Origin of the sequence: Flavobacterium sp. (assembly GCF_017985075.1) — a bacterium.
Classification (GTDB): Bacteria; Bacteroidota; Bacteroidia; order Flavobacteriales; family Flavobacteriaceae; genus Flavobacterium.
In genome coordinates this window covers 6,377-61,806 of record NZ_JAGNYF010000006.1, presented here as the reverse complement: position 1 = coordinate 61,806, position 55,430 = coordinate 6,377, and the positions used below count along the sequence as shown (strand labels likewise).

At 31.5% G+C, this 55,430-nt stretch carries 42 protein-coding genes and 1 pseudogene; 17 read left to right on the top strand and 26 right to left on the bottom strand.

What is annotated here, in order from left to right:
- Positions 1-517: UMP kinase (gene pyrH / locus KA468_RS02680; RefSeq protein ID WP_291241403.1), on the bottom strand; the 517-nt coding region annotated here is incomplete at its 3' end.
- Positions 518-658: 141 nt separating this feature from the next.
- Here pyrH and KA468_RS02675 point away from each other — a divergent pair.
- Positions 659-1,249, top strand: a complete 591-nt coding sequence (locus KA468_RS02675; RefSeq protein ID WP_291241402.1) for a thioredoxin family protein — start codon at positions 659-661, stop codon at positions 1,247-1,249.
- A 2-nt stretch (positions 1,250-1,251) separates the two neighbouring features.
- Here KA468_RS02675 and KA468_RS02670 read toward each other — a convergent pair whose 3' ends face one another.
- From KA468_RS02670 to KA468_RS02650, 5 genes are all read right to left on the bottom strand, one after another.
- Entirely contained in the window at positions 1,252-1,779 is a 528-nt protein-coding gene (locus KA468_RS02670; RefSeq protein WP_291241401.1) for a hypothetical protein, read from the bottom strand.
- Between the two features lie 4 nt (positions 1,780-1,783).
- A complete protein-coding gene (gene truB / locus KA468_RS02665) occupies positions 1,784-2,476 on the bottom strand; it encodes a tRNA pseudouridine(55) synthase TruB (RefSeq protein WP_291241400.1) in 693 nt (230 codons plus the stop codon).
- Complete coding sequence (locus KA468_RS02660; RefSeq protein ID WP_291241399.1) at positions 2,476-3,285, bottom strand: undecaprenyl-diphosphate phosphatase; 810 nt, start codon at positions 3,283-3,285, stop codon at positions 2,476-2,478. The genes truB and KA468_RS02660 overlap by 1 nt, the downstream gene beginning before the upstream one ends.
- Positions 3,286-3,346: 61 nt before the next feature.
- On the bottom strand, positions 3,347-3,586 hold the full coding sequence (locus tag KA468_RS02655; RefSeq protein ID WP_291241398.1) for a DUF3098 domain-containing protein: 240 nt from the start codon (positions 3,584-3,586) through the stop codon (positions 3,347-3,349).
- 129 nt (positions 3,587-3,715) lie between these two features.
- The gene (locus KA468_RS02650; protein ID WP_291241397.1) at positions 3,716-4,591 is read right to left on the bottom strand and encodes a permease-like cell division protein FtsX; all 876 of its coding nucleotides are present in this window, start codon (positions 4,589-4,591) and stop codon (positions 3,716-3,718) included.
- Positions 4,592-4,750: 159 nt separating this feature from the next.
- On the opposite strand from KA468_RS02650, the gene KA468_RS02645 reads away from it, so the two are divergent.
- Positions 4,751-7,789, top strand: a complete 3,039-nt coding sequence (locus KA468_RS02645) for a class I tRNA ligase family protein (protein WP_291241396.1) — start codon at positions 4,751-4,753, stop codon at positions 7,787-7,789.
- A gap of 177 nt (positions 7,790-7,966) precedes the next feature.
- Positions 7,967-8,668, top strand: a complete 702-nt coding sequence (locus tag KA468_RS02640) for a zinc metallopeptidase (RefSeq protein ID WP_291241395.1) — start codon at positions 7,967-7,969, stop codon at positions 8,666-8,668.
- Positions 8,669-8,730: 62 nt separating this feature from the next.
- Here the strand turns inward: KA468_RS02640 and KA468_RS02635 are convergent, their stop codons facing one another.
- Positions 8,731-10,092 carry a saccharopine dehydrogenase C-terminal domain-containing protein gene (locus tag KA468_RS02635; RefSeq protein WP_291241394.1) on the bottom strand — a complete coding sequence of 454 codons (1,362 nt, stop codon included), beginning with the start codon at positions 10,090-10,092 and terminating at the stop codon, positions 8,731-8,733.
- A gap of 119 nt (positions 10,093-10,211) precedes the next feature.
- On the opposite strand from KA468_RS02635, the gene KA468_RS02630 reads away from it, so the two are divergent.
- Both KA468_RS02630 and pckA read left to right on the top strand, forming a co-directional pair.
- On the top strand, positions 10,212-10,595 hold the full coding sequence (locus KA468_RS02630; protein ID WP_291241393.1) for a DUF423 domain-containing protein: 384 nt from the start codon (positions 10,212-10,214) through the stop codon (positions 10,593-10,595).
- Between the two features lie 72 nt (positions 10,596-10,667).
- Entirely contained in the window at positions 10,668-12,293 is a 1,626-nt protein-coding gene (pckA, locus tag KA468_RS02625; protein WP_291241392.1) for a phosphoenolpyruvate carboxykinase (ATP), read from the top strand.
- Positions 12,294-12,402: 109 nt separating this feature from the next.
- Here pckA and KA468_RS02620 read toward each other — a convergent pair whose 3' ends face one another.
- A complete protein-coding gene (locus tag KA468_RS02620; protein WP_291241405.1) occupies positions 12,403-13,152 on the bottom strand; it encodes a uroporphyrinogen-III synthase in 750 nt (249 codons plus the stop codon).
- A 22-nt stretch (positions 13,153-13,174) separates the two neighbouring features.
- Positions 13,175-13,840, bottom strand: a complete 666-nt coding sequence (locus KA468_RS02615) for a DUF4271 domain-containing protein (RefSeq protein ID WP_291241391.1) — start codon at positions 13,838-13,840, stop codon at positions 13,175-13,177.
- Between the two features lie 98 nt (positions 13,841-13,938).
- Between KA468_RS02615 and KA468_RS02610 the strand changes: the two genes are divergently transcribed.
- The 3 genes from KA468_RS02610 to KA468_RS02600 are packed head-to-tail and all read left to right on the top strand — an operon-like array spanning position 13,939 to position 16,337.
- Complete coding sequence (locus tag KA468_RS02610) at positions 13,939-14,661, top strand: polyprenol monophosphomannose synthase (protein ID WP_291241390.1); 723 nt, start codon at positions 13,939-13,941, stop codon at positions 14,659-14,661.
- Complete coding sequence (locus KA468_RS02605) at positions 14,662-16,005, top strand: dihydroorotase (RefSeq protein ID WP_291241389.1); 1,344 nt, start codon at positions 14,662-14,664, stop codon at positions 16,003-16,005.
- A gap of 2 nt (positions 16,006-16,007) precedes the next feature.
- Positions 16,008-16,337, top strand: a complete 330-nt coding sequence (locus KA468_RS02600) for a DUF4296 domain-containing protein (RefSeq protein WP_291241388.1) — start codon at positions 16,008-16,010, stop codon at positions 16,335-16,337.
- Positions 16,338-16,387: 50 nt separating this feature from the next.
- Here KA468_RS02600 and KA468_RS02595 read toward each other — a convergent pair whose 3' ends face one another.
- Both KA468_RS02595 and KA468_RS02590 read right to left on the bottom strand, forming a co-directional pair.
- Positions 16,388-17,929, bottom strand: coding sequence for a glycine--tRNA ligase (locus tag KA468_RS02595; protein ID WP_291241387.1), 1,542 nt, complete (start codon positions 17,927-17,929; stop codon positions 16,388-16,390).
- Positions 17,930-17,972: 43 nt separating this feature from the next.
- Positions 17,973-18,791 carry a hypothetical protein gene (locus KA468_RS02590; protein WP_291241386.1) on the bottom strand — a complete coding sequence of 273 codons (819 nt, stop codon included), beginning with the start codon at positions 18,789-18,791 and terminating at the stop codon, positions 17,973-17,975.
- Between the two features lie 38 nt (positions 18,792-18,829).
- On the opposite strand from KA468_RS02590, the gene KA468_RS02585 reads away from it, so the two are divergent.
- Together KA468_RS02585 and KA468_RS02580 are read left to right on the top strand one after the other, a co-directional pair.
- On the top strand, positions 18,830-19,534 hold the full coding sequence (locus tag KA468_RS02585) for a ComF family protein (RefSeq protein ID WP_291241385.1): 705 nt from the start codon (positions 18,830-18,832) through the stop codon (positions 19,532-19,534).
- 70 nt (positions 19,535-19,604) lie between these two features.
- A complete protein-coding gene (locus KA468_RS02580) occupies positions 19,605-21,203 on the top strand; it encodes an Ig-like domain-containing protein (RefSeq protein ID WP_291241384.1) in 1,599 nt (532 codons plus the stop codon).
- A 60-nt stretch (positions 21,204-21,263) separates the two neighbouring features.
- Here KA468_RS02580 and KA468_RS02575 read toward each other — a convergent pair whose 3' ends face one another.
- The 4 genes from KA468_RS02575 to KA468_RS02560 form a co-directional block, all read right to left on the bottom strand.
- Positions 21,264-22,025, bottom strand: coding sequence for a succinate dehydrogenase/fumarate reductase iron-sulfur subunit (locus tag KA468_RS02575; protein ID WP_291241383.1), 762 nt, complete (start codon positions 22,023-22,025; stop codon positions 21,264-21,266).
- 6 nt (positions 22,026-22,031) lie between these two features.
- Complete coding sequence (locus KA468_RS02570; RefSeq protein ID WP_291241382.1) at positions 22,032-24,041, bottom strand: fumarate reductase/succinate dehydrogenase flavoprotein subunit; 2,010 nt, start codon at positions 24,039-24,041, stop codon at positions 22,032-22,034.
- A 6-nt stretch (positions 24,042-24,047) separates the two neighbouring features.
- Positions 24,048-24,965, bottom strand: coding sequence for a succinate dehydrogenase cytochrome b subunit (locus tag KA468_RS02565; protein WP_291241381.1), 918 nt, complete (start codon positions 24,963-24,965; stop codon positions 24,048-24,050).
- Between the two features lie 157 nt (positions 24,966-25,122).
- A complete protein-coding gene (locus tag KA468_RS02560) occupies positions 25,123-27,741 on the bottom strand; it encodes a glycosyl hydrolase (protein ID WP_291241380.1) in 2,619 nt (872 codons plus the stop codon).
- Positions 27,742-27,841: 100 nt separating this feature from the next.
- Between KA468_RS02560 and KA468_RS02555 the strand changes: the two genes are divergently transcribed.
- On the top strand, positions 27,842-29,134 hold the full coding sequence (locus KA468_RS02555; protein WP_291241379.1) for an aminopeptidase P family protein: 1,293 nt from the start codon (positions 27,842-27,844) through the stop codon (positions 29,132-29,134).
- Positions 29,135-29,308: 174 nt separating this feature from the next.
- Positions 29,309-30,088 (top strand): alpha/beta hydrolase, encoded by a 780-nt coding sequence (locus KA468_RS02550; RefSeq protein ID WP_291241378.1) that lies wholly within the window; start codon positions 29,309-29,311, stop codon positions 30,086-30,088.
- A gap of 74 nt (positions 30,089-30,162) precedes the next feature.
- Here KA468_RS02550 and KA468_RS02545 read toward each other — a convergent pair whose 3' ends face one another.
- The 4 genes from KA468_RS02545 to KA468_RS02530 form a co-directional block, all read right to left on the bottom strand.
- A complete protein-coding gene (locus KA468_RS02545; protein ID WP_291241377.1) occupies positions 30,163-32,952 on the bottom strand; it encodes a PD-(D/E)XK nuclease family protein in 2,790 nt (929 codons plus the stop codon).
- A gap of 64 nt (positions 32,953-33,016) precedes the next feature.
- Positions 33,017-34,444, bottom strand: coding sequence for an OmpA family protein (locus tag KA468_RS02540; protein ID WP_291241376.1), 1,428 nt, complete (start codon positions 34,442-34,444; stop codon positions 33,017-33,019).
- Positions 34,445-34,563: 119 nt separating this feature from the next.
- Entirely contained in the window at positions 34,564-35,754 is a 1,191-nt protein-coding gene (kbl, locus tag KA468_RS02535) for a glycine C-acetyltransferase (protein WP_291241375.1), read from the bottom strand.
- A gap of 34 nt (positions 35,755-35,788) precedes the next feature.
- Positions 35,789-38,932: an exodeoxyribonuclease V subunit beta gene (locus KA468_RS02530; protein WP_291241374.1), complete on the bottom strand. Its 3,144-nt coding sequence runs from the start codon at positions 38,930-38,932 to the stop codon at positions 35,789-35,791.
- Positions 38,933-39,185: 253 nt separating this feature from the next.
- Between KA468_RS02530 and KA468_RS02525 the strand changes: the two genes are divergently transcribed.
- From KA468_RS02525 to KA468_RS02505, 5 genes are all read left to right on the top strand, one after another.
- Positions 39,186-39,794, top strand: coding sequence for a superoxide dismutase (locus KA468_RS02525; protein ID WP_291241373.1), 609 nt, complete (start codon positions 39,186-39,188; stop codon positions 39,792-39,794).
- 77 nt (positions 39,795-39,871) lie between these two features.
- Positions 39,872-42,100: a DUF5686 family protein gene (locus tag KA468_RS02520; protein WP_291241372.1), complete on the top strand. Its 2,229-nt coding sequence runs from the start codon at positions 39,872-39,874 to the stop codon at positions 42,098-42,100.
- Positions 42,101-42,139: 39 nt separating this feature from the next.
- Positions 42,140-44,566: an MMPL family transporter gene (locus KA468_RS02515; protein WP_291241371.1), complete on the top strand. Its 2,427-nt coding sequence runs from the start codon at positions 42,140-42,142 to the stop codon at positions 44,564-44,566.
- 1 nt (position 44,567) lies between these two features.
- Entirely contained in the window at positions 44,568-45,866 is a 1,299-nt protein-coding gene (gene tyrS, locus KA468_RS02510) for a tyrosine--tRNA ligase (RefSeq protein WP_291241370.1), read from the top strand.
- Between the two features lie 82 nt (positions 45,867-45,948).
- Complete coding sequence (locus KA468_RS02505) at positions 45,949-47,511, top strand: rhomboid family intramembrane serine protease (protein ID WP_291241369.1); 1,563 nt, start codon at positions 45,949-45,951, stop codon at positions 47,509-47,511.
- A gap of 44 nt (positions 47,512-47,555) precedes the next feature.
- Here KA468_RS02505 and KA468_RS02500 read toward each other — a convergent pair whose 3' ends face one another.
- From KA468_RS02500 to KA468_RS02470, 7 genes and pseudogenes are all read right to left on the bottom strand, one after another.
- Positions 47,556-47,741 (bottom strand): DUF2892 domain-containing protein, encoded by a 186-nt coding sequence (locus KA468_RS02500; RefSeq protein ID WP_091311601.1) that lies wholly within the window; start codon positions 47,739-47,741, stop codon positions 47,556-47,558.
- Positions 47,742-47,753: 12 nt separating this feature from the next.
- Complete coding sequence (locus tag KA468_RS02495) at positions 47,754-48,059, bottom strand: hypothetical protein (RefSeq protein WP_291241368.1); 306 nt, start codon at positions 48,057-48,059, stop codon at positions 47,754-47,756.
- A 10-nt stretch (positions 48,060-48,069) separates the two neighbouring features.
- Positions 48,070-51,285: an efflux RND transporter permease subunit gene (locus KA468_RS02490; protein WP_291241367.1), complete on the bottom strand. Its 3,216-nt coding sequence runs from the start codon at positions 51,283-51,285 to the stop codon at positions 48,070-48,072.
- A gap of 50 nt (positions 51,286-51,335) precedes the next feature.
- A complete protein-coding gene (locus KA468_RS02485; protein ID WP_291241404.1) occupies positions 51,336-52,418 on the bottom strand; it encodes an efflux RND transporter periplasmic adaptor subunit in 1,083 nt (360 codons plus the stop codon).
- 91 nt (positions 52,419-52,509) lie between these two features.
- Positions 52,510-53,823, bottom strand: a complete 1,314-nt coding sequence (locus KA468_RS02480; protein ID WP_291241366.1) for a TolC family protein — start codon at positions 53,821-53,823, stop codon at positions 52,510-52,512.
- A 102-nt stretch (positions 53,824-53,925) separates the two neighbouring features.
- Positions 53,926-54,552 carry a Crp/Fnr family transcriptional regulator gene (locus KA468_RS02475; protein WP_291241365.1) on the bottom strand — a complete coding sequence of 209 codons (627 nt, stop codon included), beginning with the start codon at positions 54,550-54,552 and terminating at the stop codon, positions 53,926-53,928.
- 248 nt (positions 54,553-54,800) lie between these two features.
- Positions 54,801-55,430 (bottom strand): annotated as a pseudogene (locus KA468_RS02470) (amidophosphoribosyltransferase); the annotation flags it as partial.

The window sequence follows — 55,430 nt, the reverse complement described above, 5'->3', positions numbered from 1 at the left end:
GATCTTTTTCAGGATCTGCCGTATACACACCATCCACGCGAGTTCCTTTTAAAATAACATCGCAATTTACTTCAATTCCTCTTAAAACGGCCGCTGTATCTGTTGTAAAATAAGGATTTCCAGTTCCGGCACCAAAAATTACAATTCTTCCTTTTTCAAGGTGTCTTGTAGCTCTTCTTTTTATATAAGGTTCTGCAATAGCTTCAATTTTTAATGCAGTTTGTAAACGTGTTGGCATTCCTGCATCTTCTAATGCACCTTGTAATGCCATTCCGTTAATTACAGTGGCTAACATGCCCATATAATCCCCTTGTACTCTATCCATACCGTTACTTGCACCTGCTACACCTCTAAAAATATTTCCGCCGCCAATAACAATAGCAATTTCTACACCTTGGTCGTGAATTTGTTTGATTTCTAAAGCATAATCTGCTAAAGTTTTCGGATCAATTCCGTACTGTCTTTCGCCCATTAAGGCTTCTCCACTTAATTTAAGAAGGATTCTTTTGTAACTCATGGTGTTGTTTTTAGTGTTGCAAATATAATTATAATCTGCAATCAAAAAAACAATTTAATTTAGAAACTCCAATTCTGTGTAACTTATATTACACAATTGCTCATTATTTATTTTTAAATTTGTAAAAACAATTCATCCGATATGAAATCTATTATCCAATCTGCTTTACAAAATAGTCATTCTTATACTGAATATCGAACGCTTGTTTCGAAATTAATTAGCGAAGGAAAATCGACCGGAAACGAACAAAGTGCCAATTTATTACATTATTCAGAATTGAATGAAGTACGAATGAATCGTTTAGAAAAAAAACTAAAATTAGACTTAGAAGTAGAAAAAGCGCTACAAAATTTGAAATCTAAACAAACTTGGTTAGTCATTTCAGAAGGTTGGTGTGGCGATGCGGCTCAGATTTTACCAATTATCAAATTAATGGCAGATGCTTCTGAAAACATTGGCTTAAAAATAGTGTTACGTGATGAAAATGATGCTTTGATGAACCAATTTTTAACCAATGGCGCTAAATCCATTCCGAAATTATTGCTTTTTGATGAAGCATTCCATTTAATAAATCATTGGGGACCACGACCAGAAGGCGCAAAAAATCTAATTATCGAGTATAAAGCAAACCACGGAATTGTGGATGAAGCTGCAAAAATAGCACTACAAAAATGGTATTTAGAAGATAAAGGAACTTCTACAATGAAGGAGATTGTTGGGATGATAAGTTAAGATTAATCAAAGGAAAAAACACTCAAACCTAAACTTATTGTATTTAAAGATTGCTGATTAAATTTAAATCCATAAAAACTACTATCAATAAACAAAGAAAAGTCATCATTATTTAAAAACCCTATTCTTGCTTTATAATAATTACCTGCTAAATTACCCCTACCTAATACAAAACTTTGACCAAAACCAAATTGTGTGATTAATCTTGTTTCATCTGCTATTTTAGGCGAAATGGAAAGTTGTGCATAAATTGGAACCGAAATAAGTTTTGAATCCCAATTCAAATCTAATCCAGAGTGAGATGAAATTCCAATCCAATTATGAAAAATATACCCATAACCTAATTTTGTACCTAATCCACTTGGTTTGTACCAAGGTTTAGATCTAATTTCATTTAATTCCTTTTGTTCATTTAATCCAAAAGGAACCGTGATTTCAAATTGAGTAAAGTTTGAAAAATTAGATTGTTTATTCTGTGAAAATGATTGACAAAAAACAAATAAAAAAACAATCGCCTTAAATAATTTCATAAAATTAAGATATTAATCCTTCAATAAAAGCTTCAGGTTCCGTAGCATTTTCCACCGAATAATCACCGATTTTTGTTCTACGAAGCGCGGTTAAATGACCTCCTGAATGCAAAGCCAAACCAAAATCGTAAGCAATGGAGCGAATGTACGTTCCTTTGCTGCAAACAATTCTAAAATCTATTTCGGGTAAGGCAATTCTGGTAATTTCAAATTCAGAAACCATTACTTTTCTGGTTTTTATTTCCACTTCAATGCCTGCACGAGCCGATTCGTACAACCTTTTTCCATCTTTTTTAATGGCTGAAAAAACAGGTGGTTTTTGGTCTATTTCACCAATAAATTGCGGTAACGTTTCGTAAATTAAAGCTTCTGTAATATGTTCCGTTGGAAAAGTGGCGTTAATTTCTGTTTCTAAATCGTATGAAGGTGTAGTGGCTCCTACCGTAAAAGTTCCGGTATATTCTTTAGCTTGACCTTGTAATTCTTCAATTCTTTTTGTGAATTTTCCGGTACAAATCAGTAATAAACCAGATGCTAATGGATCTAATGTTCCGGCGTGACCAATTTTGAATTTTTTAGGTAATTTTAATTCCTTAATTAATCCGAATTTTAATTTATTTACGGCTTGAAAAGACGACCATTTTAGTGGTTTATCAATTAGTAAAATTTGTCCTTCTTGGTAGTCTTCTGCTTTCATTATTTGTAAAAATTAAAGTAAGCTAACAATAGCATTCCAGCAATAATTCTGTACCAACCCCAAGGTTTAAATCCGTATTTTTTAATGATTTCAATGAAAAATTTAATAGCTAAAACTGCTACCACAAACGCAACTAAATTTCCAATTATAAACATTTTAGTATTGTCTTCTGTTTTCAGAATTAACTCAAAACCTTTTAAACCACTTTTATCGTAGGTTTTCAAAAATACCGAATAACAAGTAACCGCTAACATTGTTGGCACGGCTAAAAAGAATGAAAATTCCGCTGCCGCTTGTCGACTTAGCCCTTGTTGCATTCCTCCTATGATACTTGCCGCACTTCTACTTGTGCCTGGCATCATAGCTAAACATTGCCAAAAACCAATAGTAACTGCTTTCTTTATAGTGATGTCTTCTTCTTTATGAATGGTAGGATTTTTGAAAAATCTATCTACGAATAGTAAAATTATTCCTCCAATAATTAATACAATTGCAATAGGTGTAGGATGTTCTAAAACAGCTTCGATTTTATCATCAAACAATTTTCCCAAAATTAAAGCAGGGACAACTGCACAAGCCAATTTAATAAAGAATTGCAACTTCGAAAAATCAAAAAACTTTTTCCAATACAATACAACCACCGCCAAAATAGCACCAAATTGTATAGAAACTTGAAATAATTTTACAAATTCTTCTTTTTCAATTCCGAAATAAGAACTGGCAAAAATCATATGTCCTGTAGAAGAAACCGGTAAATATTCTGTAATGCCTTCAATAATGGCAATGATAATAGCTTGAAGTAAATCCATTTTTTTAGTGATTAGTGATTAGTAAAAAGTGATTAGTAAGATAAATTTAACTATTTACTAATTACTTTTTACTCTTCACTAAAATCGAATAAATTGTAATTCCGAATCCGATTAATACAACTGTTGGTGCTAATCTTATTCTTCTGAAGCTATATACGTCTTCATTAAATACATTTGGATTTTCGTTGGCACCACCACTCATTAAAATGAATCCTAAAGCAATAACCACTAATCCGATAATTAATATTTTATAATTGGTAGCACTGAATAAAAATTCTGGCTTTTTTGTGTTTTCTTTCATTGTAATTTATATTTATGTTGTTTTAAGTCCTCAATTTATGGTGACTGAGGTTCTCGAAGTCACCATCGACCTAGGCTATCGAAGTCACCATCGACTTAGATTCTCAAAGTCACTTTTTACTTAAGGCTTCTAATACAAATCGTCTGTTCTTAAATTTAAGAAACGAGTGGTTGCAAAATACGTGCTCAACCAAGTAATAATAATACCGATTAACAATACGCCAAAAGCCACAATACCAATAGAAGCGTAATCTTTTGCAATTCCTAAAGTTGGAAATAAACCATCAATATAAAACGCTAAAATAACCAATCCAATAATGGCCAAAACCGCTCCAATTATTCCTAATAAAATACTTGTTTTGATAAAAGGTTTTCTGATAAATGTTTTTGTAGCGCCAACCATTTGCATCGTTTTTATGGTAAATCGATGTGAATAAACCGACAAACGAATCGAACCGTTAATCAACAACATCGCTACAAAAGTTAAAACTGTACTTATAATTAAAATCCAAAAACTAATTTCAGACACATTTTCGTTAACTAATTCAACCAATTCTTTATCGTAAATAATGTCAGAAATATTGCCATTTCTTTTAAAATTATTTTCAATTTTTTTAATTTCTTCTTTGGTTACATAATTACTTTTTAAATGAATATCAAAAGAATTTTGTAACGGATTAAATCCTAAAAACTCCATAAAATCCTTACCAACTATGTCTGGATTGTTTTTTGCAGCTTCTTCTTTGGTTACAAAATCGTACGATTTGATAAATTTTGAATTTTTCAATTCGGTATCAAATGCATTTAGAATCGTATCATTCGCTTCGTCTTTAAAATAAACACTCATTGGAATGTTTTCTTTAAAATCGTTAGAAATTTTTTCAGAATTTATCACAAACAAACCTAATGCTCCTAATAAAAAAAGCACTAAAAAAATACTAAAAACTACCGAAAAATAAGAAGAAATTAATCTTCTACGTTGATATTGCTCAAATGATTGTGCCATAAGTTTACTAATTATGCTGTAAAAATAGTAAAGAAATTTTGTTTACACAGAATATAACAACAAAGTTTTAACATTAGTATATAAAAATGTAAATTTGCACCTTATTTTTCGGTTAAATCCGATAATAAAAAATCAGAAAACAGACTATAGAAAACAGAAATGAAATATTTCCACGAAAAAATCGAAGCCAAATGGCAACAATATTGGGCAAAAAACCAAACTTTTGCTGCGTCTAATCAATCGGATAAACCTAAATACTATGTATTAGATATGTTTCCGTATCCTTCTGGAGCTGGATTACACGTGGGGCATCCGTTAGGTTATATTGCTTCAGATATTGTAGCACGTTATAAAAGACATCAAGGATTTAATGTATTGCATCCGCAAGGGTACGATTCATTTGGGTTACCTGCTGAACAATATGCGGTTCAAACAGGACAACATCCTGCAGATACGACTCGAATGAATATTGAAGGTGGTGTCGATAAATCGGGAAATGTTATTCAAGGATATAGAAATCAATTGGATAAAATTGGATTTTCGTTTGATTGGAGTCGTGAAGTTCGTACCTCAAATGCAGACTATTACAAGCATACCCAATGGATTTTCATTCAATTATTTGAATCTTGGTACAATAAAACAACCGATAAAGCGGAAAGTATTTGCACCTTAATGCAGGAATTTGAGAAAAACGGAAATACGCAAGTAAATGCCGTTTGCGATGATAACATCACTTCGTTTTCTGCAACCGAATGGAACGCTTTTTCATCGGAACAACAACAAAAAATCTTATTACAATATAGATTAACCTATTTAGCGGAAACCGAAGTCAATTGGTGCGCGGCTTTAGGAACCGTTTTAGCGAATGACGAAATTGTAAACGGCGTTTCAGAACGTGGTGGACATCCCGTAGTTCGTAAGAAAATGACTCAATGGAGTATGCGAATTTCTGCTTACGCGGAACGCTTATTACAAGGTTTAAACGATATCGATTGGAGTGAATCTATCAAAGAATCACAACGAAATTGGATTGGAAAATCAGTTGGAGCTACAGTTAAGTTTCAAGTTTCAGGTTCCAAGTTTCAAGTTGAAGTGTTTACGACCAGACCTGATACGATTTTCGGAGTTACCTTTATGACATTGGCACCCGAACACGAATTGGTAGCACAAATTACCACTCCAGAACAAAAAGCAGCGGTGGAAGCTTATGTAGAAGCAACAGCAAAACGTTCAGAAAGAGAAAGAATGGCCGATGTAAAAACCATTTCAGGAGTATTTACAGGTGCATATGCCGAACATCCTTTCACAAAAGAACCCATTCCAGTTTGGATTGGCGATTATGTGTTGGCGGGTTATGGAACAGGTGCTGTTATGGCAGTCCCTTGTGGTGATGAGCGTGATTATGCATTCGCGAATTTCTTCAAAGGAACACACGGAATGCCCGAAATAAAAAATATTTTCAACCAAGATATTTCAGAAGCCGCTTACGGTGAAAAAGGCGGATTCGAATTGGTAAATTCTGATTTCTTAAACGGATTAGATTATAAAAACGGAACGAAAAAAGCCATCGAAGCTTTAGAAGAAATAGGCGCAGGAAATGCCAAAGTAAATTACCGTTTACGCGATGCTGTTTTCTCTCGCCAACGTTATTGGGGTGAACCTTTCCCGGTATATTATGTGAATGGTTTACCACAAATGATTGACAAAAAACACTTGCCAATTGTATTACCAGAAGTAGAAAAGTACTTACCTACCGAAGACGGGCAACCACCTTTAGGAAACGCAACAGTTTGGGCGTGGGATAGTGTTCAGTGTTCAGTGGTTAGTAATCAGTTGATTGATAACGTGAATATTTTTCCTTTAGAATTGAACACGATGCCGGGTTGGGCAGGTTCTTCTTGGTACTGGATGCGCTATATGGATGCACAAAATGAAAACGAATTTGCGAGCGAAGACGCCTTAAAATATTGGGAAAGCGTAGATTTATACATTGGAGGAAGCGAACACGCCACCGGACATTTATTGTATGCTCGTTTTTGGAATAAATTCTTAAAAGACAGAGGTTACGCACCAACGGAAGAACCTTTCAAGAAATTGATTAATCAGGGGATGATTTTGGGGATGAGTGCGATAATTAGAAAATTAGATATTGTGACATTAGAAAGTGATTCAAATAGTTTTGAAAACATAACTATTGAATTGAATAAGGCAATATTGTTTACAAGAAATTCAATAGAAAATAATTTTGATAATTTTTTAAAACACTTACTTAGTCTTTCAAATTTGGAAAATAAAGATTATTTTCTAAATAATAAAAATGATATTACAATTGACCATAGTGAGTCAAAACCATATAATATTCCCGTAGATTGTGTTGACATTAAAGGCGAATTGATTATTGATAAATTCAAAAAATGGGATATGTATAATTCTTTTTTTGGAAATTCTGAAATTTTAAATATTGAGAATTTTATTGTTGATCAAGAAGTAGAAAAAATGTCGAAATCAAAGTATAATGTAGTTTCACCAGATGATATTTGTAATGAATATGGTGCCGATACCTTACGTTTGTACGAAATGTTTTTAGGGCCTTTAGAACAATCTAAACCTTGGAATACGGCTGGAATTACTGGTGTTTCTGGTTTCTTGAAAAAATTATGGCGTTTGTATTTTGATGATAAGGATTCGGTTATTGTAAACGATGAACCAACTGCAGAAATGTATAAATCGTTACATAAAACCATTAAAAAAGTAACCGAAGACATTGAGAATTTCTCATTTAACACATCGGTTTCTCAATTTATGATTTGCGTCAACGAATTGCAACAATTAAAATGCAATCATCGTGCTATATTAGAGCCTTTAGCTATTTTAGTTTCGCCATATGCACCTCATATTGCTGAAGAATTATGGTTGGGATTGAAAGATTTAAAAATTGAAGAATTGAAAGATTACGAAGGGATTTCAACACAACTTTTTCCAAAATTTGAAGAAAAATATTTGGTAGAATCTGAAAAAGAATATCCGGTTTCATTCAATGGAAAAATGCGTTTTACGATTAAATTGCCTTTGGATTTAACTGCTGCACAAATTGAAGAAATTGTAATGGCAGACGAACGTACACAAGCACAACTACAAGGCAGAACGCCAAATAAAGTGATTATTGTTCCAGGAAAGATTATTAATTTAGTGGGATAACATAGAATGTGTCAATAAGCCAATGTGCCAATATTAAAAACTCAAACATAAAAGTTTGAGTTTTTTTGTAACATTTTTCATTTTTTACGTATAATTAAATGTCAAACTGTCATTTTTTAAATTTGGCTCATAATTTGATATTTATTTAGTAACTTTAAATTTTTAAAATTAAATACTATGTTTGATTTACCTTATATGATTTTAATTGGAGCAATTGCTCTTTTTAGTTGGTTAGTGAGTTCTCGTTTAAAAAGCAAATTTGAGCATTACTCGAAACTTACCTTAAGAAATGGGATGTCAGGTGCCGAAATTGCAGAAAAAATGCTTGCTGATCACGGAATAAGTGATGTAAAAGTGATTTCTACTCCAGGAAGATTGACAGACCATTACAATCCAGTAGATAAAACAGTGAATTTATCAGAAGCCGTATATAACCAACGAAATGCAGCAGCTGCAGCCGTAGCCGCTCACGAATGTGGACACGCCGTGCAACACGCGCAAGCCTACGAATGGCTAACGATGCGTTCTAAAATGGTACCAATGGTTAATGTGTCGTCAAGTATGTCGCAATGGTTAATTATGGGTGGAATTATTTTAGGATTCGCTTCAAAATCTGGAATTGGCTTTTATGTTGCAGTTGCAGGTTTGGCTTTAATGGCTGTTGCAACGGCTTTCAGTTTTATTACTTTACCCGTTGAATATGACGCAAGTAATCGTGCTTTGGCTTGGTTGAAAAACAAAAATATGTTAGGTCAAGAAGAATATGCTGGTGCCGAAGATTCTTTAAAATGGGCTGCCAGAACGTATTTAGTTGCCGCTTTAGGTGCTTTAGCTTCTTTATTATATTGGGCTTATAGAATATTAGGATCCAGAGATTAATTCTTAAAAACCTAAAATAGTAAATCCAAATTTCGAAACTTTCGGAATTTGGATTTTTTTATTTAATCGTAATAATTGTAACCAAAGTAAGGCACATCAAATTCTTTAAAAACCACGCCATACTGTTCTAACTCTTCTAAAATTGGCAGATACACTTCTTTTGCGGTTGGTAATTGTACGCCAGTAGTTGATATTTCACCGTTTAATATTTTCAAAGTAGCAATGGCTACGGGTAATCCCACAGTTTTTGCCATCGCGGTATACGTTTGATCGTCGCCCAAACAAACCATTGTAGAATCAATTTGTTTTTGCTCACCATTAATTTCGTAACCAATTTTATGATACATCACAATCATATCTTTATCTTCTGGTTGTAATGTCCATTTATACGATAATATTTTTTCTAACATTTGAGCTGGAGTGGCATTTTTTAAACCTGTAACTACAGATTTACTAAATAAATCTAACTCTAAAAGTTTGTCCCAAATTACATCATCTTGATCAATTTTTAATTGATGTCTGAATTTAATTTCTACTGAGTCTGTTGGATGATAAGGCAAAAATAAATTCACAAAATCGCGATTACTCATATTTTCAGAATCATCAATAATATAGGTATCATCCGTCATACCTAATTGCACGAAAACATCCCAAGCTTTTGAAAAACCGACTCTTCTTATGGTTCCACGATAACAGGTTTCTGCATTTTGTAAACCATAAATGTCTCTATATTTTAAAGAATCTCTGTTTGCGTAAGCTTCAAATCGTCCAAATCCTTCTACTTCTAAAAATTCGGTTCTTCTAAATAATTTATGATAAGGAATGTACTTATAAGTGCCTTCTTGTATGAATTTTGCCGCCCCACCTTGACCCGCTAAAACTACATTTCTTGGATTCCAAGTAAATTTATAATTCCACAAATTGGTATCACTTTCAGGGGCTACTAATCCGCCGCAAAAAGATTCGAAAAGAATAATTTTTCCGCCTTTACTTTTAATGTCGTCCATAATTTTCATAGCACTCATATGGTCTATTCCTGGATCTAAACCAATTTCATTCATCAAAACAATTTGGTTTTCTTTAGCTTGAAAATCTAAACTTTTCATTTCTTCACTAATGTACGATGCCGTAATCATGCTTTTTTTATAGAAAACACAGTCTTTAGCTACCTCAATATGAAGATGAGCTGGCAACATTGAAATAACAATATCCGCTTGTTGAATTTCTTGTTTACGTTGTTCGTCATTACAAACATCAAAAGAAATGGCACGTGCATTTTTATGATTTCCCGTTTTCTTATTGGCTAATGCTTCGGATAAATCAGCAATCGTAAGTAGCAAATTTTCAGCTTCTGATTTATCTAATAAATATTTTATAAGTGAAGAGGCAGATCGACCTGCTCCTATGATTAATATCTTTCTCATTTTACTTTAATATCACACGAAGGTAATGAAATGTTATATTTCTAAAAAATAAAAAACCGCATTTATAAAAAAACTTGATTTGAAGTTTGTTATATTTGTGAAGAGATAAAACACAATCTATGGATAAGAAAATTCTACTTGCCGCTTGTACTTTAGGCTTTTTAGCTATTATATTTGGCGCTTTTGGAGCGCATGCCCTAAAAAAAACACTTACTGTTGAACAATTAAATTCTTTTGAAACGGGTGTAAAATATCAAATGTATCACGCCTTGTTTTTATTGTTCATTGGCGCGACGCAAATCATTACTTTAAAGGAAAAAACAATCGTGTTTTATTTTACTTTAACGGGTGTATTATTTTTTTCAGGGTCTATTTATGTATTAACAACTAATGGTTTAACTGGAATTAAATCTAAACTTATTGGGCCTATAACTCCAATTGGCGGACTACTTCTTATACTGTCTTGGGGATATCTATTTTACGCTATTTTGACGAAAAAATAACAGAAAACACGTATTTGTCAAATTATTGTTTAATTTTGCACTTTAAACAAAAGCAACATAACTAATAATTTTATGGATACCTACGCTCAATTTACGAAATCGATTTCGTTAGAAAAATATGGAATCAAAAATGTTACAGAAATCGTATATAACCCCTCATATGATTTACTTTATAACGAAGAATTAAATAACAACCTACAAGGTTATGAAAAAGGACAATTAACAGAACTTGGTGCTGTTAATGTAATGACGGGTGAATTTACAGGTCGTTCTCCTAAAGACAAATATATTGTTAAAGATAGCACAACAGAAAATACCATTTGGTGGAATTCTGAAAAAGCGGTTAACGATAATAAACCCATTTCAACAGAAACTTGGAATGCCTTAAAAGAAACCACTTCAACACAATTATCTGGAAAAAGACTTTTTGTGGTAGATGCATTTTGTGGTGCAAATGAAAATACCCGTTTAAAAGTTCGTTTCATTATGGAAGTGGCTTGGCAAGCGCATTTTGTAACAAATATGTTCATCAGACCAACTAAAGAAGAATTAGCAAACTTTGGCGAACCAGATTTTGTTGTGATGAACGGTTCTAAAACATCGTTTAAAGACTACGCCGCACACGGATTAAATTCGGAAGTGTATGTTGCGTTTAATTTAACTGAAAAAATTCAGTTAATTGGTGGTACTTGGTATGGTGGAGAAATGAAAAAAGGATTATTTTCTTTAATGAATTACTATTTACCATTACAAGGAATTTCATCAATGCACTGTTCTGCTAATAAAGGAAAAGATGGCGATGTTGCTGTTTTCTTCGGACTTTCTGGAACAGGTAAAACAACATTATCTACTGACCCTAAACGCGAATTAATTGGTGATGACGAACACGGTTGGGATAATGATGGCGTATTTAATTTTGAAGGAGGTTGCTATGCAAAAACTATTGATTTAAGTGCAGCAAACGAACCTGATATTTTTAAAGCTATAAAAAAAGACGCCTTATTAGAAAATGTTACCGTTGATGCCAATGGTAAAATTGATTTCAAAGATGGCTCTGTAACACAAAACACACGTGTTTCTTACCCTATTTACCATATTGACAATATTGTAAAACCGGTTTCAAAAGCAGGACACGCTAACAAAGTTATCTTTTTAACCGCAGATGCTTTTGGGGTGATGCCACCGGTTTCAAAATTAACGCCAGAACAAACTAAATATTATTTTTTATCAGGATTTACTGCAAAATTAGCAGGTACTGAAAGAGGCGTGACGCAACCAGAACCTACTTTTTCAGCTTGTTTCGGAAAGGCATTTTTGTCTTTACATCCAACAAAATATGGGCAAGAGTTAGTAAAAAAAATGGAGGAACATCAAGCAACTGCTTATATGGTAAATACTGGATGGAATGGAACGGGAAAACGAATATCTATTAAAGACACAAGAGCTATAATTGATGCTATTCTAGACGGTTCAATTGAAAAAGCAGCTACTACAATTGTACCTGTTTTTAATTTTGAAGTGCCAACTTCATTACACGATGTAGACGACACTATTTTAGACCCAAGAAATACTTATGCAAATACTTCAGAATGGGATACAAAAGCTGCAGATTTAGCTTCTCGTTTTATTAAGAATTTTGTACAATATACAGATAATCAGGAAGGTGCTGCTTTAGTCGAAGCAGGTCCAAAATTATAAACTACCAAAAACAACCTACTTTTAAAACGTCTTGATTTACAAGACGTTTTTTTATTGTACAAAAAAAGCGTTCATTTCTGAACGCTTTTTTAATTTATAAATAAAAATATTATTTTCCTTTATTTGCTTCCGCTACATATTTTTCTAAAGCACCTGTCATAGATGGTGTTCCTGGAGCTGGTGCTAAAATATCAATACGTAATCCATGATCTAAAGCTTCTTTTTGAGTGGTTGGCCCAAACACTGCAATTCTTGTATTATTTTGCTCAAAATTTGGGAAATTCTTAAACAAAGATTTTATTCCTGTTGGACTAAAAAATGCCAAAACATCATAATACACATCTTTTAAATCAGATAAGTCACTCATTACTGTTTTATAGAAAATACCTTGTTTCCAATCTACCTTTAAACCATCAAGGGTTTGTGGTACATCATGATTCAACTGATCTGTGTTCGGTAATAAAAACTTTTCGTCTTTATATTTTTTTATAAGTGGTGCTAAGTCAGCAAAATCCTTTTGACCCACATAAATTTTACGTTTTCTGTATACAACATATTTCTGTAAGTAAAACGCCACCGCTTCAGATTGACAAAAATATTTTAAATCTTCAGGAATTTTATATCTCATCTCTTCAGCAACTCTAAAAAAATGGTCAATTGCATTTTTGCTAGTAAAAATAATCGCTGTAAAATTATTTAAATCAATCTTTTGCGCTCTTACTTCCTTTGCAGAAACCCCCTCAACATGAATAAAAGGTCTAAAATCAATTTTAACCTTAAATTTATTTTGTAAATCGTGATATGGAGAATTATCCACTTTAGGCTCTGGTTGCGAAACCAAAATCGTTTTTACTTTCAAATTTGACATATCTAACAAATTCCTAATTTTTCGTTACCCAATAATACATGAAATAATACGGTAGTATTTCAAGCGTGCAAAGATATAAAATAAAATAAAATAAATTGCCTAAAATAGTCTTTTGATATGTTTTTACTAAAAAATAGTAAGTGAAAACATTGTATAGTAAAAAAACAGTTAAAATAATATAAAAAACCGCTTTAATCGGCCAAGAATTGTAATACAAAATAATATTAATCGGCAATAATACAAACCCTAAAAAAGCGCGATAATTGACTTTAATTAAGTTAAATTGATCCACTATACTTTCCGAATTAATAGTTGTTCCTATAATTTTTTCAATTAAAAACTTCGACAAAATAAAAACAAACAAAAAAGTAATAATTTGAATATATGTAATATAATTATCGGTTTGAGTGTAATTAAAATAACTTAACAGCAACAAAATAAAAAACGAAAATGAGAGTAATTGAATGACAAACATAGAAATGGTAAACCAACTCAATAAATTATTTGTGTCTTTATATACTTTATTGTACTTGTCTGAATATCCTAATTTTATAAATTCGTTAAATCGAACCGAAAAAACAGTTTTATTAAGCGCTACAATAGAAATTGCCAACACAAATAATATGGTTGCCCAATCTTTATTAACTAAAATTCGTTCTGATAATTGCAAAATATTCATACTGCAAAAGTAACAAAAAAAATAACTCAATTAAATTATATAATTATTAAGAAAATAAATATAAAAATAACTTAATTTTGTAGAGAAAATAAAACAACATGTCAGCAGGAATAGTAATTATACCTACATATAACGAAATTGAAAATATAGAACGGATTATCCATGCTGTTTTTCAATTGCCTTCAAGCTTCCACGTTTTAATTGTGGATGATAATTCGCCCGACGGAACATTTAATAAAGTAGCTGAATTACAAAAACAGTATCCGGAAAAATTATTTTTAGAAGTTAGAACTAAAAAATCAGGTTTAGGAACTGCTTATGTGCATGGTTTTAAATGGGCATTATCTCATAATTATCAATATATTTATGAAATGGATGCCGATTTTTCTCACAATCCAGACGATTTAGAAAAATTATATTTGGCTTGTCAAAACGGCGCTGAAGTTGCCGTTGGTTCAAGATATTCCAAAGGTGTAAACGTTGTTAACTGGCCTTTAAACCGAGTTTTAATGTCTTATTTTGCTTCGGTTTATGTGAAATTTATTACTGGTATGCAAATTCATGATGCCACAGCAGGTTTTATTTGTTACAAACGAAATGTTTTAGAAACTATAAATATTGATAAAATTAAATTTGTAGGATATGCATTTCAAATAGAAATGAAATATCGGGCTTTTGTAAATAAATTTGAGATTGAAGAAGTGCCAATTATTTTTACAGACAGAACATTAGGCGAATCAAAAATGAGTGGCGCAATTATTCGTGAAGCAGTAATTGGGGTGATTATGTTACGAATTAGAAAAATATTTAACAAACTATAAATGAGTACATTTTTAATTAAAAATGCAAGAATTGTAAATGAAGGGAGCATCTTTGAAGGAGATGTATTAATTGAAAATGAAATCATCCGTCAGATTGCAGAAAACATCAGTGCAAAATCTTCGGAATGTATAATTATTGATGCAGAAGGAAGTTTTTTAATTCCTGGAGTAATTGACGATCAAGTACATTTTAGAGAACCTGGACTTACGCACAAAGGCGACATCGCATCAGAAAGTAAAGCTGCTGTTGCTGGTGGAATTACCTCATATATTGAGCAACCCAACACGGTTCCGAACGCAGTAACTCAAGAGCTTTTAGAGGATAAATATCAAATTGCTTCCAAAACATCTCACGCCAACTATTCCTTTATGATGGGTGGTACTAATGATAATTTAGAAGAAGTTTTAAAAACGAATCCTAAAAATGTTGCAGGAATCAAATTATTTTTAGGTTCTTCAACTGGAAATATGCTGGTAAATAATCAAGATGTTTTAGAAAAAATATTTTCATCTACCAAAATGTTAATTGCTGTTCATTGTGAAGATGAGGCTACAATAAAAGCGAATTTAGAAAAATACATTGCACAATATGGAGAAGATATTCCTGTTAACGCACATCATTTAATTAGAAGTGATGAAGCGTGTTACTTATCCTCTTCTAAAGCGATTGAATTGGCTAAAAAAACCGGAGCAAGATTACATGTTTTTCATATTTCAACAGCTAAAGAATTAGACTTATTTACAAATAAAATTCCTCTTGAAAAAAAGCAAATTACAGCAGAAGTTTGTATTCATCATTTGTGGTTTACAGATGCAGATTATGAAACCAAAGGTTCGTTAATTAAATGGAACCCTGCAGTTAAAACGCAAGAAGATAAGGACGCACTTTGGAAAGCGCTATTAGATGATAGAATAGATGTAATTGCCACAGACCATGCACCTCATACTTTAGAAGAAAAATCAAATCCGTATACTACTTGCCCTTCTGGAGGACCTTTAGTACAACATGCTTTAGTAGCCATGATGGAGAATTATTCTAAAGGAAAAATTTCTATAGAGAAAATTGTTGAAAAAATGTGTCATAATCCAGCGAAAATTTTCAAAATAGAAAACCGTGGTTTTATTAAAGAAGGCTATTTTGCCGATTTAGTAGTAGTTAATCCACACATGCCTTGGAATGTAAAAAAAGAAAATATAATTTCGAAATGTGGCTGGTCGCCTTTTGAAGAAGTTAACTTTAAATCTAGAGTGACGCACACTTTTGTAAATGGAAAATTGGCTTATGCCAATGGAAAAGTAAAAGATATTATAGCTGGACAAAGATTAACTTTTGATAGAGAATAACAATGAAAAAAATAGTTTTATTAGTTTTTGTTTTTGGATTTTTTGCTTGTAGCGAAAATCCTGTAAAACCTCCAAAAAAACTTTTGGATGAGGCAACTATGGAAAATATTTTATATGATGTAGCTGTTTTACAAGCTGCTAAAATAAATGCTCCAGATATTTTACAAGCTAACAAAATTGAAGCTAAAGACTATATTTATAAAAAATACAAAATTGATAGTGCAACGTATCATCAAAACAACAGATATTACGCTGCAGAAGTGAACAATTACAAACACATGCATAAACGAATTTTAGCCAGGCTAGAAAAACATCAAAAAGCTAAAAAATAAAAAAACGCCAAATTCAATGAATTTGGCGTTTTAGTTTAAAATTTATTTTATTACATTTTCATTAACCAATTTCTTACAGAAACTTCTTTGTCAATAATATTTTTCAAATCGGCAATAACTACACGTTCTTGAAGCATGGTGTCTCTATAACGAATAGTAACCGTTTTGTCTTCCACAGTTTGATGATCTACAGTAATACAAAATGGGGTTCCCAGAGCGTCTTGACGTCTGTAACGACGACCAACAGCGTCTTTTTCATCGTAGGCTACGTTGAAATCCCATTTTAATTCTTCCATAATTTCTTTGGCAATTTCTGGTAATCCATCTTTTTTAACCAAAGGTAAAACAGCTGCCTTTGTAGGCGCTAAAACTGAAGGCAAACGCAATACAGTTCTAGTAGAGCCATCTTCTAATGTTTCTTCTTGTAATGCTTTTGAAAATACCGCTAAAAACATTCTATCTAAACCAACAGATGTTTCTACAACATAAGGTACATAATTTTTATTTTCTTCTGTATCAAAATATTGTAATTTTTTACCAGAAAATTGTTCGTGTGCTTTTAAATCGAAATCTGTACGAGAATGAATTCCTTCTAATTCTTTAAATCCAAAAGGAAAATTGAATTCAATATCTGCAGCTGCATTTGCGTAGTGTGCTAATTTTTCGTGGTCGTGAAAACGATAATTTTCAGCACCCAAACCTAATGATTTGTGCCAATTTAATCGCGTCGTTTTCCAGTATTCGTACCATTTCATTTCTTCACCTGGTTTTACGAAAAACTGCATTTCCATTTGTTCAAATTCGCGCATACGGAAAATAAATTGTCTTGCCACAATTTCATTTCTAAATGCTTTACCGGTTTGTGCAATTCCAAAAGGAATTTTCATTCGGCCTGTTTTTTGAACATTTAAAAAGTTAACAAAAATACCTTGTGCCGTTTCTGGTCGTAAGTATAAATCCATTGCCGTATCAGCCGAAGCACCTAATTTAGTCCCAAACATTAAGTTGAACTGGCGTACTTCTGTCCAATTACGAGATCCAGAATCTGGACAAGCGATTTCTAATTCTTCAATTAAAAGTTTCACATCATCTAAATCACCAGCGTCTAAACTTTTCGCCATTCTGGCTAAAATTTCGTTCTTTTTAAATAGATATTCAACAACTCTTGGATTAGTTGTAATAAATTCTTGTTCGTTAAAAGCATCACCAAAACGCGCCTTTGCTTTTTCTATTTCTTTTTGTGCTTTAATGTTTAATTTTTCGGCATAATCTTCAATTAAAACATCTGCACGATATCTTTTTTTTGAATCTTTATTGTCAATTAATGGATCGTTAAATGCATCAACATGGCCAGAAGCCTTCCAAGTGGTAGGATGCATTAATATTGCAGCATCTAAACCAACAATATTTTCATGCATTTGCACCATTGATTTCCACCAATATTCTCTAATATTTTTCTTTAATTCTACACCGTTTTGTGCGTAATCATATACCGCACTTAAACCATCGTAAATTTCGCTAGAAGGGAAAATAAATCCGTATTCTTTTGCATGCGAAACTACATTCTTAAATAAGTCTTCTTGTTTTGCCATGTTGCAAAAGTAAAAATAGGAATGGAATTAAAAAAGTAATTTTTTAATTATAATTGAAAATGGTTGAACTAATTTTAGTAGTTCCTGAATATAAGTTTACAATATATCTTCCTTTTACCGTTTTGTTCTTTTCTAAATCAACATAACTGCAAACATCTGTTATTTGTTGCTGGTATTCAAACTTTACTAATTTACTATATTTTAAAGTAATATTATTATTTTCAAAGGTCAATTCTTCCACAGAAACGATATCATTTTTAGGATTTACGACTTGTACAAAAAATTCTTTTTCGCCAGAAGAAATTAATTTATTTCTGTCAACTGTAAAGCAAACTCTAATTTGTTCAATTGGCTTTACTTTATTTGGTGTTTTATTATCTGTAAGAAACTTAACCCCTTTTACTTGCAAATTAGTTACTTCAAACTTAGCATCTTTTAAAGCCGTATTTTCTGTAATTTTTGGAGTTTTTACTTCTGGTTTAATTAACGTTCTAAGTTTTTCTATTTGCTTTAATTTTTCTTTCAGTATTTTAATTGAATCCTTTATTTGATCAATTTCCTTATTTAATTCCGATAAATTCTTAAATTTAATATTCTTTTTAGAATCTTTTAAATCAGACACTTTTATAGACAAATCTTGAAAACTTTCATCAAAATTATTATATAAACTCGAAACAGAATCGTACTTCGTAAGTATTTCTGATAATTGACTTTGCGTTATTAATGTTTCTTGTTTTAATGTGTCTTGTAGTTCTTTAGCAGATTTGTTATCTTTATAACTTTTAAATAACACAAGTAGTAAAAAAATGGACAATAAAAGTATAGCGACCTTATAGGTGTTGTTGTTTCTTTTTGAAGACATTCTAAATATTTTTACTAAAGTAAAACTAATGTTTTAATATGATAAAATTTTTCGACCAAATACATAAAAATCTGTTAAACGTGGTATTTCCTGCGTTTTGTAATGGCTGTTCGAAATTACTTTTGAAAAATGAAAAAATTATTTGCACCACTTGCATGCATCATTTGCCACTTACTCATCATCATAATTTAAAGGAACATGAAATGCATAGGGCTTTTTATGGCATAGTGCCTTTTGAATTTGGTGCTTCGTTATTATATTTTAGAAAAAAAGGGATTGCACAACAATTAATGCACAATTTAAAATATAAAAACCAACAAGAAATCGGCACTTTTTTAGGAGATATTTTTTCAAAAAACGTATTCGATTTACCTGTTTTTAATGATATTGATGTAATAATTCCTGTGCCCTTACATAAAAAACGTCTTCACGAAAGAGGATACAATCAAGTTACAACTTTTTGTGAAGCATTAGAGAAAAACTTAGCTATTCCTATAATTGATGATGTTTTATTAAAATCAATTAACTTAAAATCACAAATTCAAAAGTCAAAAGAAAATCGCTTAGAAACCAATAAAAATGTATTTTCAATTGAAAACGCTCATAAAATTGAAGGAAAACACGTGTTGCTTGTAGATGATATTTTTACTACTGGCGCCACTATTGAAGCGTGTGCTAAAGAAATATTAAAAATTAAAAACACCAGAATTAGCATCGTAACAATGGCGTATACACAATCATAAAATTTATTTAAATATTATGATGCGAATGAATATAATTGTTACTTTGCAAGATTAAATAGCGACATAATTCATGAAAAAAATCATATTACTTCTTACTATAATTTCTCTTGTATTTATCAGTTGTGCCAAAAGAGGTATGGTTTCTGGTGGCCCAAAAGATAGTTTAGCACCCGTTATTGTAAAAAGTACACCGAAAAATTATGAAACCAATTTTTCTGGAAAAACTATTAAAATTGATTTTAACGAATACATAAAAGTAAAAGACATCAACAAACAATTGATTGTGTCGCCACCTATGGCAAAAAATCCAACAATTGTGCCACAAGGAAGTGCAAGTAAATTCATTTCAATTACTTTAAATGAAGATTTAAAACCGAATACGACCTACAGTTTTAATTTTGGCCAAAGTATTACAGATTATAACGAAGGCATCCCGTATTCGCAATTTAAATATGTGTTTTCAACAGGAGCATTTGTTGATTCTTTAAAGGTTTCTGGTGAAATTGTAGATGCATTTGAAAAAGAAACAGATGAATTTGTAACCGTGATGTTATATGACGCTGAAACGTATAATGATTCATTGGTCTACAAAAACAAACCCGTTTATATCACCAATACTTTAGAAAAAAACACAAAGTTTACTATTGAAAACATAAAAGAAGGTAACTATTATTTAGTGGCTTTAAAAGACAAAAACAACAATTACAATTATCAGGCTAAAACGGAAAAAATTGCTTTTAAAAAGGAAAAAATAAAGATTCCTTCAGATAGTAGTTATACTATAAAATTATTTGCAGAGAAAAACGAAATCAAAACCTATTCGCCAACAGTTGAAAGCAACAACAAATTGTTTTTGGGCTACGAAGGTAATCCAAATAATGTGAAACTATTTTATAAAAAGAATAACATTGAAACACCTTTACGATTTGCAAAATCTGCGAATAAAAAATCGGATACTTTACAAGTTTTTATGCCTAAAGAAGCTAAAGATTCTATACAAGTACTTGTGAAATCCGATAACTATTTGAAAAATTATGTAGTGAAATTAAAAAAACTAAAAGAAGCAGATTCACTAAAAGTGACGCTTTTTGCTAATAAAAAATTCCAATTTAACGAAAAACTTAGTTTAGAAACCACTACGCCAATTAATAAAATAAATGCTGAGAAAATATTTCTGAGAAAAAAAGATAGTACTTCAGTCTCCTTCACAACAGAAATTAACGATTTTGAACAATTGATTTCTTTTGATTTTAAACAAGAAGAAAACGAAAAATACGAACTCGAGTTACTGCCTGGTGCCATAGAAGATGAATACGAAACTCAATCTGATAGTTTAAAATTTACCTTTGACAAAGGTGCGATAAGCGATTTTGGAAATTTAAAATTGCGATTGAAAAACATCAATAGATTTCCGTATGTGGTACAAATTTTAAATACTTCAGGAGATATCATTAGCGAAAAATACTGTACTAAAGAAACTGAATTATATTTTGAAGCCATTCAGCCAAGCAACTACCAAGTACGTTTGTTTTATGACGATAATAAAAATAGAATTTGGGATTCAGGAAACTTTAAAATAAAACTTCAACCCGAAGAAATGATTTATTTTCCCGGTTTAATTGACGTAAGAGCCAATTGGGATGTGGATCAGGAATTGGAGTTAAAATAATATAAAAAAACGCATTCAATAACTGAATGCGTTTTTTATTTTAAAAAAGTTGTGTTCTAATTAAAGTACACTTGCTTTTAAATATTCTCTATTCATACGAGCAATGTTTTCTAAAGAAATTCCTTTCGGACATTCTACTTCACATGCTCCTGTATTGGTACAATTTCCGAAACCTTCTTCATCCATTTGTCGTACCATATTTAATACTCTTTCTGTAGCTTCTACTTTTCCTTGTGGTAATAATGCGTATTGAGAAACTTTTGCTCCAACAAATAACATGGCAGAACCGTTTTTACAAGTCGCCACACAAGCTCCACATCCAATACACGCTGCTGCTTCAAAAGCTTTGTCTGCATCTTGTTTGTTAATTGGAGTTGCATTAGCATCGATTGTTCTACCAGAAGTATTTACTGATACGAATCCACCCGCTTGTTGAATTCTATCAAAAGCACTTCTATCTACCATTAAGTCTTTTACAACTGGGAACGCTTTACTTCTCCATGGTTCAATAAAAATAGTTTCGCCATCTTTAAATTTACGCATGTGTAACTGACACGTAGTTGTTCCTGTATCTGGACCGTGTGCACGACCATTAATATACAACGAACACATTCCGCAAATTCCTTCACGACAATCGTGGTCAAAAGCTACTGGCTCTTGTTGGTTATTGATTAATTGCTCATTTAATTGGTCTAACATTTCTAAGAAAGAACTGTCAGTAGAAACATTATCTAATTTATATGTTTCCATTTTACCTTTAGTTCCAGCGTTTTTTTGACGCCAAATTTTAAGGTTGATATTTATATTTTTTTTAGCACTCATAATATCTTATTTATAGTTTCTAGCTGCAATTTTGATAAACTCATATTTCAATTCTTCTTTATGAAGTACTGATTTACTTGCATCGCTTCCATTATATTCCCAAGCTGCAACATAAGCGAAATTTTCATCGTCACGAAGTGTTTCTCCTTCAGCATCTTGATATTCTTCACGGAAATGTCCACCACAAGATTCTTTACGTAATAAAGCATCTTTTGCCATTAATTGTCCCAATTCAATAAAATCAGCTACACGAAGTGCTTTTTCTAATTCTTGGTTCAATTCGTTTGCTGCACCTGGAACTCTAACATCTGCATAGAAATCTTCTCTTAATTGTCCGATTTCTTCAATTGCTTCTGTTAATCCTTTTTCATTTCTAGCCATTCCAACTTTATTCCACATAATTAATCCTAATTTTTTGTGGAAATAGTCAACAGATTTTGTACCGTTATTATTAATTAATTGCTCAATAGACTGACGAACTGCATTTTCAGCTTCCATAAATTCTGGTGTGTCTGTAGCAATTTTACCTGTTCTAATTTCGTCTGCTAAATAGTTAGAAACCGTGTATGGTAATACGAAATAGCCATCTGCTAAACCTTGCATTAATGCAGAAGCTCCTAATCTGTTTGCTCCGTGATCTGAGAAATTGGCTTCACCAGCTACGAAACATCCTGGTATAGATGACATTAAATTATAATCAACCCAAACACCACCCATTGTGTAATGCACGGCTGGGTAAATTTTCATTGGAGTTTCATATGGATTTTCATCTGTAATTTTTTCATACATCGTGAAAAGGTTACCATATTTCGATTCTACCCATTTTTTCCCTAATTCTTGAATTTTATCATCAGAAGGGTTATGATCCCCTTGAGTGTAAGCGGCTTGTTTTCCTTTTGTGATAATCTCTGAAGCGAAATCTAAATAAACACCTTCGTTAGTGTCGTTTGATTCAATACCATGACCTTCATCACAACGTTCTTTTGCAGCACGAGAAGCTACATCACGAGGTACTAAGTTACCAAAAGCAGGATATCTTCTTTCTAAGAAATAATCTCTATCTGATTCCGCAATTTGAGTTGGTTTTAATTTACCCGCTCTAATTGCTTCAGCGTCCTCTTTTTTAGCAGGAACCCAAATACGACCAGAGTTACGTAACGATTCTGACATTAACGTTAATTTGGCTTGATTGGTTCCATGAACTGGAATACATGTTGGGTGAATTTGTACAAAACATGGATTCGCAAAATGTGCTCCTTTTTTGTGTACTTTCCAAGAAGCTGTAACGTTACTTCCCATTGCATTTGTAGATAAGAAATATACATTTCCATAACCACCAGATGCAATAATAACAGCATGAGCTGAATGACGTTCTAACTCACCAGTAATTAAATTACGAGCAATAATTCCACGAGCTTTGCCATCAACTTTTACAATGTCAAGCATTTCGTGACGGTTATACATTTTTACATTCCCTAAACCAATTTGTCTAGACAAAGCAGAATATGCTCCTAATAATAATTGTTGACCTGTTTGTCCAGCGGCATAAAAAGTACGTTGTACTTGTGTTCCACCAAACGAACGGTTATCTAATAATCCACCATAATCTCTAGCAAAAGGAACACCTTGAGCCACACATTGGTCGATAATATTTGAAGATACTTCTGCTAAACGGTGTACGTTTGCTTCACGCGCACGGTAGTCACCACCTTTTATAGTGTCATAAAATAATCTATAGGTACTGTCTCCATCATTCTGATAGTTTTTCGCAGCGTTTATTCCTCCTTGAGCAGCAATTGAGTGTGCTCTACGAGGTGAATCTTGAAAGCAAAATGCTTTTACGTTGTAACCCATTTCTCCAAATGAAGCAGCAGCCGAAGCACCTGCTAAACCAGTTCCAACAACAATAATGTCAATTTTTGGTCTATTGTTTGGAGCCACCAATTTAAGATTATTCTTATGGTTGGTCCATTTTTCTGAAATATGACCTTGAGGAATTTTAGAATCTAATGCCATATGTTTTTATTTTGTAAAAAAGTGAATGTAAATTGGAATAATTGCAAATAAAAACGCAACTACAACTGAAAATGCTTTTCCAAATGATTTAATAGCTGGTGTAAATTTACCATTTGCTCCTAAAGATTGGAAAGCACTTTGAAAGCCATGCCATAAATGGAAACCTAATGCCATCATTGATAACACATAAAATATAACGAAAAACAACCCTTCGTTTGGAATTATATTGAATAATTTTCCTTTACTTTTAAAGAAGGCATAGGTCAATTTATGTAAATCTTTGAAACCAACAAATAAAACTTCACCTGTTTTGGCATCTTTAACAATATTTGAACCTTCTAAAACTAATTTTGTTGTATTTCCAGGTTGATTGTTGTTTTGTTCTACCAATGTTTTTAAAGAACCACCTGGAGGCAAAGGAATCGTTTGAATTTTAGAATCTGGTGTTCCAATAAGCATAGATTGAGATTGCCCTTGATTTCCTTGTGTTTTCGTAACTAAAGGCATGTTAGCATCGAAATGCATTTTTGCCCAAAAGTTAATCATGTGTGTAGAGATAAAAACCAAAATAATAGTTCCTAAAACCGCCATATTTCTTGAAGAAAAACTGCTGTTTTTTGAAGGATTACTCATTGCGTAAGCCACTGGACGTGCTTTTTGGTTTTGAATTGCTAAATAAATCCCATCGATAGCATGGAAAATAATAGAAATGTACGTTAAATAAGAAAGTAATTTTACTGCTGGGTTAGTAGTCATAAATAATGCATACTTATTAAATTGTAATGCCGCTTCAATAGTGTCGCCAGCTAACAATTGTAAGTTCCCTAATAAATGCCCAACTAAAAACAAGCACAAGAACAATCCCGTAAGTGCCATCCAATATTTTTTTGCAATAGATGACTTTAAAAATGCTGATTTTGCCATAATTATAGTTAATGTTAATTTGAATATGTTTAATGTAAGCAAAAATAAAGGTTATAAGTAAGACTTACAACCTTTGAAAGTTAATTTATAATCATTTTAAATGAGTTTAACATTTGTTGAATATCAACATATTACGTTTTGAATTTTTATTCAAATCTTATCGCATTTGGTTTTTTTCTAAAATTTCTAACGTTTGCGTTTCCTTCTTTCCGTTATTTTCTAATTCAATTGTATATTTTCCTGAAGGTAAATAATATTTTTTATTGCCTGATTGATTGATTTTTATTTTACTATCTTTCTTTTCTATTGCCGTTTTTGTTTTTTCATCGATACATAAATCAAAATCTACTTTAAGCATTCCTTTTTCTGCTTTATTTTGACGGTTAAAAACCACAATTCCATCTTTATTTTTTATGGTTAAAATTGTATTTGAAAGTTCTTTTATATAATACCAAATTAATACATTTGGTGTGTTTTCGGTACCCCAAGCAGAACGCTTATTTCCCCAATTTTTAGAAAAAGAAATGTTCTTTACAGGAAATAACGCTATACTGTTTGACTGTGTTTTCTCATTAATTTGTTGAATGTTCGAAAGATTCACTTTATACAAAGAACGCCCGTGTGTAGCCACAATTAAATCTTTTTCTCTTTTTTGAATAACCAAATCGTGTACGGCAACATTTGGAATATCGGTTGAAAAATCTTGCCAAGTTATTCCTCTATCAATAGAAATAAATAAACCAGCATCTGTACCTAAATATAAAATGTTTTCATTTTCAGAATCTTCTAAAATCACATTCACAGCATTTTGCTTAAAATTTTCCGTTAATAATTTCCAAGTTGTGCCTAAATCTTCAGAAACATATGCATAAGTAGTAAAATTATCATTTCTATAACCATTTAATGTAATATAAATTCTATCGGATTTAAACGTTGAAAATCGTACACGAGACACCCATAATCCTTGTGGTAAATTAGTTGATATTTTTATCCAATTCTCGCCGCTATCTTTTGTTACATATACATTTCCATCATCTGTTCCAATAACTAATTTTCCGAATTTAAATTTACTTTCAGCTATAGATGTTATGGTTCCAAAAGGCACATTGCCTTCCACTTTTCCATTGGTTAAATCGATAGAAATTTTTTCCCATTTTTTACCTTGATTCATCGAACGAAACACATATTGTCCGCCAAAATAAACAACATCTTGATTATGAGAAGACAGCAAAATAGGTGCTTGCCAGTTAAACCTGTAAGGTTCTTCTTTTTTATCCGCTTGTGGAGTAATGTATTTTCTTTCTCCTGAAATTCTATCTATTTTAGTATAATTTCCAAATTGATAACCCGTGTAAACTAAATTATTAGTTCTCGTATCAATTTGAACTTGCATTCCGTCTCCACCGCTTAAAAATTCGTACGGATATTTTCCGTCTTGCAACCATTCTACATTGTGCTCATAATTATTTGGACCCGCCCAAACACCGTTATCTTGCAGGCCTCCATATACTTCGTAATTTTCTTTTTCATCTACGTTTACAGAATAAAATTGTCCAACAGCTTGGTTGTTGCATTTTATCCAATGTTTTCCGTTATCAAATGTAATATTTACACCGCCATCGTTTCCGTTTATTAAGTGATTTGAATTTTTTGGATTCACCCAACAAACGTGATGATCAGCATGAACATTATCTTTACTGATTGATTCGAAAGATTTTCCTCCATCATTAGAGAATAATAAAGGAACCGCAGAAATAAATAGACGATTTTCATTAGATTCATCAACAGTAATATCTGCAAAATAATATCCGTAAGAATAAAAGGCATCATCAATAAATTTGTCATTTGTCTTAGTCCACGTTTTTCCAGAATCGGTGGTTTTATAAATTTCTGCACCAATTACTTCCACTTCAAACAAAGCGGCATTGGCATCTTTCGGCTTTTCGTTAGAAGCATTTGGTCGTAAATTCTGATTGTCTACAATCGCATAAGCAATATTCTCGTTATATGAAGTTAACCCAATTCTACCAACACCATTGTTTGATGGAAAACCAGAATTGGCATTAATTTTTGCCCAAGTAGTTCCGGCATCTTCACTTTTATAAATACCAGAATGAATTCCATTTCCTTTAAAATTATTTGCTTTACGTTCGCGTTCCCAAGCCGAAGCAAACATAATTTTTGGATTGTTTGGTGCAAAACTAACATCTACAATTCCTGTTTCATCGTTAATATATAATGTTTTAGTCCAATTTTTTCCTCCATTTATGGTTTTAAAAACGCCTCGTTCTTCATTTTTTGAATATAAATGTCCTAAGACTCCTACTACAATTTCGTTGCTATCTTTCGGATTGATCCAAATTTTAGATATATGATGACTATCTGGCAAACCAATATTTGACCATGTTTTACCTTTATCTGTAGATTTCAAAACTCCAATTCCTGCATAAGAAGAACGAGAAGAATTTACTTCACCTGTTCCTACCAAAATTAATCCCGAATTCCAATCCACAGCAACACAACCTATATTCTGAGTTGGCGCAGCATCCATTACAGGTTCAAAACTGGTTCCGTTATTGTTAGTGTACCACAAACCTCCAGAAGCATATGCCGCATAAAATTCAGTTGGATTTTGAGGATTGACAGCTAAATCGACTATTCTTCCACTCATTATTGTTGGTCCAATATTTTGAAAAGCAACGGATTGAAAATTATTGTCTTGTGACAAAGAAACTATCGTACTAAAAAGAGAAATTAAAAATACAACTTTTTTCATTTTTATATAATTTGATATGTTTCAAAATTAATAGAATTATTTGATAACTATTTGTTTGAAAGTTATTAATTTTGAAAACTTTACTAATACTTCCAAAAAAATGAAATATTTACCAATTAATCGAGAACTTTTTATTAAAAATCGTAAAAACTTTATGGCGCAAATGAAGCCAAACGGAGTTGCTATTTTTAATTCGAATGATATTTATCCTGTTTCTGCAGATAGTACGTTGCCATTTGCACAACATCGCGATATTTTTTACTTATCTGGTGTAGATCAGGAAGAAAGTATTTTATTATTATTTCCAGATGCACCATATGAGCACTTGAAAGAAGTACTTTTTTTAAAAGAAACCAACGAACATATTGCCATTTGGGAAGGCGAAAAACTTACTAAAGAACGCGCTTTTGAAGTAGCAGGAATTAAATCAGTATATTGGTTACAAGATTTTCATAAAGTGTTAAAAGAAGTGATGATGTATGCCGATACGATGTACATAAACACCAATGAACATTATAGAGCAGCAGTAGAAACAGAAACTCGAGAAGACCGTTTTATAAAATGGTGGAAAAACGAATATCCTGCGCATAAAGTAGAAAAATCAAATCCTTTTTTACAAAGATTACGTTCAGTAAAAGACCAAATTGAGTTAGATTTAATTCAAAATGCGTGTAATATTACAGAAAAAGGAGTGCGAAGATTATTAAATTTCGTAAAACCTGGTGTAACCGAGTATGAAATTGAAGCCGAATTGGCTCACGAATTTCTTCGTAATCGTTCGAAAGGTTTTGCTTATACTCCAATTATAGCTTCAGGAAACAATGCAAATGTGTTACATTATATAGAAAACAATCAAGTTTGTAATGCTGGCGATTTAATTTTATTAGATGTTGGTGCAGAATATGCCAATTATTCTTCCGATTTAACTCGTATGATTCCGGTTTCTGGAAAATTTTCTGACAGACAAAAAGCGGTTTACAACGCCGTTTTAAATGTAAAAAACGAAGCTACAAAAATGCTTATACCAGGAACTTTATGGAAACAATACCATATAGAAGTTGGTAAAATTATGACATCAGAATTATTAGGTTTAGGCTTAATTACAAAAGCTGATGTTCAGAATGAAAATCCAGAATGGCCAGCGTATAAAAAATATTTTATGCACGGGACGTCGCACCATTTAGGTTTAGATACACACGATTACGGTTTATTACACGAACCAATGCAAGCCAATATGGTTTTTACTGTAGAACCAGGAATTTATATTCCAGCTGAAGGTTTTGGAATTCGTTTAGAAGATGATGTGGTCATTCAACCAAAAGGGGAACCTTTCAACTTAATGAAAAATATTCCTATTGAAGCAGATGAAATTGAATCGATTATGAATTCTTAATTTTAGTTTAAGAGTTTAAAAAGGTTATACGTTTAAAAGGCGGTTTACGAAAGTGAGCCGTTTTTTTTTAATACAGATTTCTGAAATTTTATTTATTTCTAAAATTTCTCTAATCTGTGTTTAAATAAAAGAAAAACTTTGCGCTCTTTGCGTTTAAATTCTACATTTGTATCTATGAAAAACATCCACTTCAAAAACACTAAAATCAGTTATACCGACCAAGGAAAAGGCAATGCGGTTGTTTTGTTACACGGATTTTTGGAAAATAGTACGATGTGGAACTATTTAGCACCTGTTTTAGCTAAAAAAAACCGAGTAGTTTGTATTGATTTGTTAGGTCACGGGCAAACGGATTGTTTAGGATATATTCATAGTATGGAAGATATGGCGGATGCTGTTCACCAAGTAATATCCGAATTAAAAATCAGAAAAGCGATGTTTGTTGGACATTCTATGGGCGGATATGTAGCTTTAGCTTTTGCCGAATTATATCCAGAATTTATGAAAGGTTTAGTGTTGTTAAATTCGACATCTCGTGCCGATAGCGAAGAACGCATTGCAAATAGAACGCGTGCGATAAAAGCCGTGAAACAAAATTATGTGGCTGCTGTTAGAATGAGTATTGCCAATTTATTTTCAGAAGAAAACAGAATAAAACTTTCAAAACAAATTGAATGGGTTCGAGAAGAAGCGCTTCAAACACCATTACAAGGAATTATTGCCGCTCAGGAAGGTATGAAATTACGAAAAGACCGAGAAGTAATTTTACATTTTGCCACCTATCCAATTTTATTAATTTTAGGAAAAAAAGATCCTGTTTTAAATTACGAAGAGAATTTAGAACAAATTGAAGGCACAAATGTAAAACTAATTTCATTCAATGACGGACATATGAGTCACCTCGAAAACCAAGTGGAATTGGAAAAAGTTATGGGTGGATTTTTGAAATCTTAAAAGCAAAACTTCAACAAGACATATATAAAAACCTTTGCAATCTTCGTACTTAACTTTGTGTTTTGTGGCAAAATTTATTTTATCACTTCTTTAAAAGAAATCGCAGGATTTAAAATTTCTTGAATTAAAATTACCAATTCTTCTTTAAAATTTTCTAAAAATTCAGTTGTAATTACTGTTTCGCCAACTATGCCTCTTCCCTTGCCAAATGTAAAAGGTAAAAATCCAGCTTTCATATTTTTAAAAGAAAAAATTCCTACTTCCACATTATAATTTCCTTTTAAAGGATTGGTTTGAAACATTAATGCATAACACAATAATTGAATAATTTTATCATTAGCCAAATCGAGTGTTAAACCTTCAAACGTATTTATTTTTAATTTATTGGCTTCAACTTTACCAGTTTTGTAATCAATGATTCGAATCGTGTTATTTCGCAATTCAATTCTATCTACTTTTCCTGAAATTTTAACCGGATAAGGTAAATTAGGATGTTCAAATATGGTTTCGTGCGGTTTTTCTAAAGACAAAATAAATAGTTCGTCACCATTTTCAATATGTTGTTTTTCTTGAATTAAAAAATTATAAATATTTCTTTTAGCTACTTCGAAAGCAATTAAATTTTTTCCTTTTTTAATTTCTCCTTCTTTATAAACTTCAATAAATTTTTCTAATGTAATGGCTTCTATATTTTGAATCATCACATCAATATCTGTAACTTGAATTTGAATGTTTTTGCCTTCAAAAGGAGCATACATTTTCTCTAATACTTCGTGGATTATGGTTCCTAATGTATTAGCCGCCACATTTTCTTCTACCTCATCATTTTCACGCACGCCTAAAATTCGTTGATAATAAAACTGAATAGGATTTCGTAAATAATTGGTTAATGATGAAGGCGAAAACCCCTTACCTGTTGCAATTTCTTCTAAACGATCTAAAATAGGTTGTGTTTTTATTACTTCAATTGGTTGATAAATTGTATCAGGTTTAATTGCGTTATAAAACACCTTTTTAAAATTATGATTTGGTAAATGTTCAATCTCTAGTTGAGTAATAAATCGGCTTTTTTCGCCTGCATCAATTCCTTCGGAATGCGTATTATATAACAAGTAAATGTTTTTAGCCCGTTGCAATAAACGATAAAAATGATAAGTAAAGATGGCGTCCCGTTCTTTATATGTTGGCAAACCTTTTTCTAATTTTACATCGTATGGAATAAAGGAATTGTTCGATTTTCCGCCAGGTAATTTACCTTCATTTAACGAAGTAATAATTACATTTTCGAAATCCAAAACACGACTTTCTAAAATTCCCATAATTTGGAGACCTTTGAGTGGTTCGCCTTCAAAAGAAACCTGAGCCTGATCAATAACTTGTTTATAGATAGTGAATAAAATTTCTAAGTTTTCAATTTTATTATACGTTTCAAAGTAATTTGTTATTTTTAAAATGATATTATAAATTGAAAACACAAATGCTTTAGTAACTTTATCTTGTTCGTTTTGATTGCTTAAATGTGTTTTAATGTAAATTAGAATGGCTTTTAATTTTTCTAAAATTTCATTTACAGATACATTCCAATCGAAAAACAAATGATGTACTAATTCGTTATTCATTAAATCGTACTTAGAAAATAATTCACCAAGTCGATTACTGGTAATAAAAGTTAAATTAGAATTTTTTATAATTTTAACCACTTCATTCGCTTGAATACTTGATACAATTAGTGGATTATTTAATATTTCTAAAACTTCTTTATAGTAAAAGACACTTTGTTTTTTATTTCTATTTTGAGTATTTAAATGCAGTTGAAATAACTTGTAAATTAATATTTGCGCTGGATTGTTTTTACTCGGATAACCCATAGTAATATTTAAATCTTCTACCTCAACAGGTAACGCATTTAAAATTGGTATTAAAATATTTTCTTCACTTAAAACAAGTGCAGTATTTTCTAATGATTTGTTTTCAAATACGATTTTTTCTATGATTTTTCCAGCAATTTTGGCCTGACCAATAGACTTTGGTGTACCAATAACTTCAATATTTTTATCGCTTGAAAAAGCATCCGTAATCCAATTAAAAGGATGGGTTTCAAAATGTTTCCAAGAGTTTTTAATTCTTCGCAAAAACAATCCTGCATCGTGAAATTCATCTTTTAAAAAAGCACCATCTATATCCCAAAATACAGAGGCTTTATTATTTTCTAATAAACATTTAATTATTTTTTCTTCTGAAGCGTTCAAAGCATTAAAACCAGCAAATACATACGTTTTATCTTCGGATTTTTTTGCAAAAGCTAAACAATTTTCGGATGCTTTTCTATATAATAAACCTTGATAACCTACTTTTTTATTTATCAAATGTTCTGTAAATTTTTGATAATAAAAAGGCATTAATTTCCAAAAATCTAAATGGTTTTCAATTAATTTAGATTGGTTATTTACATTTGGAGTCCAATGTTTAATACGTTCGATATCTAATAAATAAGAAAATATTTCATTCTGATTGATAAGATATCTATCAATTTCATTAAAATCTTGAATTAACGTAACCGCCCAACTTGAAAATTTTTCAAAATCTTGTTGTTTTGATGTTACAGTATTATCTAAATAAACAATATAAAACTCAAACAAAAGCTCAATATTATCAAGTGTTCTTAATTGCGCAATTTCCTCAATTAGCATTTCAATACTAATTATTTTAGGCGCTAAAAAAGTTGTAGAAGATTGTCTTTTTAATTCTTCAATTAAAAATATCTTGGCTCTTTTGTTTGGTAAAACAATATTGGTGTGGTGTAACGATGAAGAATTATTACTTAATAACTCTTTTGCTAGTTTAGATAAAAATGATGCCTCCATGGCAATAAAGATAAAAAAAAGGTCTCAATAAATTGAGACCTTTTAAAATATTATAAGAGAAAAATTATTTTACTAATTTAACTTCTACTCTTCTGTTTTGAGCTTTTCCAGCTTTAGTTGCGTTTGTTGCAACTGGTTTAGTTTCACCAAAACCTTCAGATGTTAATCTATCAGCAGCAATACCATTTTCAACTAAGAAAGATTTTACAGCTGCAGCTCTGTTTTGAGATAATACTAAGTTAGCATCGTCTTTACCGTCTGAATCAGTATGTCCTTCTAAAGCGAATTTAGCTGTTGGATATTCTTTTAATATAGCAACAATTGCTTGTAAAACTGAATATGTTTGTTTTTGGAAAGATGATTTTGCAGAATCAAATAAGATTGTTTTTGCATAATCATTTAACTTTTTCATTGTGTCTTCAGATACTTCTGGACATCCGTTGTTTGCAACAGTTCCTGCAACAGTAGGACATTTGTCATCTTTATCTAAAACTTTATCACCATCAGTATCAGGCCATGGGCATCCACCGTTTGCTTTTTCACCTTTTACAGTAGGACATTTATCGTTTTGATCAGCAATTCCATCGCCATCAGCATCTGGACAACCTTTTAAAACTGGTAAACCAGCTACATCAATACAAGCGTCATCTTTATCAGCAACAGTATCACCATCTTGATCAGGACATCCATTCATTTCTGGAGTACCTGCTTCTTCTGGACAAGCATCAGCTGAATCTTGAATACCATCTAAATCAGTGTCAGGACAACCTTTGAATGCGGCTAAACCTTTAACATCTGGACAAGAATCTTCAGCATCAATAATACCGTCATCATCTTTATCTTTAGCTCCAAATTGGAATTTTAAACCTGCATGATTAAAGAAATGTGTTGGAATATCAGCATTAGCAACTCTATTGTCATCAAAACCATATTTTAAAGTAGACCCTAATGATAAAGCTACATTTTTAGCAAACCATAAGTTTAATCCCCAACCAGCGTTAACTGTTCCTGCTGAAGCATCACCCATGAAAGTATAACCTCCTCCTATGTTTAAAGATGGGTCAAACCATTTAGATTTAATTAAATTTTTGAAGCTATAAGAAACGGCTGCGTCTAAACCATAGTAATCTAAAGCTCCTGGATTACTTACAACCATACCTCTTGCATCCGCACCAACTGTAGTAGGTTTGAATTCAACAAACTTAGTAATTTTGTTAAAAGATCCAGTCATTCCAAAAGAAAAACCATCTCCAACGTATTTAGATACACTTAGGTAAGATACTGAAGGAACAATATTCCAATTGTCTTTCATGTCTAATGCTTGAGAATACGTTTTTTCAAAAAACCCTAATCCACCTCTACTAGCGCTAACTCTAGTGTCTACTGCATTTAATCCAAAAGACACTGCCCATGGATTAACGTTATCTTGAGCTTGTGACGTTAGTCCAACAAACAACAAAGCAGCAGAAAATAATTTGTTCAAATGTTTCATACTTTTTATTTAATTTAATTATAATTCATTATATTTAGAAGCAAAAGTAATATGTTTTTTGTAATCCACAAAACTTTTGTTTGTTTTTTCATAATTATAAGTTAAACAAATTATTTTTATTAAATTATGTTTAACTTTTTGGCAACGGTTTCAAAAGCAAAAATAGCTTTATCTAAATGTTCTTTTGTATGAGCAGCAGATAATTGCACTCTAATTCTTGCTTTATCTTTTGGAACTACAGGATAAAAGAAACCAATTACATAAATTCCTAATTTCAGCAATTCATCAGCCATTTCTTGGGACAATTTTGCATCATATAACATAACGGGTACAATAGCAGAATCGCCATCAATAAAATCTAAACCTGCTTTTCTAATGCCTTCTTTAAAATAATTGGTATTCCATTCTAATTGATCTCTTAAAGAAGTATCTTTTTTTAATAATTCAAAAACTTTTAAAGAAGCGCCAACAATTGCTGGAGCTAATGAATTTGAAAATAAGTATGGACGTGAACGCTGACGTAAAATTTCAATCACTTCTTTTTTTGCAGTAGTATAGCCGCCCATAGCCCCACCTAAAGCTTTTCCTAAAGTTCCTGTAATAATATCCACACGACCCATAACGTTTTTAGCCTCCAAAGTTCCTTTTCCTGTTGCGCCAATAAAACCAGCAGCATGACATTCGTCTACCATTACTAATGCGTCGTATTTATCAGCTAAATTGCAAATTTTATCTAAAGGCGCTACTAAACCATCCATTGAGAAAACACCATCCGTTACAATTAACTTAAAACGATGTCCGGCTTCTGTAGCTTTTATCAATTGGGCTTCTAAATCTTGCATATTAGAATTTTCGTAACGATAACGCGCAGCTTTACATAAACGCACGCCATCAATAATAGAAGCGTGATTTAAACTATCAGAAATAATGCAATCTTCTTCTCCTAATAAAGGCTCGAAAACTCCGCCATTTGCATCGAAAGCCGCGGCATATAAAATGGTATCTTCTGTTCCGTAAAAATCGGCAATTTCTGCTTCTAATTGTTTATGAATATCTTGCGTACCACAAATAAATCGTACAGACGACATTCCAAAACCGTGAGAGTCTAAAGCATCTTTTGCAGCTTGAACTACTTCAGGATGTGATGAAAGTCCTAAATAATTATTCGCACAAAAATTTAAAACCGTTTCTCCATTTACAACTATTTCCGCACCTTGTGGCGAAGTGATAATGCGTTCTTTTTTATATAATCCGTTTTGTTGAATTGTATTTAATTCATTTTGTAAGTATTCTTGAATTTTTCCGTACATTTTTTTATTGTTTATGGTTGGATGTTTTATTTTTCTACAAATGTATAATTTTTAAATCTTCTCCTATATATAGTAAAACTTTTTTAGTTACTTTTAAATTCATTTTTTCAATAACGCGAACATAATTTTCAATTTGTTTTTTATGTTTCTCGTCTTGCGCTCCTGTTTTATAATCAATAAGAAACGCTTCCGACTTATGAATTACCAATCTATCCGGTTTTAAATTGATTTCATTTGGCGAAATTATATTGTGTTCGGTAAAAACGGTGTAATTCGGATTAAAAAAAGCTTCTAATTCTGGATGATTTATAATTTGTGTTATTTTATCTTCAAAAATACTTTTTTGCGATTGTTGAATCAGACCTTCATCTAAGCTTTTAGTTAATGCCGTTTGCAAATCATTTTTCGAAGTAATATAGGATAAAATTTGATGAATAATATTTCCGAACTCAATAGCATCTTGCTGTAACGTGCCCCACATTAGGGCTTCTTTTTTGGCAATTCGTATCGAAGAAAAATCTAATGCTTTTTTTACGGATTGAATTTCTGCTTTATTTTTAGTAAATAATTTCGGTTGCGAATTCCTTTTTGAGCTTCCAAAAACATATTCTTTTTGTTCTATTGAAAAATTTGCTTTTTGAGTCAAAAAATTTATAAAATAAGAAGCTAACGTTTTGGAAGTAGAAATTTCGCCTTTTGTGGTTATTTTATAACTACTAATTATATGCAATTGCTCTTCGGCGCGCGTTAAGGCAACATATAACACGTTTATAGTATCTAAAATTTCTTCTTGCGATTTGGTTTGATAAATTTCTTGAGTCGTGTCGCTATATTTTTCTAAAATCTTATTGTTTTTAACCAAAGCTTGAGACATATCTACACTTTCGTCTTCCATTGGAATCCAAATATTATTGCTTCTTGGGTTTAAACTATCATCGGCAAACGGATAAATTACCACAGGGAATTCTAAACCTTTCGATTTGTGAATGGTCATAATTCGGATGGCTTTTTCTCCTTCTGGCGAGGGAATGCTTTGTTTGAAACCTGATTTTTCCCAATATTCTAAAAAATCTGCAATGCTCGTTTGATATTTTACGTTTCGTTCTAAAACTAAATCTAAAAAATACTGCACATACGAAATGGTGGTTTTTTCTTTTAAAAACACATTTACAATGTTTTCAACAGCTTCATAAAGTGATTTTTTTCTGCAATTTTCAAAGGATATTTCACAATTAAATGACGCTAAATATTTTTGTAAATCGGTTTCAGATAAATCTTTTGCAGACACAATAAAATCGTGAATTTTATTTTTATCAACCTTTGTAGTTGCTACAAAATACAACCAATTTATTTTTGATTCTTGATTATTTGAGCTATCTAAATATTCTAAAAAATTAATAATGAATTTTACTTCTGAAGCATTTTGAATTAGCAATGTTTCCGATGAAATAATTGGAATGTTATTTTCGGTTAAAAAATTAGCCAATAACACTCCGTTTTTAGTTTTTCGAGTTAATAAAACAATGTCTGAATAGTCAAATCCATTTTCAAGAGATTGCTGAATAATTTCTAAAGTTTTCGATAAATATTGTTTGTCCTTTTCTGTAATCGATTCGTCTTCTGCAATTTCTTCATTTATTTCAATAGTATCATCTAAAAAAGTAACCGATACAAAACCACCTGTTTTTTCATTTGTTTCCTGACCAGCAGTTTCTTTATATAATTTTTGATAGGCTTCATTCGTAAATTCTTCAGAAAGAAATTGAAAAAATTGATTATTAAAGTCGATGACTTCTGAAAAACTTCTGTAATTTTTTGGCAAATTTTCTACAACTTTCAGTTTATTAGAAAACGGATTTACATCCGTACTTAAATCGATAAATTGTTCTGCTTTTCCACCTCGCCATCGGTAAATAGATTGTTTTGGATCGCCTACAATCATTAACGAACCTTTTGTGCCATCTAAATCTTGACTTGCCAAGGCATTATCAATTAATGGTATAAAATTTTCCCATTGTAATTGCGAAGTATCCTGAAACTCATCTATAAAATAATGACGGTATCTATCGCCTAAACGTTCATAAATAAAAGGAGCAGGTTGGTCTTTAATTTCGTTATGAATTATAGCATTAAAATCGGAAATAGATAAGACATTTTGGTCTTCTTGTAATTGCTTGTATTCTTTATAAATTACATTAATTAACGACAACGGAATCATATTTTTGATAATCAAATCGAATAACGCATTTTCAGTTTTTGCTTTGTAAATATGCGTAAGTTTTTCTTTCCAAGTAGGCGCTAAACGACGAACTACTTCTAAATTATTTGATTTTTTAGGAACAATAATTTCTCTTTCATTTACAAAATCGTATTCAGTTGCTTTTTCGTTATATAAATTAACAATATGGTTGTAAAAAGTTTTGTGGTCAAAATCTACTTCCGTTAAATTATTTGCTACAAAATCATCTAAAATGAATTTCGCATTTTCTTTTATTTTTGATTTATTGGATTCAATTTTTAATTTTATTTTCTCTGCAATTTTAGAAAAATCATCTACGGATTTATCGCTTAATTTTCCGAAATTAAAAAAATGTTCTTCGTTTAAAATTAATCTTGAAACTTCATAAAGATCTAATGTTACGTCCCAACTTTTATCGTCATCTGTCTTACTTTTAGCAAAATTGATTAATATCTGAGTCAATTCTTCGTCCTCTCCTGCTTTGGCAACCACTACATCAATCGCGTTTTTTAAAAGTTCATCTGTATCGAGTGTAACATCAAAATTGGTAGGTAAATTTAAATCGTGCGTGAATGTTCTAATGATACGATGCGTGAATTTATCAATAGTAGAAATGTCAAACGCCGCGTAGTTGTGAATTAAATTCTTTAAAATTTTTCTGGATTTTTGTTGTATCGAAGGAACATCTAATTTTATTTCAGCAGCAATTTCTCGCATAAAATCGGCTGTTTTTTCAGTAACTTCGTCTTTAGTAAATGCAATTAAACTTTCAATAATTCGGCTTTTCATTTCTTCTACCGCTTTATTGGTAAACGTAATGGCAAGAATTTTTTTATAGGTATCGTTAGCAGGAGCTACCAGTAAGATTTTTAGATATTCTTTTGTTAAGGTATACGTTTTACCAGAACCAGCGGAAGCGTTATAAACTTGAAATGCCATATTTTTGATTTTTTTTAGCCACGGATTACACAAATTTACACGGATTTTTTTTAACTCAGTCTAATGTGAACTATTTTGAGCGAAGCGTTTGCAATTTTATTGGAAAATCCTATGTACCTATGTGTTTAATTTTTCACAATTTAAAAGATTATTTTCTTATATATTGTGTTTTAATTAACTATCTAAATTTTTATTTTCAAAGTTAAAGTTATAAATTTGAAAAAAATAATTAATCCATTAAAAATAGTAAATCATGGCTTTTGAACTCCCACAATTACCTTATGCATATGATGCATTAGAACCACATGTTGATGCAAGAACTATGGAAATTCACCATACAAAACATCATAATGCTTATACTACAAATTTGAACGCAGCTATTGCAGGAACAGATTTAGAAGGAAAATCTATTGAAGCTATTATGGCAAATTTAGATATGAATAATATGCCAGTTAGGAATAATGGTGGTGGTTTTTACAATCACAATTTGTTTTGGACCGTGATGTCGCCAAATGGTGGTGGTTTGCCAACAGGTGAATTAGCAACTGCAATTGATGCCGCTTATGGTTCGTTTGATGCTTTTAAGGCAGAATTTGCAAAAGCAGCAGCAACTCGTTTTGGATCTGGCTGGGCTTGGCTTTGTGTACAAAAAGGCGGAAAAGTTGAAGTGTGTTCATCTGCAAATCAAGACAACCCCTTAATGCCAGGCATAGGGTGTGGCGGAACACCTATTTTAGGTTTAGACGTTTGGGAACATGCCTATTATTTAAACTACCAAAACAGAAGACCTGATTATATTGAAGCGTTTTTCAATGTAATTAATTGGAATGAAGTGGCTAAACGTTTCAACGAAGCAAAATAAATTTTAAAATGAATAAAAGCGTTCAAGTAATTGGACGCTTTTTTATTATCTGTATATTTGCTTTTAATTTCTTGTAAATGAGAATACTCGTGTGGTTTATTTTTTTTAGTTCTTTTGTGGCTATGGCGCAAAAGACAACTTCAAAGCACCGTGAAGCCACTGAAAATTTAGTAACTACAATTATTCAGTTGCAAAGCAAAAACCAAATAAAAACGCCTAATTTTAGTTATACGTTTTACGAAAAATCAATTGTTTCTGCCAATCCAGATTCTATTTCTGCTTCAATTGATACGGTTTTTAAGAACAAGCGAAAAATGAAATTTATAATAGATTCTTCAAGTTATAAATTCAAAAAAATTATTACCAAACAACATATTTATCAAACCGAAAAAGTAGCAAAAATTTCTATCGAAAAAGGCAAGAAAAAAGAAACTATTATAGGTTTAAAAATGGCTGGTTTGAAACAACCTGTTTACGAATTATTAGGTCAGGAATTTATGCCTTTCGATTTGAGTAAAAAACAATTGAAAATTTTACAATTTACTTTTCAAAATCCGTTTTCAACTGATGGCTCAGTTAAATATAAATTTGAAATAACAGACACGTTAATTAAACCAAATGGTAATGAAATAGTATTGCAGTTTGAATTAAAAAAAAGCATCAAAAAAAACAAATTAAAAGGTGTGGCTATTGTTGATTTAAAAACAAATGCCATTACTAAAATTACTTTTTTAATAAATAGCATTATCAATGTAAAAGCTGAAACTATTTTTGGCTCGTTTAATACTGAAAAATCGTGGTTTCCTGTTTCGCAAAACATATTGATAACTAAAGGAAAAGGAAAACAAAATATTGATTTTTTAGGAGAAACCATTCAGTTTGACAATTTGCCGAACACTTCTAAAAAGTATGATTATTCTAATGATTTGTATGTGAAAATTTACAGAGATTACAGTAATTATAACTTTACACAACTTCAAAATAGACAGCGATATCAAATTCAGATTGATAAAAGTGCTATTAAAAAAAATACTGCTTTTTTTAATACAATTTCAAACGACACGTTAGACGAAAGGTCACAAAACACCTATCAAACATTAGACAGTTTAGTAACCGCAACAAAAATTGAAAAGAAAATTTATTTTGGCAAAAAACTAATTAACGGACAAATTCCGTTTGGTTGGTTTGATTTTCGTGCGCGCGATATTTTTAAATATAACAGTTACGAAGGTTTCCGATTGGGTTTAGGAATTGCCACAAACGAACGCTTTTCACCTTATTACAAACTATTTGGTTATGGCGCATATGGCACACGAGACGGTATTTTTAAAAGTCAACTTGGAAGTGCGTTTCGGATTTCAAAAAATTCGGATAGTTGGATTTCGGGTTCCTTTACAGATGATATTATTGAATTTGCTGATTTAACCTTAATAGCTGATTCAAAAAAATTCAAATTATACGACCCAAGACCTTTTAATCTTTCTACATTTTATAACCATCAATCGTACGAACTGACTTTTGAATCGAAATTTATTTCTAAAATTGAAACTACTTTTAAAATAAGTCGTTCCAGAATCAATCCTTTATTTGATTACGAATTTATTGCACCAAATAAATCATATAAAATATACAATTTAACTTTAGCAACTTTAAGTTTGGAATGGTCGCCAAACAGTAAATTTTTACAAGCACCACAAGAAATTTTAGAGGTGGAAAAAGGATTTCCAAAAATAATTTTGCAGGTGTCTCACGCCATACCAAATGTACTGAGCGAAAACATTGAATTTACAAAAATTGATGCCCGAGTTTATCAAGAAAAGAAATACTTATCAGGACAAAAAACCACTTTTTTATTACAAGGAGGAATTAGTTTAGGCAACGCACCACTATCCCATTTATATAGTGTAACGCCAAATAATTTAGACCGAGAAGCCATTTTAAGACGAGTTACATTTGCTAATAAAACGTCTTTTGAAACCATGTATTTTAATGAATTTTTTTCAGACAGGTATTCTCTTTTTCAGATGAAACACTACTTTAATAAATTTCAAATTTCAAAAAGCATTAAACCAACATTAATTTTAGGAACTAAAGTCGCATTTGGTGGTTTTACTCATCCTGAAAATCATCAAGGTATTGCATTCAAAACTATGGAAAAAGGTTTTTTTGAAAGTGGATTTGAATTACAAAACATTTTCAAAGGCTTTGGTTTAGCTACCTATTACAGATATGGCCCGTATCAATTGGAAAAATTTGATCAAAATATTGCTATTAAATTATCTTTTACATTGAATTTGGGGATATAATTCACCATAATTCTTACCTTTGCAGCATAAAATCATATCATGACAAAGTGGTTAAACACCAGTTTTTGGAATTTTGTAGCGCGTACGCTTTTAAGAAATAGACATTGGGTGCTTTTGTGCATTGCTTTGTTTACTATATTTATGGCATCGCAATGGAAATACATCCGTTTTACACAAACCGAAGCCAATTTATTACCCAACGACCATAAAGACAATATTGCCTACACCGATTTTTTAAAGAAATTCGGTGAAGAAGGAAATATTATAATTTTTGCAGTTAAAAGTGCCGATGTTTTTAAACCAGAAACGTTTAAATCTTGGAACAAAATGATGGCTTCTATTGCTAAAAACAAAGAAGTTGATGGCGTGTTATCATTTAATGAAATTCAGGATTTAGTTAAAAATGATTCCTTACAAACCTTTCAAACCAAACCTTTTATAGATCAAAATAAAGTAGCTAATGCCGCTTATTTAAATACCAAAAAACAAGATTTATTAAACAAAATGCCTTTTTACGAAAGCTTATTGTTCAATAAAAAAAGTGGCGTGGTTAGAAGCGTTATTTATCTTAAAAAAGACATAGTAAACAAACCCGAAAGAAAAGAATTTGTTTTAAATAAACTAATTCCTGCTATTGAATCGTTTAAAGAAACCGCAAAAACGGATATCAAAGTTTCAGGAATGCCTTACATTAGAACCTTAAATGCCAAAGCAATTATTAGTGAAATCGGCTTGTTCATTGGGGCTACTTTATTGGTAACTTCGTTAATTTTCTATTTCTTTTTCCGTTCGTTTCGAACCACTATGATGGCGCTTTTTGTGGTGATGATTGGTGTGATGTGGTCTTTCGGATTTTTGGGATTATTGCGTTATGAAATTACTGTTTTAACAGCTTTAGTGCCTTCATTAATTGTAATTATTGGTATTCCAAATTGTATTTTCTTAACCAATAAATACCATCAAGAAACGCGAATTCACGGAAACAGAGCCAAAGGATTACAACGTGTTTTAACTAAAGTTGGAACCGCAACTTTTATTACAAATGTTACTACAGCAGTTGGTTTTGCAACGTTCATAATTACCGATAATAAATTGTTACAAGAATTTGGAATTGTAACTTCCATAAATATTATGGCACTTTTTGTATTGAGTTTATTCGTAATTCCGATTTTCTTCAGTTTTATGCCCATACCAAAAGCAAAACATTTGGAACATTTGGAGCGCGGCTATTTGGTGAATTTTAAAAATTGGATTATCAACCAAGTAAAATATCATAATGTTCGCGTGTATTCGGTAGCTGTTGGAATTTTAATACTTGGTATAATTGGCGTTTACAAAATTAATATTTCTGGAAGTATATTAGAAGATATGCCTAAAAACAATGCTTTTTTTGAAGACATTCGTTTTTTTGAAAAAGAATTTAAAGGGGTTTTACCTGTGGAGATTTTAATTGACACGAAGCGTAAAAAAGGCGTAATGAAGATTTCAACTTTGAAGAAAATGGACGAGTTGCAATCGGAAATTGAAGCCATTCCTGAACTTTCAAAACCCGTTTCTATTGTCAATTTAGTGAAGTTTTCGAAGCAAGCGTATTATAACGGAAATCCTGCTTTTTACGATTTACCCGATTCGCAAGAACAAGCTTTTATTTTGCCTTATTTAAAAAATTCATCAAAAGACAGTAAAAATAATCCACTAAAAAGTTATGTAGATTCCACTGGTCAATATGCTCGAATCTCAACTTTTATGCGAGAAGTCAGTACGGATGAAATGGTGAAAGTGGAAGAAAAATTAAATGACCGAATCAATAAATTATTTCCAAAAGAACGTTTTACAGTAACAATTACTGGAAAAGCCTTATTATTTCAAAAAGGAACGAGTTATTTATTAGACAATTTAATAGAATCGTTATTATTCGCTTTAGCCTTAACAGGTGCTTTAATCTTTTTCTTATTCCGTTCGGTGAAAATGATTTTTGTGGCTTTGATTCCGAATTTATTACCCTTACTAGCCACGGCTGGATTGATGGGATATTTAGGGATTCCTATTAAGCCCTCAACTATTTTGGTTTTCGGAATTGCATTCGGACTTTCCGTAGATGATACGATACGATTTTTAGCGCAATATCGACAAGAATTGGTTCGAAATAATTGGAAAATTAAAAAATCAATCTTTTCCACATTAGAAGAAGAAGGACCGAGTATGTTTTATACGTCTTTCGTATTATTGTTCGGATTTTCGGTATTTACATTATCGGATTTCGGTGGAACAGTAGCTTTGGGAGGTTTAGTTTCTATCACGTTATTATTCGGAATGCTAACCAATTTAATTTTATTACCAAGTTTGGTTTTATCGTTAAACAGAAGTTTAGCCAACGAACAAGAATTCACAGAACCTATTTTAGATATTTTAGAAAATAATGAAGACCCAGACGCTGTTGCTGAGGGTGAAGAAATAAAAAAATAAAATGAGAAATTTAATCGAAGAATTACAATGGAGAGGTCTGGTACACGATGCGATGCCAGGAACAGAAGAGCAACTTTTAAAAGAGCCAACAGCTGTTTATATTGGTTTTGATCCTACTTCAGATTCCTTACATATTGGTAGTTTAGTGCCTATTATTTTATTAATGCACTTGCGAAAATTCGGACATAAACCTTACGCTTTAGTCGGCGGTGCAACAGGAATGATTGGTGATCCATCTGGAAAATCAAACGAAAGAAATTTATTAGATGAAGCCACTTTAAATCATAATGTAGAAGGAATTAAAGGCGTGTTATCTCGCTTTTTAGATTTCAATGCAACTGATGCACAAGCCCCTGTTTTAGTTAATAATTACGATTGGATGAAAGATTTTTCGTTCATTGATTTTGTTCGTGAAGTGGGAAAACGCATTACGGTAAACTATATGATGAGTAAAGATTCTGTAAAAAAACGTTTGTCTGGGGAAGGCGAAGGAATGAGTTTTACAGAATTTACATACCAATTAATTCAAGGATACGATTTTTATCATTTGCACAAACACCACAATTGTAAATTACAAATGGGTGGAAGTGACCAATGGGGAAACATCACAACAGGTACAGAATTAATCCGAAGAATGAACGTTGATTCTGAAACAGAAGGAAAAGCGTTTGCAATGACGTGTCCGTTAATTACAAAAGCTGATGGTTCGAAATTCGGAAAATCGGAAAAAGGTAACATTTGGTTGGATGCTGATAAAACATCTCCATACGAATTTTACCAATTTTGGTTTAATACGACGGATGTTGATGCCGAAAAATATATTAAAATATTCACATTCTTAGATAAAGCTACGATTGATGCGTTATTAGCGGAACACGTTGAAGCGCCACATTTACGAGTATTACAGAAGAAATTAGCCGAAGAATTAACCGTAATGATTCATGGTGCAGCCGAACACGAAAAAGCGGTTTTTGCTTCACAAGCCTTCTTTAAACCAACTGTGGACGATTTAAAACAATTAGATTTAAAAACGTTAGCGGATGTTTTCCAAAGTTTAGATCAAGCGGAAGTTACTTTAGCAGAAATTGAAGCAGGTTATCCAATTGTAGATGCCTTTGTGAAATCTGGATTTTTATCTTCAGGAAACGAAACCAGAAGAGCGTTAAAAGAAAATGCCGTTTCCGTAAACAAAGTAAAAGTAACAGAAGAATACGTAATTTCTACTAACGATTTAATTGCGAACACGTTCGTTTTACTTCAAAAAGGAAAGAAAAACTATTATATTTTAAAAGTGGTGTAAGCTGTTTTTATGTAAAATATGAAGCCGTGCTGATTAGTCACAGAACGGCTTTTTTGCTTATTTTTAAAGTCTTATATTTTTTATGAAAAACATTAAAGAAAAACTTCTATTAATTTATTTTCCTTTAGTAATAGCTACAATTTTAATTACAATAATTTATAGTTTATTAAATTGGATTTTTGTAATTCAGTTAGAATGGTTTAGTATTTATGATATAGTTGTGGATATTTTTGGCCCAATTATTTTTTCTTTTATTATTATATATTTTAAATTACGCCCTACCATAAAGTTACTTCGCTTAAAAAATAATAGTTCTGATTATTTTAGTTTATACTTGTTTCTAACCATTCTACTCGCAATCCCAACTATTGTAACACAATTCTATTTAAATACTGCAACTGGAAAACTTACACATTTGGAGCATATAAATAATTTTACGACAACTCCAAAAACTAAATATTATACGCTCCGCAAAACTTATTTCTACAAAGAAGAGGTGTCATTCAGTAACTCTTCAGAAGTAACCGGTAAATATGGCACAAAATTAAATTTTCATTTATACTGCGTACAACCAATTTTAAGAAACGCTAAAGATACCATTAAAGATATATGTAATTATTATTTGTGTGAAGAGTATTCCCACGAAATAAGTAATTCATTGAGTGATAATGAAAAACAAAGAGAGTTTACTGCTTTTTTAGATAAAAGTTATAAAGAATTTAATGATAGTAATTTTCAGAATTTCTCTTATTTAGAAGTGCTTCGTACAACTTCCGATTACAAATATTATAAGAAAGCAATAAAAAATAATGTTTTAATTTGTGATTCTGAACCAATATTATTTATTAGTCATAACGGTAATTATAATGATAGAAATGGTGGTAAATTTGGTTGGATATTCAAATCATTTGGCATTTCAATTGGAGTTCTCTTAATTATAATATTGTTTTTAGGGTACAAACCTAAAAGCATAAAGGCTAAAAAAATCGAACCTAAATCTTGGCAAGAGACTTTTAAAAAGGATTATTTTTTTCTAATTCCAACTAAAGAATTTTATATTATTCCAATACTTCTAAATCTAAATTTAATTATTTATATTTTAATGGTACTTTTTGGATTAGGTTTTATAAGTTTTGATACTAGTGATTTGTTTCGTTTAGGTGGTGTTGAAAGAAATGCAGTTTTAAGTGGTGATTGGTGGAGACTTTTTACAGCAATGTTTTTACATGGCGGTCTTATGCATATTGTTTCAAATCTATTTACTTTGTTTTTTATTGGCCTTTTTGCTGAATCTATACTTGGAGTTAAACGTTTTACTGTTGTTTATATATTAAGCGGTTTGGGTTGTAGCATAGCAAGTATTTATTGGCATGACAACACCGTTTCTGTAGGTGCTTCTGGCGCAATATTTGGATTATTTGGAGCAGTAATTGCATTAAATTTGATGAAATCAATTTCTAAAAAAATTGATTTATCATTTCTAATAATGAGTTCTATTTTTATAGGTTACAATTTATTAATGGGATTGTTTACAAACTCTGATAATGCTGGACATTTGGGAGGTTTGTTTACCGGATTTATTATCGGGATTGTAATTTCCTCAATTGTTAAAAATGAACAAGTGGATAAAAATAACAACAAATAAGAGTAATTCAAAAGCCGTTCTGAAAAATCAGAACGGCTTTTTTGTTAGTCTTTAACGCCTAATTTGGCTAAAATGTCTTCCATTAAACACCATTTGGTAATGGATGATTGTAATAAATTTGCGCCTACAAAGGCGGTAAACCACAACCAATTTTGGTTTACATAAATGGAAAGTAAAATACTAATTAGTACAAAACTTCCAGCTATGGCTCGGATGATTCTGTTTTTCATACTTATTTTTTATTAATTTGATTTTTCAATATTTATTGTTGCAATATGAATTTTTGATTTGGTTTCTTGTTGCGAATTAAATTTAGTTATAGCATTAAAAACCAAATCCACATTTTCAACAGGTACGAAAGCATAAAATAACATACTTTCATTTTCATTCATTTCTGTACCAAACCAGTTTTCGCCTATGGCTTCATTACTTGAGTTGTGGTATCCAATAACTTCTTTGTATGAAAAATTTTTCACATTTGCTTGTACCAAAATTTGTTTTATTTCTTTTTCAAATTCTGAAATTGAGGTTATTATTACTAGTTTCATAAGTCAAATATTATTGGTTAATTTCCTCCGTACTTTTATTTTCCCACTTTTTTCTTTCCGTGATATAATAAATAATTGGCACTACTAATAATGTTAATACTGTAGATACAATTGCTCCAAAAACAAGTGATATGGCTAATCCTTGGAAAATTGGGTCGAATAATATAATGACCGCTCCAATTACAACAGCTCCGGTAGTTAATAAAATTGGAGTCGTTCTTACAGCGCCCGCTTCAATAATGGCTTGTTTTAATGGAATACCTTCGTTTAGTCGGATTTCAATAAAATCTATAAGTAAGACCGAATTTCGTACCATTACTCCAGCTAAAGCAATCATTCCAATAAAAGAAGTGGCTGTAAAATAAGCACCTAACAACCAGTGTCCAAATACAATTCCGACTAACGAAAGTGGAATGGCCATCATCATAACGATTGGAGTTTTAAAGTTTTGAAACCATCCAACAATTAGCATATAAATAATTACAATTACTACTCCAAATGCAATTCCTAAATCGCGGAAAACCTCTAACGTAATTTGCCATTCTCCATCCCATTTTACAGTAAAATCACTTTCATCTGAAGGTTGTTCCATATACAATTCGTTAACTTTGTAACCCGCTGGAAGTTTCATTTTTTGTAATTCTTCGTTCATTCCTAAAATGGCATAAACTGGGCTTTCTAATTCTCCTGCCATATCTGCAGTAACATATACTACTCGTTTTTGGTCTTTTCTATAAATGGTTTTTTGTAAGACATCTTCTTTTACTTTTACCAAATCCGAAACTGGAACAACATTTCCACGACTTCCTTTTATTTTTAAATTCTGAATGTCTTGAAGTGAGGTTTTGTCTTTATCATCTAAAGAAAGAAGAATTCCAACACTGTTATTTGAATTTTCATCGTATAAATTTGAAATTGGGTATTCTTTTAACAAATAGGTTAAATTTCCAACAACTTGTTGAGGAGCAACGCCATTTAACATCGCTTTTTCTTTGTCAATTTCTAATTTATATTCGGTTTGATTGTCTTCTACATACCAATCAATATCCACAATATCAGTCGTTTTTTCTAAAATTCCTTTTACCTGATTGGCTACTTCAATTTGTTGTTTGTAATCAGGTCCGTATATTTCAGCAACCAATGTTGATAAAACTGGAGGTCCTGGTGGCACTTCGATAATTTTGACATTTGCTCCATACTTTTTTGCAATTTTTTGTACTTCTGGTCGAACTACTTTCGCAATATCGTGACTTTGTAAATCTCTATCTTCTTTATGTAATAAGTTGACTTGGATGTCGGCCATATTGCTTCCACCACGTAAATCGTAATGACGAACCAATCCGTTAAACGTAATCGGCGCTGACGTTCCAATATAATTTTGATAATTAACTACTTCTGGAACCGTTATTAAATATTGTGCAATTTCTTGCGTTACTGCGGCTGTTCTTTCTAACGTAGTCCCTTCTGGCATATCAATTACCACTTGGAATTCGTTTTTATTATCGAAAGGCAACATTTTTACTAAAACTGATTTCGTGAAAAACATCAATACCGAACCTGCTAATAAAACCACTGTAATTCCTAACATTACTCTACGCTTCGTAGAATTTTCTAAAAATGGACGTTCAATTTTATTGTATAATTTATAAATCCAAGAGGTTTCTAAACCTTGTTCCGCTTTGTGTTCTTGTTCTTCCTTTTCGTGTAATAAATGATATCCTAAATAAGGCGTAACCGTTAAAGCTACAAACAATGACAATAACATTGCAATAGAAGCACCAATTGGCATCGGACTCATATATGGTCCCATCATTCCGGATACGAATGCCATTGGTAAAATTGCAGCAATTACTGTAAATGTGGCTAAAATGGTTGGATTTCCTACTTCGTTAATCGCATAAATCGCAGCTTGTTTGAACGGCAATCGCTTCATTTTAAAATGGCGGTGCATATTTTCGGCGATGATAATACTGTCATCTACTACAATTCCAACCACAAAAACTAAGGCAAAAAGCGTAATTCTGTTTAATGTATAACCCAACATATAGTAGGCAAACAAGGTTAATGCAAACGTTAATGGCACTGAAAAGAAAACCACTAAACCACCACGCCAGCCCATAGCTAACATAACTAAAAGGGTTACCGCGATAATGGCTACACCTAAATGCATTAATAATTCACCAACTTTATGCGATGCGGTTTCTCCATAATTTCTGGAAACTTCTACGTGAACATCATCGGTAATTAAGGTCTTTTTTAAAGTCTCAACTTTCTCAATAATCTTATCTGAAATTTTCATCGCATCCGCACCTTTTACTTTTCCAATTGAAATAGTAACGGCTGGATATTCTGATTTGTTTTTGGTATATTTTTCATTCGCTTTTCCGTATCCAAAAGACACATAACTTCTTGGCGTTGAAGGGCCATCTTGAATTGTAGCCACTTGTTTTAAATATACAGGCATATTTGCGTTTACACCCACTACCAAATTTTCAACATCTTCAGAAGTGGCTAAAAATTCTCCTGTAGTTAATAAATATTCTTTATCATTTGCAACAAAACTACCCGATTGTGAACTGCCGTTATTGGCTTGAATCATTTGCATAATTCCTAAAGCATCCACGCCGTTTTCGGCCATTTTATCTTTATCTAAAACAATTTTTAATTCGCGTGTTCTTCCTCCAATTTCTTTAGTGATGGCAACATCTTTTACTTTTTCAATTTCCGAAGTAACTTCTTCCGCTATTTGACGAATTTCAAAATCATTTAATTTTTCGCTCCAAAGCGTTAGTCCTAACATAGGAACATCGTCAATAGAACGTGTTTTTACCATAGGTTTAAATACGCCTTTTGGAAACATATTTTCGTTTTTCATTAACTCATCGTATAATTTTACATACGAGCGTTCTGAATCTTCACCTACATAAAACTGTACAATTATCATTGCCTGGCCATTCATTGCCATACTATGTAAATGTTCTACGCCTTTAATATTAGACAATACTTTTTCTAATGGCTTGATAACTCGACTTTCCACTTCTGCTGGACTTGCACCTGGATAGCCAATCATAATATCTGCCATTGGAACATTAATTTGTGGTTCTTCTTCACGTGGAATTAAGAACGAACTATACACGCCTATAATCATCAAACCCACCATTAATAATATGGTTAATTTTGAATTGATGAAAAAATGAGCAATTTTACCTGATATACCTTCTTGCATTTTTTAGATTTTTAGATTGTTGGATCTTTAGATTTTTAATAATTTAAAATCTAATTTATTGACACTTTAGCTCCGTTATACAATTTGCCTTCTGATGAAACAATATATTGCTCGTTAGACGATAAACCTGACAAAACCTCTACTTGGTTGTCATACGTTTTACCTGTTCTTACCCATCTTAAAATAGCAGTTTTACCATTGGCAATCGTATAAATCCCTGTTAGTTGTCCTTGTTTTACTAAAGCACTTTCAGGAACCATTACTTTATCTGATTTTACCGTAATTTCTGACTTTGTTGTATTGGAAATTGGAAATTGTACGTTTACAAACATTCCTGATAATATTGATTTATCATTTGAATTTAATGTCACTTTTACTAAATATTGTCCGCCCGTGTTTTTTGCTGAACCGCTGACTTCAGAAACCTTTCCTGATACTTCTTTATTTAAAGATTTTACCATTATTTTTACAGGCATTCCGTTTGTAATTTTGGTAATATCACTTTCAGAAACCATAGCAGTTACTTGCATTCTTGATGCGCCTTCTATACTTACTAAAGGCATTCCTGGATTTGCCATATCACCTTCTTTTATAAAAGTATTGGTAACTTCACCAGAAAATGGAGCGGTAATATTTGAATATGAAAACTGCGCCATTACTTCGTTACGCATTTGTTTTGCTCCAGCTAAACCTGCTTTTGCCATTTCAAATCGCGAGGTCATATCTTCTAATTCTTTTTGAGAAGCACTTTGTTGTGCAAATAAATTGACAAAACGATCGTAATCTTTTTTAGCATTGTTATATGCAGCTGTTGCTTGAAGTATTGAGGCATCAACTTGTGCTTTTTTAGCTTCTAAATCGGAACTATTTATACTTACTAATAGTTGTCCAGCGCCAACTTTTTGACCTGTTTTTACGTGGACTTTAGTTACATAACCCATCATTCTTGTGCTTAAATTAGCACTGCTTTCCGCTTCTGTCTTTCCACTTGCGGTGATAAATTCTGAATTATTTGTAGCCAAACCGTTTACTACAACTTTAATAGCTGGTTCGTTATTGGTTACTTCTTTTGCTTCTTTTCCACATGAAAATAATACTAAAGTGGCAAGGCTTAAAATGGTTATTTTATTTATATTCATAACGTTTTTATTTAATAATTGAAATTTGTAAATCATGGAATTCATTTTAAAAATTAAGATTGATTTTTGATATTGCTATTGAAATTTACTTCGTTAAAAACTGTAAATACTGTTTGGTGAAATTATATTCAAAAACCGCTTGCAGTTGCTCTAATTCTTTTTGAATCATTTGTGTTTCAGCTTGTAATAAATCGGTTGTTTTTTCTAAACCTTGTGCAAATCGATTTTGTCTAATTCTGAACGCTTCTTGCGATTGCTCGAAAGCCAATTGCGATAAATTAACTTTGTTTTCCGAATCTAATAATTGGCGATTTGTTTTGTTTAATTCCAATTGACTTTGTTTCGTATATTGTTCTTTTTCAACATCAGCTTTTTGAGATTCGGCTTTTGCTTTTTCATATTTTCCAATAGATTTGTAACCATCAAAAATATTCCAAGATAATTGAGCGCCAACTAAATAGCCTTTTGCTGAAGTCCCTAAAACAGTTGCATCGTACATTTCATAACTTCCAAAAGCATTTAATCTTGGTAAAAACGTCATTTTTGAAGATTGTAACATTTTTGCATACGCTTCAGAAGATTTACTCATCGCTTGAATGTCTTTTCTGTTTTCGGATAAAGTAGTATTTATAGGTTCAATTGAAATGGTGTTTTCTAACGCTTCAGATGGTTTATACACTTTTCCTTGCGTGTCTTCGTTTAATAAAAACCCTAAATAATCTGAAGCATTTTGCACGTTACTTTTTGCATATTGTAACTGATTGGCAATTTCATTTACACGAACTTGTACGTTTAACAAATCGGTTTTTTGCAACATACCTTGTTTGAAATAATTTTCTACTAATTTCAAATTGGCTTTTCCGGTGGTATTTGCTTTTTCTAAAACTTTAACGGCTTTATAGGCCAATTGTAATTGCATATATGCTTTAGAAACTTCTAATTCTAAATACTCCTTAGTGCGTTCGGTTTGTAATTGAAACGCCTCCATTTTGGCTTTAGCGGCTTGTCTTCCATAAAAACCATCAACATTAATTAATGGTTGTTGAATTTCAAACTTGGTTGCAAAATTTTGTGTTTTTGCAGGGTCATTTAACAACGCTGGATTAAAATCGGAAGCGGTTAAAATTTCTTGATTTAATTTTGAACCAAATGCCATTAATGGATTTGTAGTTGAAATTCCAGTATGTGAAACCGAAATGTTTGGCAAGAAAACTGCTTTTGCCTGATTGTAATCTGCTTTTGCGGATTGGGCATTCTTTTCAGCAATTTTTACTTGTAAATTAGTTGAAGCTATTTTCTTAGAAATATCGTTTTTAGAAATGGACAGCGTGTCTTGTGCCAATCCAAAAACAGAAAATAATACTGCTGAACTTAAAATAGTGTGTTTAAATTTTTTCATAATCCTAAATTAATTATGAGGCAAATGTAAACGCATTAAAAATAGTGTACAGTAACAAGTGTTACATAGGTGGAAAAAATATTTTAGTGTATGAAAGTTAGATTACAACAACTCAATATATGCACGATTCAATTTAATTTTTCCTTTGTTTTCTAATGCTTTTAAAATTCGGGAAATTACAACTCTTGATGTATTTAAATCGTAAGCAATTTCTTGATGAGTATTGTGAATTTGATTGGAAGTATTTATTTTAGATTTTTCTAAAAGATAATTTAGTAATCGTTCATCCATATTCATAAATGCTAAATGATCAATTGTTGTTAGCATTTCTTTCAATCGCATATTATAGCTATTAAATACAAAATTTCTCCAAGTAGCATATTTACCAAGCCACTCGTTCATTTTTGCTACAGGAATTAAAATTAGCTGACCGTCAGTTTCTGCTATGGCGCGGATTTCACTTTTGGCGTTTCCTATGCAACACTGCATAGACATGGCACAAGTGTCTCCTTTTTCTATAAAATACAAAAGCAGTTCGCCTTCATCAAAATCTTCACGTAATATTTTAATGGCCCCTGTTAACATTAAAGGCATGCTTTTTATGTTTTCATTAAAATCTATAATAATATCGCCTTCTTTGAAATTTTGAATTTTAGAAATTTCTAAAATTTCGTTTATCAAACTTTCTTCAAAAATAAAATTATAAGTGTTTTGGAGTGTGTTTTTCATTTTTTGGAAAATTTAAGTTTCCATTAGCGAATTTAGTAAATTCAAAAACAAAAAGTGAAAAAATAAAAAAGATTTGAGAGGAAAGTATATAAAATAAAAAAGGCGAAAATTTCTTTTCACCCTTTTTGCCCCAAATCTACCATAAAACTTAACCTACTAATTTTCTGGTGAGGTAAAAGTATGGCAAGATATTTTACTAAAACAAAATAATTGTTGTATTGCTAATATTCTCGATGAAATGCACTTTTTTAGTAAGCACGTGCTCCATTTCCTTCATAAAAGTTGATAAAAGCCGTATTTACCACTCGGTTTCCTCCAGGTGTTGGATAGTTTCCAGTGAAGTACCAATCGCCTAAATTTTTAGGACACGCTTTGTGTAAATCTTCTACTTTTTGGAAAATAATTTTCACTTTTGCTTTCACTTCTTTTGAAGTTAGCATTTCTGCCATTTTATCTGAAATTTGTTCCTCTGTAAAAGGATTGTATATTTCTTTTACATAATTTACCACTTCTGTATCTTTTAAACCTTGTTGTGCTTTACATTTTTTATAAACGTCTTCTACAATTTGATACTGATTGGTTTCTTTTAAAAGTTCTAATGCCGCTTTAAAAGCAATAAAACCCTCCAAAGTACTCATATCAATTCCGTAGCAATCCGGATATCTAATTTGAGGAGCAGAAGAAACTACCACAATTTTCTTAGGATGTAATCGGTCTAAAATTTTAATAATACTTTGTTTTAATGTTGTACCACGAACAATACTGTCGTCAATAATTACCAAATTATCCGTTGGCTTTACCACACCGTATGTAATGTCGTAAACGTGTGCTACCATTTCATCTCTACTACTATCTTCTGTAATGAAAGTACGCAGTTT

What these genes read in the sequence shown, in the direction of transcription:
- KA468_RS02675 (WP_291241402.1), top strand. Translation starts at nt 659, where the DNA reads ATGAAATCTATTATCCAATCTGCTTTACAAAATAGTCATTCTTATACT.
- KA468_RS02670 (WP_291241401.1), bottom strand. Translation starts at nt 1,779, where the DNA reads ATGAAATTATTTAAGGCGATTGTTTTTTTATTTGTTTTTTGTCAATCA.
- truB (WP_291241400.1), bottom strand. Translation starts at nt 2,476, where the DNA reads ATGAAAGCAGAAGACTACCAAGAAGGACAAATTTTACTAATTGATAAA.
- KA468_RS02660 (WP_291241399.1), bottom strand. Translation starts at nt 3,285, where the DNA reads ATGGATTTACTTCAAGCTATTATCATTGCCATTATTGAAGGCATTACA.
- KA468_RS02655 (WP_291241398.1), bottom strand. Translation starts at nt 3,586, where the DNA reads ATGAAAGAAAACACAAAAAAGCCAGAATTTTTATTCAGTGCTACCAAT.
- KA468_RS02650 (WP_291241397.1), bottom strand. Translation starts at nt 4,591, where the DNA reads ATGGCACAATCATTTGAGCAATATCAACGTAGAAGATTAATTTCTTCT.
- KA468_RS02645 (WP_291241396.1), top strand. Translation starts at nt 4,751, where the DNA reads ATGAAATATTTCCACGAAAAAATCGAAGCCAAATGGCAACAATATTGG.
- KA468_RS02640 (WP_291241395.1), top strand. Translation starts at nt 7,967, where the DNA reads ATGTTTGATTTACCTTATATGATTTTAATTGGAGCAATTGCTCTTTTT.
- KA468_RS02635 (WP_291241394.1), bottom strand. Translation starts at nt 10,092, where the DNA reads ATGAGAAAGATATTAATCATAGGAGCAGGTCGATCTGCCTCTTCACTT.
- KA468_RS02630 (WP_291241393.1), top strand. Translation starts at nt 10,212, where the DNA reads ATGGATAAGAAAATTCTACTTGCCGCTTGTACTTTAGGCTTTTTAGCT.
- pckA (WP_291241392.1), top strand. Translation starts at nt 10,668, where the DNA reads ATGGATACCTACGCTCAATTTACGAAATCGATTTCGTTAGAAAAATAT.
- KA468_RS02615 (WP_291241391.1), bottom strand. Translation starts at nt 13,840, where the DNA reads ATGAATATTTTGCAATTATCAGAACGAATTTTAGTTAATAAAGATTGG.
- KA468_RS02610 (WP_291241390.1), top strand. Translation starts at nt 13,939, where the DNA reads ATGTCAGCAGGAATAGTAATTATACCTACATATAACGAAATTGAAAAT.
- KA468_RS02605 (WP_291241389.1), top strand. Translation starts at nt 14,662, where the DNA reads ATGAGTACATTTTTAATTAAAAATGCAAGAATTGTAAATGAAGGGAGC.
- KA468_RS02600 (WP_291241388.1), top strand. Translation starts at nt 16,008, where the DNA reads ATGAAAAAAATAGTTTTATTAGTTTTTGTTTTTGGATTTTTTGCTTGT.
- KA468_RS02595 (WP_291241387.1), bottom strand. Translation starts at nt 17,929, where the DNA reads ATGGCAAAACAAGAAGACTTATTTAAGAATGTAGTTTCGCATGCAAAA.
- KA468_RS02590 (WP_291241386.1), bottom strand. Translation starts at nt 18,791, where the DNA reads ATGTCTTCAAAAAGAAACAACAACACCTATAAGGTCGCTATACTTTTA.
- KA468_RS02585 (WP_291241385.1), top strand. Translation starts at nt 18,830, where the DNA reads ATGATAAAATTTTTCGACCAAATACATAAAAATCTGTTAAACGTGGTA.
- KA468_RS02580 (WP_291241384.1), top strand. Translation starts at nt 19,605, where the DNA reads ATGAAAAAAATCATATTACTTCTTACTATAATTTCTCTTGTATTTATC.
- KA468_RS02575 (WP_291241383.1), bottom strand. Translation starts at nt 22,025, where the DNA reads ATGAGTGCTAAAAAAAATATAAATATCAACCTTAAAATTTGGCGTCAA.
- KA468_RS02570 (WP_291241382.1), bottom strand. Translation starts at nt 24,041, where the DNA reads ATGGCATTAGATTCTAAAATTCCTCAAGGTCATATTTCAGAAAAATGG.
- KA468_RS02565 (WP_291241381.1), bottom strand. Translation starts at nt 24,965, where the DNA reads ATGGCAAAATCAGCATTTTTAAAGTCATCTATTGCAAAAAAATATTGG.
- KA468_RS02560 (WP_291241380.1), bottom strand. Translation starts at nt 27,741, where the DNA reads ATGAAAAAAGTTGTATTTTTAATTTCTCTTTTTAGTACGATAGTTTCT.
- KA468_RS02555 (WP_291241379.1), top strand. Translation starts at nt 27,842, where the DNA reads ATGAAATATTTACCAATTAATCGAGAACTTTTTATTAAAAATCGTAAA.
- KA468_RS02550 (WP_291241378.1), top strand. Translation starts at nt 29,309, where the DNA reads ATGAAAAACATCCACTTCAAAAACACTAAAATCAGTTATACCGACCAA.
- KA468_RS02545 (WP_291241377.1), bottom strand. Translation starts at nt 32,952, where the DNA reads ATGGAGGCATCATTTTTATCTAAACTAGCAAAAGAGTTATTAAGTAAT.
- KA468_RS02540 (WP_291241376.1), bottom strand. Translation starts at nt 34,444, where the DNA reads ATGAAACATTTGAACAAATTATTTTCTGCTGCTTTGTTGTTTGTTGGA.
- kbl (WP_291241375.1), bottom strand. Translation starts at nt 35,754, where the DNA reads ATGTACGGAAAAATTCAAGAATACTTACAAAATGAATTAAATACAATT.
- KA468_RS02530 (WP_291241374.1), bottom strand. Translation starts at nt 38,932, where the DNA reads ATGGCATTTCAAGTTTATAACGCTTCCGCTGGTTCTGGTAAAACGTAT.
- KA468_RS02525 (WP_291241373.1), top strand. Translation starts at nt 39,186, where the DNA reads ATGGCTTTTGAACTCCCACAATTACCTTATGCATATGATGCATTAGAA.
- KA468_RS02520 (WP_291241372.1), top strand. Translation starts at nt 39,872, where the DNA reads ATGAGAATACTCGTGTGGTTTATTTTTTTTAGTTCTTTTGTGGCTATG.
- KA468_RS02515 (WP_291241371.1), top strand. Translation starts at nt 42,140, where the DNA reads ATGACAAAGTGGTTAAACACCAGTTTTTGGAATTTTGTAGCGCGTACG.
- tyrS (WP_291241370.1), top strand. Translation starts at nt 44,568, where the DNA reads ATGAGAAATTTAATCGAAGAATTACAATGGAGAGGTCTGGTACACGAT.
- KA468_RS02505 (WP_291241369.1), top strand. Translation starts at nt 45,949, where the DNA reads ATGAAAAACATTAAAGAAAAACTTCTATTAATTTATTTTCCTTTAGTA.
- KA468_RS02500 (WP_091311601.1), bottom strand. Translation starts at nt 47,741, where the DNA reads ATGAAAAACAGAATCATCCGAGCCATAGCTGGAAGTTTTGTACTAATT.
- KA468_RS02495 (WP_291241368.1), bottom strand. Translation starts at nt 48,059, where the DNA reads ATGAAACTAGTAATAATAACCTCAATTTCAGAATTTGAAAAAGAAATA.
- KA468_RS02490 (WP_291241367.1), bottom strand. Translation starts at nt 51,285, where the DNA reads ATGCAAGAAGGTATATCAGGTAAAATTGCTCATTTTTTCATCAATTCA.
- KA468_RS02480 (WP_291241366.1), bottom strand. Translation starts at nt 53,823, where the DNA reads ATGAAAAAATTTAAACACACTATTTTAAGTTCAGCAGTATTATTTTCT.
- KA468_RS02475 (WP_291241365.1), bottom strand. Translation starts at nt 54,552, where the DNA reads ATGAAAAACACACTCCAAAACACTTATAATTTTATTTTTGAAGAAAGT.